General features: G+C 59.4%; 64 protein-coding genes and 2 tRNA genes (2 of these 66 cut by a window edge). 45 read left to right on the top strand and 21 right to left on the bottom strand.

Features of this window, described 5'->3' with window-relative positions; genetic code table 11:
- Positions 1 to 382 carry the 3' portion of a HesA/MoeB/ThiF family protein gene (locus tag ACN0TA_RS00895; protein WP_417578870.1) on the top strand. Its footprint begins 359 nt before the window's first position, so 382 of the gene's 741 nt are visible here — the last part of the coding sequence; the start codon falls outside the window, past its left edge; it ends in the stop codon at positions 380 to 382.
- Between the two features lie 124 nt (positions 383 to 506).
- Here the strand turns inward: ACN0TA_RS00895 and fabB are convergent, their stop codons facing one another.
- The 8 genes from fabB to ACN0TA_RS00855 all read right to left on the bottom strand — a co-directional run bounded on the left by fabB (position 507) and on the right by ACN0TA_RS00855 (position 7097).
- The gene (gene fabB / locus ACN0TA_RS00890; protein ID WP_417578868.1) at positions 507 to 1733 is read right to left on the bottom strand and encodes a beta-ketoacyl-ACP synthase I; all 1227 of its coding nucleotides are present in this window, start codon (positions 1731 to 1733) and stop codon (positions 507 to 509) included.
- 47 nt (positions 1734 to 1780) lie between these two features.
- Positions 1781 to 2296, bottom strand: a complete 516-nt coding sequence (gene fabA / locus ACN0TA_RS00885; RefSeq protein WP_417578866.1) for a 3-hydroxyacyl-[acyl-carrier-protein] dehydratase FabA — start codon at positions 2294 to 2296, stop codon at positions 1781 to 1783.
- 80 nt (positions 2297 to 2376) lie between these two features.
- The gene (gene rpoN, locus ACN0TA_RS00880) at positions 2377 to 3876 is read right to left on the bottom strand and encodes an RNA polymerase factor sigma-54 (RefSeq protein WP_417578864.1); all 1500 of its coding nucleotides are present in this window, start codon (positions 3874 to 3876) and stop codon (positions 2377 to 2379) included.
- 121 nt (positions 3877 to 3997) lie between these two features.
- The gene (lptB, locus tag ACN0TA_RS00875; protein ID WP_417578862.1) at positions 3998 to 4738 is read right to left on the bottom strand and encodes an LPS export ABC transporter ATP-binding protein; all 741 of its coding nucleotides are present in this window, start codon (positions 4736 to 4738) and stop codon (positions 3998 to 4000) included.
- The gene (locus ACN0TA_RS00870) at positions 4738 to 5250 is read right to left on the bottom strand and encodes an LptA/OstA family protein (protein WP_417578860.1); all 513 of its coding nucleotides are present in this window, start codon (positions 5248 to 5250) and stop codon (positions 4738 to 4740) included. The genes lptB and ACN0TA_RS00870 overlap by 1 nt, the downstream gene beginning before the upstream one ends.
- Positions 5237 to 5911 carry a hypothetical protein gene (locus ACN0TA_RS00865; protein WP_417578858.1) on the bottom strand — a complete coding sequence of 225 codons (675 nt, stop codon included), beginning with the start codon at positions 5909 to 5911 and terminating at the stop codon, positions 5237 to 5239. The genes ACN0TA_RS00870 and ACN0TA_RS00865 overlap by 14 nt, the downstream gene beginning before the upstream one ends.
- Before the next feature lie 9 nt (positions 5912 to 5920).
- Positions 5921 to 6538 carry a ribonuclease D gene (locus tag ACN0TA_RS00860; RefSeq protein WP_417578856.1) on the bottom strand — a complete coding sequence of 206 codons (618 nt, stop codon included), beginning with the start codon at positions 6536 to 6538 and terminating at the stop codon, positions 5921 to 5923.
- A 472-nt stretch (positions 6539 to 7010) separates the two neighbouring features.
- A tRNA-Leu gene (locus ACN0TA_RS00855) sits at positions 7011 to 7097 on the bottom strand.
- 39 nt (positions 7098 to 7136) lie between these two features.
- Between ACN0TA_RS00855 and ACN0TA_RS00850 the strand changes: the two genes are divergently transcribed.
- The 14 genes from ACN0TA_RS00850 (at position 7137) to ACN0TA_RS00785 (ending at position 20601) form a co-directional block, all read left to right on the top strand.
- Complete coding sequence (locus ACN0TA_RS00850; protein ID WP_417578854.1) at positions 7137 to 7427, top strand: hypothetical protein; 291 nt, start codon at positions 7137 to 7139, stop codon at positions 7425 to 7427.
- Positions 7428 to 7516: 89 nt separating this feature from the next.
- A complete protein-coding gene (locus tag ACN0TA_RS00845) occupies positions 7517 to 8497 on the top strand; it encodes a complex I NDUFA9 subunit family protein (protein ID WP_417578852.1) in 981 nt (326 codons plus the stop codon).
- Positions 8498 to 8735: 238 nt separating this feature from the next.
- Complete coding sequence (locus tag ACN0TA_RS00840) at positions 8736 to 9416, top strand: glutathione S-transferase family protein (RefSeq protein WP_417578850.1); 681 nt, start codon at positions 8736 to 8738, stop codon at positions 9414 to 9416.
- A gap of 75 nt (positions 9417 to 9491) precedes the next feature.
- On the top strand, positions 9492 to 10637 hold the full coding sequence (gene queG / locus ACN0TA_RS00835) for a tRNA epoxyqueuosine(34) reductase QueG (RefSeq protein WP_417578848.1): 1146 nt from the start codon (positions 9492 to 9494) through the stop codon (positions 10635 to 10637).
- A complete protein-coding gene (locus tag ACN0TA_RS00830; RefSeq protein WP_417578846.1) occupies positions 10625 to 11503 on the top strand; it encodes an SDR family oxidoreductase in 879 nt (292 codons plus the stop codon). The genes queG and ACN0TA_RS00830 overlap by 13 nt, the downstream gene beginning before the upstream one ends.
- A 31-nt stretch (positions 11504 to 11534) precedes the next feature.
- Positions 11535 to 11948, top strand: a complete 414-nt coding sequence (rbfA, locus tag ACN0TA_RS00825) for a 30S ribosome-binding factor RbfA (RefSeq protein WP_417578844.1) — start codon at positions 11535 to 11537, stop codon at positions 11946 to 11948.
- A 15-nt stretch (positions 11949 to 11963) separates the two neighbouring features.
- Entirely contained in the window at positions 11964 to 12875 is a 912-nt protein-coding gene (gene truB / locus ACN0TA_RS00820) for a tRNA pseudouridine(55) synthase TruB (protein WP_417578842.1), read from the top strand.
- Positions 12876 to 12959: 84 nt separating this feature from the next.
- On the top strand, positions 12960 to 14690 hold the full coding sequence (locus ACN0TA_RS00815; RefSeq protein ID WP_417578840.1) for a sensor histidine kinase: 1731 nt from the start codon (positions 12960 to 12962) through the stop codon (positions 14688 to 14690).
- Positions 14691 to 14842: 152 nt separating this feature from the next.
- Entirely contained in the window at positions 14843 to 15112 is a 270-nt protein-coding gene (gene rpsO, locus ACN0TA_RS00810) for a 30S ribosomal protein S15 (RefSeq protein ID WP_350053714.1), read from the top strand.
- Positions 15113 to 15509: 397 nt separating this feature from the next.
- Positions 15510 to 17648 (top strand): polyribonucleotide nucleotidyltransferase, encoded by a 2139-nt coding sequence (gene pnp / locus ACN0TA_RS00805; RefSeq protein WP_417578837.1) that lies wholly within the window; start codon positions 15510 to 15512, stop codon positions 17646 to 17648.
- Between the two features lie 150 nt (positions 17649 to 17798).
- Positions 17799 to 18224 carry a YciI family protein gene (locus tag ACN0TA_RS00800; protein ID WP_417578835.1) on the top strand — a complete coding sequence of 142 codons (426 nt, stop codon included), beginning with the start codon at positions 17799 to 17801 and terminating at the stop codon, positions 18222 to 18224.
- 2 nt (positions 18225 to 18226) lie between these two features.
- Entirely contained in the window at positions 18227 to 19027 is an 801-nt protein-coding gene (locus tag ACN0TA_RS00795) for an alpha/beta fold hydrolase (protein WP_417578833.1), read from the top strand.
- Positions 19024 to 19449 (top strand): GFA family protein, encoded by a 426-nt coding sequence (locus ACN0TA_RS00790; RefSeq protein WP_417578831.1) that lies wholly within the window; start codon positions 19024 to 19026, stop codon positions 19447 to 19449. The genes ACN0TA_RS00795 and ACN0TA_RS00790 overlap by 4 nt, the downstream gene beginning before the upstream one ends.
- 27 nt (positions 19450 to 19476) lie before the next feature.
- On the top strand, positions 19477 to 20601 hold the full coding sequence (locus tag ACN0TA_RS00785; RefSeq protein ID WP_417578829.1) for a serine hydrolase domain-containing protein: 1125 nt from the start codon (positions 19477 to 19479) through the stop codon (positions 20599 to 20601).
- 9 nt (positions 20602 to 20610) lie between these two features.
- On the opposite strand, the gene ACN0TA_RS00780 is transcribed toward ACN0TA_RS00785, so the two are convergent.
- Positions 20611 to 21678, bottom strand: coding sequence for a 2-hydroxyacid dehydrogenase (locus ACN0TA_RS00780; protein WP_417578827.1), 1068 nt, complete (start codon positions 21676 to 21678; stop codon positions 20611 to 20613).
- Positions 21679 to 21774: 96 nt separating this feature from the next.
- On the opposite strand from ACN0TA_RS00780, the gene ACN0TA_RS00775 reads away from it, so the two are divergent.
- On the top strand, positions 21775 to 22338 hold the full coding sequence (locus ACN0TA_RS00775; RefSeq protein ID WP_417578825.1) for an SH3 domain-containing protein: 564 nt from the start codon (positions 21775 to 21777) through the stop codon (positions 22336 to 22338).
- A gap of 102 nt (positions 22339 to 22440) precedes the next feature.
- Here the strand turns inward: ACN0TA_RS00775 and irrA are convergent, their stop codons facing one another.
- Positions 22441 to 22881 (bottom strand): iron response transcriptional regulator IrrA, encoded by a 441-nt coding sequence (gene irrA / locus ACN0TA_RS00770; protein ID WP_417578823.1) that lies wholly within the window; start codon positions 22879 to 22881, stop codon positions 22441 to 22443.
- A gap of 337 nt (positions 22882 to 23218) precedes the next feature.
- Between irrA and hpf the strand changes: the two genes are divergently transcribed.
- Together hpf and ptsN are read left to right on the top strand one after the other, a co-directional pair.
- Positions 23219 to 23788, top strand: coding sequence for a ribosome hibernation-promoting factor, HPF/YfiA family (gene hpf, locus ACN0TA_RS00765; RefSeq protein WP_417578821.1), 570 nt, complete (start codon positions 23219 to 23221; stop codon positions 23786 to 23788).
- A gap of 166 nt (positions 23789 to 23954) precedes the next feature.
- The gene (ptsN, locus tag ACN0TA_RS00760) at positions 23955 to 24422 is read left to right on the top strand and encodes a PTS IIA-like nitrogen regulatory protein PtsN (RefSeq protein ID WP_417578819.1); all 468 of its coding nucleotides are present in this window, start codon (positions 23955 to 23957) and stop codon (positions 24420 to 24422) included.
- Between the two features lie 57 nt (positions 24423 to 24479).
- On the opposite strand, the gene ACN0TA_RS00755 is transcribed toward ptsN, so the two are convergent.
- From ACN0TA_RS00755 to ACN0TA_RS00745, 3 genes are read right to left on the bottom strand one after another with little or no spacing between them, the layout of a single operon-like run.
- Positions 24480 to 24887, bottom strand: a complete 408-nt coding sequence (locus ACN0TA_RS00755; RefSeq protein WP_417578817.1) for a VOC family protein — start codon at positions 24885 to 24887, stop codon at positions 24480 to 24482.
- 2 nt (positions 24888 to 24889) lie between these two features.
- Complete coding sequence (locus tag ACN0TA_RS00750; protein WP_417578815.1) at positions 24890 to 25192, bottom strand: DUF1150 family protein; 303 nt, start codon at positions 25190 to 25192, stop codon at positions 24890 to 24892.
- Between the two features lie 13 nt (positions 25193 to 25205).
- On the bottom strand, positions 25206 to 25628 hold the full coding sequence (locus tag ACN0TA_RS00745; RefSeq protein WP_417578813.1) for an Hsp20 family protein: 423 nt from the start codon (positions 25626 to 25628) through the stop codon (positions 25206 to 25208).
- Positions 25629 to 25742: 114 nt separating this feature from the next.
- Between ACN0TA_RS00745 and ACN0TA_RS00740 the strand changes: the two genes are divergently transcribed.
- Positions 25743 to 26594, top strand: coding sequence for a glycosyltransferase family 2 protein (locus ACN0TA_RS00740; protein ID WP_417578811.1), 852 nt, complete (start codon positions 25743 to 25745; stop codon positions 26592 to 26594).
- A gap of 21 nt (positions 26595 to 26615) precedes the next feature.
- Here the strand turns inward: ACN0TA_RS00740 and ACN0TA_RS00735 are convergent, their stop codons facing one another.
- Positions 26616 to 27614 (bottom strand): NAD-dependent epimerase/dehydratase family protein, encoded by a 999-nt coding sequence (locus ACN0TA_RS00735; RefSeq protein WP_417578809.1) that lies wholly within the window; start codon positions 27612 to 27614, stop codon positions 26616 to 26618.
- A gap of 99 nt (positions 27615 to 27713) precedes the next feature.
- Here ACN0TA_RS00735 and ACN0TA_RS00730 point away from each other — a divergent pair, with 99 nt between their 5' ends.
- The 4 genes from ACN0TA_RS00730 (at position 27714) to ACN0TA_RS00715 (ending at position 31222) form a co-directional block, all read left to right on the top strand.
- Positions 27714 to 28613: a LysR family transcriptional regulator gene (locus ACN0TA_RS00730; RefSeq protein WP_417578807.1), complete on the top strand. Its 900-nt coding sequence runs from the start codon at positions 27714 to 27716 to the stop codon at positions 28611 to 28613.
- Between the two features lie 92 nt (positions 28614 to 28705).
- Positions 28706 to 28957: a GlsB/YeaQ/YmgE family stress response membrane protein gene (locus ACN0TA_RS00725; RefSeq protein WP_417578805.1), complete on the top strand. Its 252-nt coding sequence runs from the start codon at positions 28706 to 28708 to the stop codon at positions 28955 to 28957.
- Positions 28958 to 29125: 168 nt separating this feature from the next.
- Positions 29126 to 29566, top strand: a complete 441-nt coding sequence (locus ACN0TA_RS00720; protein ID WP_417578803.1) for a TadE family protein — start codon at positions 29126 to 29128, stop codon at positions 29564 to 29566.
- A 3-nt stretch (positions 29567 to 29569) separates the two neighbouring features.
- On the top strand, positions 29570 to 31222 hold the full coding sequence (locus ACN0TA_RS00715; protein ID WP_417578801.1) for a TadG family pilus assembly protein: 1653 nt from the start codon (positions 29570 to 29572) through the stop codon (positions 31220 to 31222).
- 84 nt (positions 31223 to 31306) lie between these two features.
- Here the strand turns inward: ACN0TA_RS00715 and ACN0TA_RS00710 are convergent, their stop codons facing one another.
- The 3 genes from ACN0TA_RS00710 to ACN0TA_RS00700 form a co-directional block, all read right to left on the bottom strand.
- The gene (locus ACN0TA_RS00710; protein WP_417578799.1) at positions 31307 to 31912 is read right to left on the bottom strand and encodes a YdeI/OmpD-associated family protein; all 606 of its coding nucleotides are present in this window, start codon (positions 31910 to 31912) and stop codon (positions 31307 to 31309) included.
- A gap of 194 nt (positions 31913 to 32106) precedes the next feature.
- Positions 32107 to 32182, bottom strand: a tRNA-Ala gene (locus ACN0TA_RS00705).
- Positions 32183 to 32402: 220 nt separating this feature from the next.
- Complete coding sequence (locus tag ACN0TA_RS00700) at positions 32403 to 32840, bottom strand: TIGR02300 family protein (RefSeq protein ID WP_417578797.1); 438 nt, start codon at positions 32838 to 32840, stop codon at positions 32403 to 32405.
- Positions 32841 to 33109: 269 nt separating this feature from the next.
- Between ACN0TA_RS00700 and aroA the strand changes: the two genes are divergently transcribed.
- The 3 genes from aroA to rpsA all read left to right on the top strand — a co-directional run bounded on the left by aroA (position 33110) and on the right by rpsA (position 37020).
- Positions 33110 to 34459, top strand: coding sequence for a 3-phosphoshikimate 1-carboxyvinyltransferase (gene aroA, locus ACN0TA_RS00695; RefSeq protein ID WP_417578795.1), 1350 nt, complete (start codon positions 33110 to 33112; stop codon positions 34457 to 34459).
- Complete coding sequence (gene cmk, locus ACN0TA_RS00690; protein WP_417578793.1) at positions 34456 to 35097, top strand: (d)CMP kinase; 642 nt, start codon at positions 34456 to 34458, stop codon at positions 35095 to 35097. The genes aroA and cmk overlap by 4 nt, the downstream gene beginning before the upstream one ends.
- A 219-nt stretch (positions 35098 to 35316) precedes the next feature.
- Positions 35317 to 37020, top strand: a complete 1704-nt coding sequence (gene rpsA, locus ACN0TA_RS00685) for a 30S ribosomal protein S1 (RefSeq protein ID WP_417578791.1) — start codon at positions 35317 to 35319, stop codon at positions 37018 to 37020.
- 168 nt (positions 37021 to 37188) lie between these two features.
- Here the strand turns inward: rpsA and ACN0TA_RS00680 are convergent, their stop codons facing one another.
- The gene (locus tag ACN0TA_RS00680) at positions 37189 to 38379 is read right to left on the bottom strand and encodes a hypothetical protein (RefSeq protein ID WP_417578789.1); all 1191 of its coding nucleotides are present in this window, start codon (positions 38377 to 38379) and stop codon (positions 37189 to 37191) included.
- Between the two features lie 112 nt (positions 38380 to 38491).
- Positions 38492 to 38842 (bottom strand): hypothetical protein, encoded by a 351-nt coding sequence (locus tag ACN0TA_RS00675; RefSeq protein WP_417578787.1) that lies wholly within the window; start codon positions 38840 to 38842, stop codon positions 38492 to 38494.
- Positions 38843 to 38987: 145 nt separating this feature from the next.
- On the opposite strand from ACN0TA_RS00675, the gene ACN0TA_RS00670 reads away from it, so the two are divergent.
- The gene (locus ACN0TA_RS00670) at positions 38988 to 40109 is read left to right on the top strand and encodes a transporter substrate-binding domain-containing protein (protein ID WP_417578785.1); all 1122 of its coding nucleotides are present in this window, start codon (positions 38988 to 38990) and stop codon (positions 40107 to 40109) included.
- Here the strand turns inward: ACN0TA_RS00670 and ACN0TA_RS00665 are convergent.
- A complete protein-coding gene (locus ACN0TA_RS00665; RefSeq protein ID WP_417578783.1) occupies positions 40106 to 40999 on the bottom strand; it encodes a LysR family transcriptional regulator in 894 nt (297 codons plus the stop codon). The genes ACN0TA_RS00670 and ACN0TA_RS00665 overlap by 4 nt on opposite strands.
- Positions 41000 to 41093: 94 nt before the next feature.
- Between ACN0TA_RS00665 and ACN0TA_RS00660 the strand changes: the two genes are divergently transcribed.
- Entirely contained in the window at positions 41094 to 42104 is a 1011-nt protein-coding gene (locus tag ACN0TA_RS00660; protein WP_417578781.1) for a YeiH family protein, read from the top strand.
- Positions 42105 to 42124: 20 nt separating this feature from the next.
- On the opposite strand, the gene ACN0TA_RS00655 is transcribed toward ACN0TA_RS00660, so the two are convergent.
- A complete protein-coding gene (locus ACN0TA_RS00655; protein WP_417578779.1) occupies positions 42125 to 42994 on the bottom strand; it encodes a division plane positioning ATPase MipZ in 870 nt (289 codons plus the stop codon).
- 194 nt (positions 42995 to 43188) lie between these two features.
- Here ACN0TA_RS00655 and ACN0TA_RS00650 point away from each other — a divergent pair, with 194 nt between their 5' ends.
- From ACN0TA_RS00650 to ACN0TA_RS00570, 17 genes are all read left to right on the top strand, one after another.
- Complete coding sequence (locus ACN0TA_RS00650) at positions 43189 to 43494, top strand: ArsR/SmtB family transcription factor (protein WP_417578777.1); 306 nt, start codon at positions 43189 to 43191, stop codon at positions 43492 to 43494.
- Positions 43491 to 43889, top strand: coding sequence for a VOC family protein (locus tag ACN0TA_RS00645; protein ID WP_417578775.1), 399 nt, complete (start codon positions 43491 to 43493; stop codon positions 43887 to 43889). Before ACN0TA_RS00650 ends, ACN0TA_RS00645 begins: the two co-directional genes overlap by 4 nt.
- Before the next feature lie 90 nt (positions 43890 to 43979).
- On the top strand, positions 43980 to 44477 hold the full coding sequence (locus ACN0TA_RS00640; protein WP_417578773.1) for a GNAT family N-acetyltransferase: 498 nt from the start codon (positions 43980 to 43982) through the stop codon (positions 44475 to 44477).
- 74 nt (positions 44478 to 44551) lie between these two features.
- Positions 44552 to 45487 (top strand): signal peptide peptidase SppA, encoded by a 936-nt coding sequence (sppA, locus tag ACN0TA_RS00635; RefSeq protein ID WP_417578771.1) that lies wholly within the window; start codon positions 44552 to 44554, stop codon positions 45485 to 45487.
- A 71-nt stretch (positions 45488 to 45558) separates the two neighbouring features.
- The gene (locus ACN0TA_RS00630; RefSeq protein ID WP_417578769.1) at positions 45559 to 45840 is read left to right on the top strand and encodes an integration host factor subunit beta; all 282 of its coding nucleotides are present in this window, start codon (positions 45559 to 45561) and stop codon (positions 45838 to 45840) included.
- Positions 45841 to 45986: 146 nt separating this feature from the next.
- Positions 45987 to 46337 carry a lipopolysaccharide assembly protein LapA domain-containing protein gene (locus tag ACN0TA_RS00625; RefSeq protein WP_417578767.1) on the top strand — a complete coding sequence of 117 codons (351 nt, stop codon included), beginning with the start codon at positions 45987 to 45989 and terminating at the stop codon, positions 46335 to 46337.
- Positions 46337 to 46984: a phosphoribosylanthranilate isomerase gene (locus ACN0TA_RS00620; RefSeq protein ID WP_417578765.1), complete on the top strand. Its 648-nt coding sequence runs from the start codon at positions 46337 to 46339 to the stop codon at positions 46982 to 46984. The genes ACN0TA_RS00625 and ACN0TA_RS00620 overlap by 1 nt, the downstream gene beginning before the upstream one ends.
- Positions 46985 to 46997: 13 nt before the next feature.
- Positions 46998 to 48218, top strand: a complete 1221-nt coding sequence (gene trpB / locus ACN0TA_RS00615; protein ID WP_417578763.1) for a tryptophan synthase subunit beta — start codon at positions 46998 to 47000, stop codon at positions 48216 to 48218.
- Positions 48219 to 48469: 251 nt separating this feature from the next.
- Positions 48470 to 48793: an ArsR/SmtB family transcription factor gene (locus ACN0TA_RS00610; protein ID WP_417578761.1), complete on the top strand. Its 324-nt coding sequence runs from the start codon at positions 48470 to 48472 to the stop codon at positions 48791 to 48793.
- Positions 48790 to 49020: a hypothetical protein gene (locus ACN0TA_RS00605; protein ID WP_417578759.1), complete on the top strand. Its 231-nt coding sequence runs from the start codon at positions 48790 to 48792 to the stop codon at positions 49018 to 49020. The genes ACN0TA_RS00610 and ACN0TA_RS00605 overlap by 4 nt, the downstream gene beginning before the upstream one ends.
- Before the next feature lie 3 nt (positions 49021 to 49023).
- Entirely contained in the window at positions 49024 to 49443 is a 420-nt protein-coding gene (locus ACN0TA_RS00600; RefSeq protein ID WP_417578757.1) for a DUF1801 domain-containing protein, read from the top strand.
- 10 nt (positions 49444 to 49453) lie between these two features.
- Positions 49454 to 49891 carry a DUF1801 domain-containing protein gene (locus ACN0TA_RS00595; protein WP_417578755.1) on the top strand — a complete coding sequence of 146 codons (438 nt, stop codon included), beginning with the start codon at positions 49454 to 49456 and terminating at the stop codon, positions 49889 to 49891.
- Positions 49888 to 50304, top strand: coding sequence for an SRPBCC family protein (locus ACN0TA_RS00590; RefSeq protein ID WP_417578753.1), 417 nt, complete (start codon positions 49888 to 49890; stop codon positions 50302 to 50304). Before ACN0TA_RS00595 ends, ACN0TA_RS00590 begins: the two co-directional genes overlap by 4 nt.
- A gap of 116 nt (positions 50305 to 50420) precedes the next feature.
- Positions 50421 to 50603: a hypothetical protein gene (locus ACN0TA_RS00585; protein WP_417578751.1), complete on the top strand. Its 183-nt coding sequence runs from the start codon at positions 50421 to 50423 to the stop codon at positions 50601 to 50603.
- 213 nt (positions 50604 to 50816) lie between these two features.
- Positions 50817 to 51644: a tryptophan synthase subunit alpha gene (gene trpA, locus ACN0TA_RS00580; protein ID WP_417578749.1), complete on the top strand. Its 828-nt coding sequence runs from the start codon at positions 50817 to 50819 to the stop codon at positions 51642 to 51644.
- Positions 51645 to 51716: 72 nt separating this feature from the next.
- Positions 51717 to 52709 carry an acetyl-CoA carboxylase, carboxyltransferase subunit beta gene (gene accD / locus ACN0TA_RS00575; protein ID WP_417578747.1) on the top strand — a complete coding sequence of 331 codons (993 nt, stop codon included), beginning with the start codon at positions 51717 to 51719 and terminating at the stop codon, positions 52707 to 52709.
- A 26-nt stretch (positions 52710 to 52735) separates the two neighbouring features.
- Positions 52736 to 53255, top strand: partial view of a bifunctional folylpolyglutamate synthase/dihydrofolate synthase gene (locus ACN0TA_RS00570; RefSeq protein ID WP_417578745.1) — the start only. It continues 773 nt past the right edge of the window; only the first 520 of its 1293 coding nucleotides appear in the window; its start codon is at positions 52736 to 52738; its stop codon lies off the right edge, out of view.

The raw sequence follows: 53255 nt of genomic DNA, 5'->3' as shown, positions 1-53255 counted from the left end.
AGCCGATCTCGTAATCGAGGGGACCGACAGCTTTTCCGCAAAGCGTGGCGTCGCCACGGCCTGCGCAGAACTAAAGATTCCGGTTATCACCGGCGCCTTGGGGCCGTTCGATGGATCGATCACGGTTTTGGCGCCGTATGCGGAACGCGCGGATGGCACCAATTGGCCAACATTTGATAGCCTTTATCCTGTCGATCCCACCCCAGAGGACAGTCCGCCCTGCGAACTTGTCGGCGTCTTAAACGTCCTGCCGGGCATAATCGGCACGATGATGGCCAATGAAGCTATCAAATGGCTTGCTGGCTTTGGCGAACCTTTGCTGGGAAGACTGTTGCTCTATTCGGCCCGCACTGGCGAGACCAGAACGATGCGCTACAGGTAGGCAACCTCCCAAGCGTCTTGATCGATGCTCTGGAAATCGACTGCATTTGAAGAGACTGCGGCTCAATTGCCTCCCCCATTGGGGAGAGGATTAAGGTGCGCGATGCCTGAGGGGCAATCTGGCCTCAGGCATCCATATGTTTGAAGACCAGCGTGGCGTTCGTCCCGCCAAACCCGAAGCTGTTGGACAGCACGACGCCCAGATCGACATTGTCGCGGCGCTGACGCAGGATCGGCATATCGGCAAACTCGGGATCGAGCGTCTCGATATTGGCGCTCTCGCAGATAAAGCGGTGTTGCATCATCAACAGCGAATAAATGCACTCCTGCACACCGGTCGCGCCAAGTGAATGTCCGGTCAGCGATTTGGTGGCCGACAGCGGCGGACATTTGTCCTCATTGCCGAACACTTCGCGCAGCGCTTCGATTTCCTTGCGGTCGCCCACAGGCGTCGAGGTGGCGTGCGGATTGATGTAGTCGATGGGGGCCTTGACCGTTTCCAGCGCCAGCTTCATGCAGCGAATGGCGCCTTCCCCGGATGGGGCGACCATGTCGTAGCCGTCCGAAGTCGCGCCATAGCCGACGAGTTCGGCAATGATGTTGGCGCCGCGCGCCTTGGCGTGTTCGTATTCCTCGAGAACAAGAACCCCGGCGCCACCGGCAATCACGAAGCCATCGCGATTGGCATCATAGGCGCGCGATGCCTTTTCGGGCGAATCGTTGAAATTCGAGCTCATGGCGCCCATGGCGTCGAACAGGTTCGACATCGACCAGTCCAGATCCTCGTGTCCGCCAGCAAAAACGATATCCTGCTTGCCCAGCTGGATCTGTTCATAGGCATTGCCGATGCAATGCTTGGACGTCGCGCAGGCCGAAGAGATCGAGTAGTTGAGTCCAAGAATGCCATAGGCGGTAGCCAGCGTTGCCGAGGCCGTCGAGCTCATGGCTTTGGGCACAGCAAGTGGGCCGATTCGCTTGGGGCTTTTCTTTTCGCGGGTAATATCGGCGGCTTCCACAACGGCGCGCGTCGACGGCCCCCCCGATCCCATCACGATCCCTGTACGCGGGTTCTTGACGTCTTTTTCCTCAAGCCCGGACATCTCGATAGCTTGCTGCATGGCGATATAGTTCCACGCAGCGCCCTTGGCCATGAAGCGCGTGGTGCGCCTGTCCAGAACCTCGAAGGGATCGAGAGTGGGCGCGCCATGAACCTGGCAGCGAAAACCGAGATCGACATAATCCTGCGCCCGGGAAATCCCGGGACGTGCATTCTTAAGGCTGTCGAGCACCTCGTCGAGAGTGTTTCCGATCGAGGAGACGATCCCCATGCCGGTGACCACAACGCGCTTCATTTATGCCCCTTGGACTTTCTTGTCAGACGTAAAGTTTGGCCCAAAATCTACAGGGCGCCCATGTCCGTAAAAAGGCCGACCCGCAAGTCTTTGGCCTCGTATATTGTCTTTCCGTCGGCTTTTACATAGCCGTCTGCAATACCCAATGTCAGCCTCGAGCGCATGACGCGCTTAATGTCGATACCATATTCGACCAGCTTGACGTCATTGGTAACCTGTCCGGTGAACTTGATTTCGCCTGCCAGCGCGCGGCCGCGCCCGGGCGATCCGCCCCAACCGAGGAAAAAGCCGGTCATTTGCCAAAGGGCATCGAGGCCGAGGCAGCCAGGCATCACGGGGTCGCCGTGAAAGTGACAGGCAAAAAACCAAAGGTCGGGCGTAACGTCGAGTTCGGCCCGCACCTGCCCCTTGCCATGGGGACCGCCATCATCGTCGATCCGTGTGATGCGATCGAACATGAGCATGGGCGGGAGCGGCAATTGTGCATTTCCCGGCCCAAATAGTTCACCGCGCCCGCAGGCCAGCAACTCGTCGTAATCATAAGAATGGGCGCGTTCTGCCATGGACTCCCCGCAAATCTGGAAAAAACTGTGTAGAGGGCAATCCCTAGAGGGGTCAATAGACCATTTGACCGAGGTTGGGTCTATGCCATTTGTGCTTTTTTCTGCCGGCGGCGGATCACCGAGGACGCAATGCCCATGCCTTCACGGTATTTGGCGACAGTTCGGCGGGCAACATCGATCCCCTGTTCGCGCTTGAGCACCTCGGCAATCGTGTCGTCTGACAGGATCGCGTCGGGCTTTTCCGCATCGATCAATTGTCGAATGAGGTGCCGTACCGATTCCGCTGAATGATCGTCCCCGCCTGACGAAGAATTGAGGGCAGTGGTGAAGAAATATTTCATCTCGAACAGCCCGCGCGGCGTGGCGATGTACTTGTTCGCCGTCACGCGCGAGACAGTCGATTCGTGCATTTCGATTTCGCTGGCGACGGTTTTGAGCGTCATTGGCCGCAAATGCGATATCCCGTGCCGCAGGAAGCCGTCCTGCTGTTTGACGATCTCGGTGGCCACCTTGAGGATTGTCTGGGCGCGCTGATCCAGGCTCTTGGTCAGCCAGTTCGCCGTATTGAGACAATCCACGAGAAAGCTCTTTTCCCCGGCATTGCGGGTTTTTTTGGAAATTGAGGCGTAATAGACCCGGTTGACCAGTACGCGGGGCAGAACTTCGGAATTGAGTTCAACGCTCCAGCCGCCGTCATTGCCGCGTTTGACAAACACGTCCGGCACCACCGATTGCACCGGGGTAAAGTCGAACGCCCGGCCCGGCCGGGGATCGAGGGCGCGCAACTCGGACAGCATGTCGAGGATGTCTTCGCGATCGGCGCCGATCTTTTTGCCCAGCAATCCAAGCTCGTGACTGGCGACCAGATCGAGGTTGGCGAGCAGTCCCGCCATCATCGGGTCCAGACGATTCTTTTCAGCCAGCTGAATTGACAGGCATTCCGACAACGTACGGGCAAAAACGCCCAGCGGCTCGCAGCCCTGTACCTTGCCAAGCACGGTTTCGACAGTGCTGGTATCGGCACCCAGCAGCGCTGCGATCTGGTCGAGCTCGGCCATGAGATATCCGCGCTCGTCGAGATTATCGACAAGGCTGCGTGCAATAAGTCGCTCGGCGGGGTCCTTGACGATCAGATTGACCTGCTCGGTCAGGTGGTCAGCTAGCGAGACCTGTGCTGAAACATATTGGTCAATGTCGGGCGCTTCACCGCCAAGCGCGCCGCCCTTGCCCTCCGGCCAGGAACTCGATTGGCTCAGCGAATCCTGCCCCGATTGTTCGGGAAAGACGTTGGAAACGTCGGTGTCGAGGCTATCGGCGATCGTCGTCGCACTGCCCAAATGGTCCGAATGGTCCACAACGTCGCGATAGGGGTCAATTTCCTCGGACCGTTCGCGCTCCATCGGTGTATCGCCGTCGGGCGCGTCGCTGTTTTCGAGCAAAGGATTGCGCATAAGCTCGGCATCCACGAACGTGCTAAGTTCGAGGTGGCTGAGCTGCAAGAGCCGGATAGACGCCATCAATTGCGGCGTCAGCGTCAATGTTTGGGTTTGCCGGACGTCCAGCCGTGGCGAAAGCGCCATGCCTTATAAAGCTCCCATCCCCCAACCCAAGCGTCCCACACGCTTGCGATCGGGCGAACCTAGCGAGTTTGCAGCGGCCCTTCAAGTCGCGCCATACAATTTTCGTGCCAACTGGCAAGTTCTAGAGCTTGAAACTTTCGCCTAGGTAGACGCGCCGTGCGTCGGGGTCGGCCATGATCGTTTCGGGTCGGCCTTGGATCATCACCTTGCCGCCGTGAATCAGATAGGCCCGGTCCACAAGCCCAAAGGTCTCGCGAACCTGATGGTCGGTGATCAGCACGCCAATGCCACGCTGGGTCAACTGCCGCACCAGTCCCTGTATATCGGCCACTGCAATCGGGTCGACCCCGGCGAAGGGTTCGTCGAGCAACATGAATTTGGGGTCGGCAGCAAGCGCACGGGCGATTTCCACCCGCCGCCGTTCGCCGCCGGAAAGTGCCAGGGCGTCGGCATCGCGCAGATGAGAAACTGAAAACTCCTCGAGCAACTCATCGAGCCGAGCGTGGCGTTCCTTCTTGTTCTTGATGTGGCCTTCGAGCACGGCCAGTACGTTGTCCTTAACGCTCAGACCGCGGAAGATCGAAGCCTCTTGCGGCAGATATCCAATCCCCAGCCGTCCGCGCTGATAGAGCGGCAAATGAGTGATCGGCAGCCCGTCGAGCAATACGTCGCCGCCATCGGGCCGCACCAGCCCCATGATCATTGTGAATACCGTCGTCTTGCCCGCGCCGTTGGGACCAAGCAGGCCCACGGCTTCGCCACGCCGCACGGCGATGGAGACGTCGCGCACCACTGCGCGCTTTCCAAAACTCTTGGCAAGACCGTGGGCGACGAGCCAGCCGGTCTGGTCTATTCCCGCCATCAGCCCCCCGGCGTAAAGGTGCTGGTTACGCGTCCGCCGCCGCCCGCTGAACTGAACGAGGAGGTGCCGGCCCTTGTATCGATCACCAGGCGATCGGCGTTGACGGTGCCGCTGGCATTGACCACCACGACCGATCCTGTAAACACCAGCACTCTGTCTCCGAAATCATAATCGGCTGTATCGGCCTGCACTGTCTGATCGTCAAACGCCATCTCGACCCGTCCGCCGGAGGCCGAAAAGCTCTGCAAATCGGAGGGCCCGCCTTCACCATAGATCGTTTCCACCCGCTCGGATGCGATCTGCATCGTGCCCTGGGTGATGACGACATTGCCGGTATAGATCGCCGCGTTCTCGTTTTCGAGGATTTCGAGAAGATCGGCGCTCACATTGATCTGTTCGTCGGCCTCGCCGGCCAGGCCGCCAAACCCGGCGGGATCGCTGGCGGTGCTCTGGGCAAATGCCGGTCCGGCAAGAAGGGCGATACACGCAATCAGCAGGCTAAGGCGCGTCATTGTCGATCTCCGCAGCAAAAGGGTCCCGGGTTTCTCCGGCATCGGGTTGTGGCGTCATTTCAAGGCTGACGCCGCTAAACCGCCAACGTGCAGCTTCCAGATCATGAAGCATCGTGTCGGCATTAAGTTGCGCGCCACTGTCAAAGTCGAAACGAACAGGCCCATCCGAAGCGATCGTCTGGGCGGGCCAGTCCACTTCCACGCCGGCCAGAACGCCGCGGGCACCGGTTGAATCCTCAACGGTCACATCTTCATTGGACACGAGGTATTCAGTACTCATCGTCCAGGCCGCTGAAGCAAATTCGATATGTGCTCGATAGCCAGTATCGTCGGAAACATCGACGACAAGATCATAGAGGTCGGCAGTATCGAGATTGCCGACGCGCGATTCGGCCCGCGCCGCTTCCAGCGTGTAGTTCGAACCGGTCGCCGTTCGACCCTCAAAGCGCGGCCCGTCGATCACCAGCGTGTCATTTTCCAGCCGTATCCCGTCGATCGGCACAATATCGCCCACCATGCTTGCGGCAATCTGAACCAATGGAAACGAGAGCGCCACAAGTCCGACAGCAGGCACCAGCCAGCGCAACACGGCAATTCGCCGGTTGTGGGCAATCGAGCGCAGATAAGTGTCGTGTCGGACGCTGGCCGAAGGCGCGATCATCGCTGATCCCTAGCTGTGGGCGAAGATGTCGGTCTCGGGCCACCCTGCCAGATCGAGCTGGGCCCGTGTGGGCAGGAAATCGAAACAGGCTTTGGCCATGTCGACCCGCCCTTCCCGGGTCAGCATCCGATCGAGGTGCCGACGCAGATCGTGCAGGTACAGGACGTCCGAGGCCGCATAATCGAGTTGAGCCTGGGTCAGCGATTCGGCACCCCAGTCGGACGATTGCTGCTGCTTGGACATATCGACGCCCAGGAGCTCACGCGAAAGGTCTTTAAGGCCGTGGCGGTCGGTATAGGTGCGGACCAGTTTCGAAGCGATCTTGGTGCAATAGACAGGCGCCGTCATCACGCCGAAAGCCGCGTAGAGCGCTGCCATATCGAACCGGGCGAAATGAAAAAGTTTGGTCTTTGTAGCGTCGGTCAGCAGCGCCGCTAGGTTGGGCGCTTCGGTCTGGCCGGGCAAGATCTGGACAACGTCGGCAGTGCCGTCACCGGGCGAAAGCTGCACGACGCACAATCGGTCGCGGGCCGGATTAAGGCCCATTGTTTCTGTATCGATAGCCACCTGCCGGCCGGTGTAGCGGGAAAGATCGGGCAAATCGCCCTTGTGCAGTCGAACGCTCATGTCGTCTTAAAACTCCGGGGAGAGGCATAGGTATCTCTAGATGCCACACCCCGAAGCGTTTTGCCTAGACCTTGGGCGAGATTACGGCCTTATCTGACATTGGCCGCGGCGCGTGCGATCTCGGCAGCACAGGTATTCCAGCCCCAGCGCTTCGATGGCCGCGCGCGTCCAGGGCAAATCCCGCCCCGGGTTACGATGCGCTTGGAGGCTGCGTCGATCTGGTTTGGCCAAATGCGTGGTCGAGCGTAACTGGGAAATTCTGAGCGGTCGCGGCGAAGCCGGACAGCATCAGAGCAATGACAATGAGCCCTGAGCGGAAATCGAACATGGATACATCTGGATCCAGGTAAGCAATCGGCTCTCATATTTAAGGTGATCAATTGGTCACCTCAAATATTAAACAATCGCTTGCCCCGTACACGGGGTGCATCTACATCATTTCCGAAAAAATCGGCGCAAGGCCGAAAGAAAATGGTGCCCAGAAGAAGACTCGAACTTCCACTCCCTTTCGAGAACTAGCACCTGAAGCTAGCGCGTCTACCAATTCCGCCATCTGGGCAACGGAGGCACGATTTAGAGTGCCGCTCGGGCTTTGTCAATGCAGCTTGCGCCGGGCCACGGCGAAAAACATCGCCACCACAACCGCTATCATTATCCCTTAGAAATCGGCCCCGCTGAAATGGCTGATCGCTTCCTTGTCGGAGTGTGGCTCGTCAAGGCAGTGCACGTTGATCACATGGATCGCCTTTCCTTCCCTGTCACGACCGGTGGCAAAGGGCTGGATGCCGCGATGGACACAGGACGTGTGAAAATCCGTCTTTGCTATTCAGGACAAATCAGGAACAAAAAGAGCAGGGAGCCAATCGATAACGGCCATGCAGTCAACTGACGCCTCAAACAGATTGCAATCGGCCAGCCACCGGGGCTAGAACGGGCCATTCCTTTCAGGCGTTCGTTTTGGCGACGGGACCCTTTAAAATGACCGAAAAGACAAGAAAAATCGCGACGATCTTCGGTGGCTCGGGCTTTATCGGCACCAGGTTGACTCAGGATCTGGCGCGGCGCGGCTATTCAATAAGAGTTGCCGTCAGGCGCCCCGACCTTGCCGGGCATGTCCGTATGTTTGGATTTCCCGGCCAGGTCCAGCCGGTGCAGGCCAATCTGCGCTACCCCGAATCGGTCGCTGCGGCTGTGCGCGGTTCTGATGTCGTCATCAATCTGGTCGGCATCCTGTTTGAAAAAGGCAAGCAGCGTTTCCGCGCCGTTCAGACGCTTGGTGCCAGGGCCGTGGCCGAGGCAGCCCGCGACGCCGGCGTTTCAACGCTTGTCCACATGTCCGCTCTGGGCGCTGATAGCCGGTCGCCTTCCGCCTATCAGCGCGCCAAGGCCCTGGGTGAAGATGAAGTGCTCAAAGCCTTCCCGAAGGCGGTTATCATCAGGCCCTCGCTGGTGTTCGGCCCTGAAGACGGCTTCTTCAATCTGTTCGGCTTTCTTTCGCGCATGTCGCCGATCATGCCGTTGATCGGCCGCGACACCAAATTCCAGCCGGTCTATGTCGGCGATGTCGCTTTAGCCATCGCGCTTGCCGCCGAAGGCGCTGTCAAGACAGGCAAGGCGTACGAACTTGGCGGACCGGAAGTCATAACAATGGAGCAGGTGATCGAGCGCGTGCTGGAACAGACCCGCCGCAAGCGGATGGTTTTGCCCCTGCCTGAATTTCTGGCAAAGCCGATTGCCAGTGTTCTCTCGATCCTGCCCGAGCCGCTTCTGACCCCCGATCAGGTGGTTCAGCTCGGTATCGACAACGTGGTTTCGCCCGAAGCGATCAAGCAAAAGCGTACGCTTGAAGCATTCGGAATTACGCCCACGACTGTGGACGCTATTTTGCCGACCTATATGTGGCGCTTCCGCAAGCATGGCGAGTTTGACCGTCACATCAATCCGCTTGTCGGCGGCTGATGCGCGACGTAACGCAAACCAAGCGGCACTGAATTGGACTGGCGAACGGTCTTGGGAGCGCTCGCGGTTAACCAAACATTGACCGGTTAACCCAAATTGGTGCCCAAACTTGGTGGGTCGGGCACAAAAACACCTTGATTGCCCGCCAGTTTGCACGGCCTAATCGCGTCCTGAAGTTCTTGCGGCCCTTCCGGCTTTCGGCTCGGACGGGGTGCCGCATCATTTTTACGTTTGGTCCATGCCACAGCTTTTGCATCACAAGCTCGATCCCTCCTGCCGGCTCATTCGTCTGATGCTTGCCGAATACGGTGTCGATGTCGATCTGGTCGACGTGGCGCCGTGGCGGCGAGATCCTGATTTCCTCGAAATCAACCCAGCGGCTTCGGTTCCCGTAATGCTCGACGAACCGTTTCCCCCGGTTGTGGGCATTCTGGCCACTATCGCTCATATCGAGGACAATTTCGGGCCGGAAGGCCATATCGAAGCATTGTTGCCTGAAAATGCCAGCGAAAAAATCGAAGTCTGGCGCTTGCTCGAATGGGTATTGCTCAAGCTTGGCCCTGAAGTCACAGCTTATCTTTTGGAAGAAAAGCTCATTAAACGGGATCTGCGCTCCGGTGCGCCCGAACCCTCGGTCATCCGCATAGCCAAGGCCAATCTTACCGAACATATGGCCTATTTCTCATGGGTTCTGGCCACGCGGCGCTGGCTGGCCGGCGACACGCTGACCCTTGCCGATTTCGCACTGGCCGCACACATCTCGGTTCTCGATTACATGGGCGATATGGCCTGGGAGAAGGCTGGCGAAATCAAGGATTGGTATGCCCGTATCAAATCGCGCCCCGCCTTTCGCCCGCTGCTGGGCGATCGCATAGTGGGTATGCCCGCTTCCACGACATACGCGGACCTCGATTTTTGAGGACTGCGTGATCCCGGCGAAAGCCGATAGCCCGCTCGCTGTGCCCAAGCGCGACAAAACAAGGACTTGGAGCAATTGACGCGATTCGAGGAAAAGCGGAAATGCGCTGAGGGCGATACCCTTGTCGCTGAACTGCGTACCCGTGCCAAAGCGCTCGGGTTTTCCAGCCTTGGAATCGCGCCAGCAAATGCCCGCCCCGACTTGCCTGAAAAACTTGATCTGGCGCTGGCAAGCGGCTGGCACGCTGAAATGGACTGGATGGAAGAAACCCGCGGACGCCGCAAGTCACCGCAAGCGCTCTGGTCCGATGTGAGATCGGTCGTCATGGTCGGCGCCAATTACGGTCCGGACGGCAACCCCATGTACAGGCTTGCCGATCCCGCCCTCGCCAATGTCTCGGTCTATGCCCAGATGCGCGACTATCACGATGTTATCAAGGGCCGACTGAAGGATCTTGCGGGTCTCCTTGCCCGCCGTACCGGCGCCGAGGTCAAGGTGTTCGTCGATACGGCGCCGGTCATGGAAAAGCCCCTGGCACAGGCCGCGGGGCTTGGCTGGCAGGGCAAGCACACTGTGCTGCTATCGCGCGATGCCGGGTCGTGGCTGTTCCTGGGCGCCATTTTCACTTCGGCAGACCTTCCGGCCAGTGCGCCGGAAAGCGAAAAGTGCGGCACCTGTACCAAATGCCTCGACATTTGTCCCACAAACGCCTTTCCAGCCCCGTTTCGGCTCGATGCCCGCAAGTGCCTTGCCTATTATTCTGTCGAGCACAAGGGCCAGATCCCGCGCGAATTCAGGGGACCGATGGGCAACAGGGTGTTCGGGTGCGACGATTGCCTGGCGGTTTGCCCATGGAACAAATTCGCCAGCGCCACCAACGACGCCAAGCTTGCTGCACGCGAAAAGATCCGCGACGCTAGATTGAGCGATATGCTTGCCCTCGACGACAAGCGCTTCCGCGATTTCTTCGCCCAGACCCCGGTCAAGCGGCTGGGCTCGGCGCGCTTTTTACGCAACTGTCTGGTGGCGGCGGGCAATTCGGGCGATCGCACTCACCTGCCTGCAATCGCGCATCATTTGATCCATGAGAGTGCGCTGGTGCGAGGCATGGCCGTGTGGGCTCTGCGCCGCCTCGCTGACAGTGGCGAGGCCGATGCCGAGCGGGCAAAATCCTTGGCAACCGAACCCGACCCGGAGGTGAGAGCGGAATGGACCCGATAGAATTTTTCGTTTTCGGTGCGGGCTATTCTTCGCGTGCCACCATCAAGGCGCTGGGTATCAATACAAGTCTTTCCGCAACTGCGACGACCCGCAGCACCGAAAAGGCGGCCGAATTGGGCAAGAGCGGTATCTCTGGCTGCATTTTTGATGGCACGGCACCTGCAGATGCCCTGCGTCCGGCGCTGGCGCAGGCGACACACCTGCTGGTTTCGATCGCACCCGGCCCCGACGGGGACCCGGTCCTGGCCCATCACCGCTCCGACATTCTTGCCGCCCCCAATCTGAAGTGGATCGGCTATTTTTCGACGATTGGCGTCTATGGCGATGCCGATGGGAAATGGATAGATGAAACCGCGCCCACAGAACCACTGTCGGCGCGCAATCGCTATCGGCTCGATGCCGAAGCGGGATGGCAGGCATTGGCCGCGGAAAAATCGACGCCGCTTGCCATCCTGCGCCTTGCCGGTATTTATGGCCCGGCGCGTTCTCCATTCGAAAAAATCAGATCGGGTGCCGCGCGGCGCATCAACAAGCCTGGCCAGGTCTTCAATCGCGTTCATGTCGAAGATATCGGCGCCATTACGGCTCTGGCTGCCGAACGGCGCCTGCACGGCATTTTCAATATTGCCGATAACGAACCGGCCCCGCCACAGGATGTGATCGCTCACGCCGCCGATTTGATGGGTGTCACACCGCCGCCGGAAATCGGGTTTGAGGATGCGGAGCTCTCGCCGATGGCGCGGACATTTTATGCTGGAAACCGCCGTGTTTCCAACGCGAAGATCAAATCGGCGCTCGGCTATGCGCTGAAATACCCCACCTATCGAGAGGGCCATCGGGCCATATTGAACCAACAGCACGATTGACGAAGCCGCGTTTGCACCCTATCTCGCGCAGATGGTCAAAAAGGCATCAACATCGGCACCCTCCCAACGCATGCTCCGCGTTGGCGAACGCGTGCGTCACGAAATCGCTGCACTGCTGTCGCGCAACGAGATCATCGATCCGCTGCTTGAGAAGGTAACGGTCACCGTTCCCGAGGTGCGCATGACGCCTGACCTCAAGCTGGCCAATGTCTATGTCATGCCGCTTGGCGGCGAAAACGCTGAGGATGTCGTCTCGGCGCTCAATGTCCATGCGAAATTCATTCGCGGCCGTGTGACCCCAGCGCTCGATCTGAAATATGCGCCCCAGTTCCGCTTCTTCGTCGACAAGACGTTTGACGAATATGGCCGCATCGACGCCATCCTGCGTTCGGACCGCGTGCAGCGCGATCTCGACCAGAACGACGACGACGATAACGAACACTAGCTGAAAGGACGCGCCGTGAGCGAGGTTCCCAAAAAACGCGTCAAGCGCGATCTTTCCGGCTGGCTTGTTTTCAACAAGCCCTATGACATGAGTTCCACCGAAGCGGTGGGCAAGCTGCGCTGGCTGTATGGCGCAAAGAAAGCCGGCCACGCCGGAACGCTCGATCCGCTGGCCACCGGTATCCTGCCGATTGCGTTCGGGGAAGCGACCAAGACCGTGCCGATGGTTCAGGATGGCACCAAGATCTATCATTTTGATATCGTCTGGGGCGCCGCCACTGCGACCGATGATGTCGAAGGCGAAGTGGTCGCCACATCCGATGTGCGCCCCGACGCTGCTGCACTCGAAGCGATTTTGCCCCGGTTCACCGGGATCATCACCCAGATTCCGCCAGCCTTTTCAGCCATAAGGATCGGCGGCGAGCGCGCCTATGATCTGGCCCGGGCTGGCCACAAGCTCGACATGCCGCCTCGAGAGGTGGAAATCGATGCGCTGGACATCATCACGCATACCCCCGAGCGTACGCGGCTTTCAGTCACGTGCTCGAAGGGCACCTATGTTCGCGCGCTTGCCCGCGATATTGCGGAGGCGCTGGATACAAAGGGCCATGTTGGTGCGTTGCACCGCGCTCGGGTTGGCCACTTCACCGACGCAGATGCAATAACGCTCGAACAGCTCGAAAGCGCTGATCTCGCAGGTCGAGACGGGCTGTTACAGGCTGTTGCCGCGGGCCTGGCCGATTTGCCCGAGATCCGCCTCGATGCTCGCCAGGCTGCAACAATCCGGCTGGGCAACCCTGTCCTGCTGACGGGGCGGGACGCTCCGGTTGCGCTCGATGAGGCCTGGGCATCGCTCAAGGGTGAAGCTGTAGCGATCGGATTTGTCGAAGCGGGGCAGTTCAAGCCCAAGCGCGTTATTCTTGGCTGAGCTGGTTGGACCTGATACGCCCCTTTACCCTCCCTCACTGACAGGCTAAAGGTTTGCTGGTCCATAAGGATCGGCCACTCGAGAATGTCTCAATCCGCCCAGCAGAACGAGAGCAATACGGTCGAATCGAATGGCCGAAGTGCGCGACGTGCACCGGTATCGATTCCCATCATTTTCTATCTTGCATTTCTGGTCGCTGTCGTCGTTCTGCCCGCCACTGCTTTTACCGCAGTGCTGTTGGCCCGTCACAACGTTGCTCAGGAAGAAACAGTCCAGACCTTCACAGTCGCGACGGCTCGGTCTGTGCTCCAATCGGTCGAGCGCGAAATCTCGGGCATGATCACCACCCAGCGCGTCCTGATGAGCATCGAAGCGCTCAACGCCGGTAATCTTGCCGAATTCCACGATCACGCGCAGACGGCTCTTGCTGGCACCGGGTCGTATTTCATCATTGCCGATGATGAGTTCAACCAGATACTCAACACAAGGGTCGATTATGGCACGCCATTGGGCCCGGTTTCCGATCTGGGCTCGGCCCGTCGCGCGCTCGAGACCCCGGACGCTGTGGTGTCCGATGTCTTTTTCGGTCAGACGGCGCAGGAATATGTCTTTAACGTTGTGCGCCAGCGCCCTGGCATCACGCCGCCGCAACTGGCCATTCTCACCCAGAATGCATCCTCGCTCTCGAACGCCCTGCTGACCCGCGAACTGCCACAGGGCTGGCACGTGGCACTCGTGGATTCGAGTAACATTGTCCTTGCCGCATCCCAGGATGCAGCAAGCATTGGCGAGCCATTGTTTATTCCCTTGCGTGAGGGCTCGGGCGGCGCGCGTTGGATCGACACCAATATTGCGGGCGAAGACTATAAGACCATCATTCAGTATTCCATTTTAACCGGCTGGTATGTTGTTGCATGGGCGCCCTCCTCCCAGGTTGCCGAGCCGTTGCGGACGACGCTTCTCTGGCTCCTCGCTGGGGCGGTGGTCATTGTCGGGCTGGCCGGACTTGCCGCCTGGCTTATTGGCCAGCAGATTGCATCCTCGGTGCGCGGGCTGGCCCGCCAGGCGCGCGCCATGGGCGCTGGACAGGAAATTGTTGCCATGGCCTATCCGGTGCAAGAGCTGGCCGCAGTCTCGGAGGCGCTGGCTGACGCCGGCGCAAAACGCCGCCAGGCCGAAACGGAATCGCGATTCCTGATGCGCGAAGTGGCGCACCGCTCGAAAAACCAGCTCACTGTCATCTCTGCGATGGCCAAGCAGACGGCGCGCGGCGCCGATAATGTCGAAAAATTCGTCGAGAATTTCCAGAACAGGCTTTATGGGCTGGCCCGCTCGACCGATCTCTTGCTGGCGCATGGCACCCAGGGCATTGGTCTGCGTGATCTGTTTCGCACTCAGATCGACCCCTTCCGCCCGGAGGATCCCTCCCGCGTGGTCAAGACCGGTGTTAACGTCTATCTCAACGTTCAGGCGGCCCAGGTTCTGGGCATGGCTGCCCATGAGCTTGCGACCAACGCCGCCAAATACGGCGCCTTTTCTCGCGAGGGCGGCAAGCTGACAGTCAACTGGAACCGGGCTGGAGGCGGAAGGCTGCATCTGGTCTGGCGCGAAACCGTCCCAGGGTTCGAGCCCCCATCGGACCGCAAGGGTTTCGGAACCGTCGTGCTCCAGACAATGGTTGCCGGCGCGCTCAAGGCTGATGTCGAGCGGACTGTGCATGCCGACGGCATCGAATGGGTGTTTTCAATCCCCCTTGAGCAGATCGATCCCGATCGCGACAGCCCCGAAAATGACGAGCTCGAGCCGGACGTCTGAGCCGCGCGAATCGAGAAAAAACTTCTCATTTGTCCGCCGATACCCTATATGAGCGCCAGCAAAAGGGTTTCCCTTTGCGCTTCGAACGGCCATTCCTGGACGGCATCCCGGTTTTGGCGTCACTCAACTCCTTGTTTTGAAAGGAATTTACGATGTCGATTACTGCTGAGCGCAAGGCTGAGCTCATCAAGGATTATGCGACGAAAGCTGGCGATACCGGTTCTCCGGAAGTACAGGTCGCCATCCTGACCGAGCGGATCACCAACCTCACTGAACACTTCAAGACTCACGGCAAGGACAATCACTCCCGTCGTGGCCTATTGAAGCTGGTTTCGACCCGCCGTTCGCTTCTCGACTATGTCAAGCGCGGCGACCACGCGCGGTATCAGAGCCTGATCGAACGGCTCGGCATCCGCCGCTAAGAATTGAACACTGATACGGGGCCGGCGATCTGACCAAAATCGATTGCCGGCCCCGCATCGCATTGGCAATGGGCAATGGGGCCCGCTGCCAGATACTGCCGGAAGCGCCCTTTCAGTGTTTCCAGCAAAAGCCCGTCCCCATTTGATGGGGATGGTGACATCCCGGCAGGTTCGGGACACGCTTTTGCGGGTTGGTAATACAGGAAGCGACTTGGAGCGTGCTCCAAGGGGGCATGGCAGGATCGCCGGAGACTTAGACCCGCGCGGGGTCCTGAGTCTCTCGCCGTCTTGTCCATGTTCCGGAACTTGAGGGACGCCTCTGGCGCCACTTGCGAGGGCTTCGATCCGACGCTGCTTGTCAGCGCGTCGGGAACCATCGCACAAAAAGGATTGTCTCATGACACTCAATTTCGATCACCATAAAGTCGAGCTGGACTGGGGCGGACAGCCGCTGACACTCGAAACCGGCAAGATCGCCCGTCAGGCTGACGGTGCCGTACTGGCAACGCTCGGCGAAACTGTGGTTCTTGCCACAGTCGTTTCCGCCAAGACGCCCAAGGCCGGCATCGATTTCTTCCCGCTGACCGTCAACTACCAGGAAAAGTATTTTGCCGCCGGCAAGATCCCTGGTGGCTATTTCAAGCGTGAAGGCCGCCCGACCGAAGCCGAAACGCTGACCTCGCGCCTGATCGACCGCCCGATCCGTCCGCTGTTCCCTGCCGGGTACAAGAACGAGACCCAGGTCATCATCACTGTGCTTCAGCACGACATGGAAAATCAGCCTGACGTGCTCGCCATGGTTGCGGCTTCGGCTGCGCTGACCATTTCGGGTGTGCCGTTCATGGGCCCGATCGGCGCGGCCCGCGTCGGTTATGTCGATGGCGATTATGTCTTGAACCTCCCCATTGATCGTCGCGATGATTCCAAGCTCGACCTCGTCATGGCCGGCACTGCCGATGCGGTTCTGATGGTTGAATCCGAAGCCAAGGAGCTTTCGGAAGAAATCATGCTCGGTGCCGTTATGTACGGTCACACCCAGAGCCAGAAGGTCATCGACGCGATCATCAAGCTCGCCGAACTGGCAGCCAAGGAGCCCCGCGAATTCGAACCCGCCGATATGAGCGCGCTCGAAGGCGAAATGCTCTCGCTGGTCGAATCCGAACTGCGCGACGCCTACAAGAACACCGACAAGATGGCCCGCTATGACGCCGTCGACGCGGTCAAGGCAAAGGTCAAGGCGCACTTCATCCCTGAAGAGGGCGAAGCAACTTATACGCCCGAACAGGTCGGCGCCGTGTTCAAGTCGCTGCAGGCCAAGGTCGTGCGCTGGAACATTCTCGATACCAAGACTCGTATCGACGGCCGTGATCTCGAAACGGTCCGCCCGATCGTCTCCGAAGTCGGCGTTCTGCCCCGCACCCATGGTTCGGCAATCTTCACCCGCGGTGAAACCCAGGCGCTTGTGGTTGCAACGCTGGGCACCGCAGATGACGAGCAGTTCATCGATTCCCTGGAAGGCACCTACAAGCAGAACTTCCTGCTGCACTATAACTTCCCGCCATATTCGGTCGGTGAAGCTGGTCGCATGGGTTCGCCCGGACGTCGCGAAATCGGTCACGGCAAGCTGGCCTGGCGCGCCATCAACCCGGTTCGTCCTTCGGCTGAAGAGTTTCCCTACACCCTGCGTGTCGTCTCGGAAATCACCGAATCCAACGGCTCGTCGTCGATGGCGACTGTCTGCGGCACCTCATTGGCGTTGATGGATGCCGGTGTCCCCATGAAGAAGGCCGTTGCCGGCATCGCCATGGGCCTGATCCTTGAAGGCGAAAAGTTCGCAGTCCTGTCCGATATCCTTGGCGATGAAGATCACCTTGGCGACATGGACTTCAAGGTCGCGGGCACCCATGACGGCGTGACCTCGCTTCAGATGGACATCAAGATCGCTGGCATCACCGAAGAGATCATGAAGATCGCTCTGGGTCAGGCAAAGGACGGGCGCAAGCATATCCTTGAGGAAATGGCCAAGGCCATCGACACAGCTCGCTCCGAAGTTGGCGAGTTTGCCCCGCGCATCGAAACGCTGAAGATTCCGACCGACAAGATCCGTGAAGTGATCGGCACCGGCGGCAAGGTGATCCGTGAGATCGTCGAAAAGACCGGCGCCAAGATCAACATCGAAGACGATGGCACGGTCAAGGTTTCGTCCTCGGACGGCAAGCAGATCGATGCGGCCATCAAGTGGATCAAGTCGATCACCGACGAACCCGAAGTTGGCGAAATCTACCAGGGCACAGTGGTCAAGACCGCCGATTTCGGCGCGTTCGTGAACTTCTTTGGTGCCAAGGACGGTCTCGTGCACATCTCCCAGCTCGCTGAAGAGCGCGTGGGCAAGACCACCGATGTCGTCAAGGAAGGTGACAAGGTCTGGGTCAAGCTCCTCGGCTTTGACGAGCGCGGCAAGGTTCGCCTCTCCATGAAGATAATCGATCAGGAGACCGGCAAGGAAAAGGCCAAGGAAGACGAAGCCGCCGAATAACGGCCCGCTTGTTTCCCGAAATTGTTCAACCCGGCGCTCCGCGAGGAGCGCCGGGTTTTTTCGTGCCGTTCAAAAAAAATCATGCTGAAATGTCGGATCGATCCGGTGGCCCTCGTCCTTTGACTGTCAACCGAACCAAGGGAGAGTAAAATGCGTTTCATGGTTATGATCAAAGCCTCCGCTGACAGCGAGGCCGACATGGCGCCTGAAGAGGGCCTGTTGCTCAAGATGGGCCAGTACAACGAAGAGCTGGTCAAGGCCGGCATCATGGTCGATGGCGCGGGCCTGATGTCGAGCGCCAAGGGCGCTCGCGTCCAGGTGGCCGATGGCAGGCCCATAATCACCGATGGTCCGTTCGCCGACACCAAAGAGGTGATCGCCGGATTCTGGATCTGGCAGTGTTCTTCGCTCCAGGAGGCCATCGATTGGGTCGCAAGGTGCCCCATTGCCCACGGCCAGGATCGATTCGAAATCCGCCAGATGCACGAACTCGAGGATTTCGCCAGCGAAGGCGAAGGCTATGAGCAGCATAAGAAGGTCGAGGCCGAACTCGCGGCACAGAAATCGGGAGCCTGACCATGGCCAGCGTCACCTCGGCGGATGGAACGGTCATTAGCTATGAGACCCACGGGTCCGGCCCGCTCCTCATCTTTGTGCCCGGAGCGCTTCAGCATCGCGCTGTCGATCCCGAGAGCCCGAGGCTTGCGGCAATGCTCGCCGACGGCTTTAAATCGATCATCTATGATCGGCGCGGGCGCGGCGAAAGCGCCAAAGGCGGACCCTACGCGGTGATCCGCGAGATCGAGGATATCGAGGCGCTGATCGACGCCGAGGGCGGCTCGGCCATGCTGTTCGGGTTGAGTTCAGGCGCCATTCTTGCCCTCGAAGCTGCCGCTGGCATTCCAACGAAAATTTCGATGGTCCTTGGCTATGAGCCGCCCATCGACACCGCGCAGTCCACGGCCAAGGGGCTGGCCGAACTCGAAGCCATGGAAAGCTACAAATCGGCACAGGACGGCGCCGGCGCCCTAGAAACCTTCATGCGCAGCGTGGGCGCGTCCGATGATGATGTCGCCGGCCTGCGCGCCAGCCCGTTCGGGGATGGCTTTGCGGCGGCAGGTACCACCCTCGCCCATGACTATCGCATCATGTTCGAAGCGACCGAAGATATGACAACGCGTTGGCAGGCGGTCCACCAGCCAGTTCTTATCGTCGATGGCGCCCAAAGCTGGGACTTCATGCATGCCGGCGCCGATGCCACGGCGTCAGCCCTGCCCAACGCCCGACGGGAGACCCTCGACGGGCAAACCCATGAAGTGGCACCCGAAGCCATCGCGCCCGTCATCGAACGGTTTTTCCTGAAAGGAGGCGCGGCGTGAAAAAGACCCATTCGGGCTCATGCCATTGCGGCGCCGTCCATTTCACCGCCCCCATCGATCTCGATGAGGGTATCCGCAAATGCAATTGCACCTATTGTTTCAAGACCGGCTACCGCAAGGCCTTCGTTTATGGCGATTCCGTCAGGGTGAGCGATGGCGAAGCCCTTGTCGGCCATTACGCCGCCGATCCTTCCTCATGGCCGCAGGGCAATATCGATCACATGTTCTGCACGAAATGCGGCACGCAGCTCTTCTCGCGCGGCTATCTCGAATTTGAGCCCTTCAACGGCTGGTTCCACGCCGTCAATGTCTCGACCCTCGACGATTTGACGCCCCAGGAGCTCGATGCAATTTCCATCATCTACGAGGACGGCCTGCACGATCAGCAAATGCAGGCCCCGCCCTTGACCAGCTATCTCTAGCGCGCTGATGAACCGGAGGAACAGACGATGACAATCTGGAATCGGGCTCTTGCGGCGGCCGATGCGATGGAGCCCGGGGCCGTGATCTCGGTATATGACGGCACGCTTCGTATCGAGGCGAGGGGGTTTGCTGATGCCGAACACACAATCGCGCTCGCTCCTGATGCGATCTTCCGGATGTCCTCGCTCTCCAAACCGATCACTGCGCTGGCGTTGATTCTCGCTCTTGAGGAACACGGCATCGATCTGCATGCGCCCGTGTCCACCTGGCTCCCGGAACTCGGCACACCGCGGGTACTGCTCGATCCCACCGGCGATCTTGACCGCACCGAACCGGCCCGGCGTGCCATCACCGTTGAAGATCTTTTGACTTCGCGCATGGGCACGGGGATTGTTCTCGCCCCGCCCGGCAGCACCCCAATTCAGCTCGAAATTGAACGCCGGGGCCTTGTGGGCTTTGGTCCGCCCAACCCGGCCGCGCCAATGGATGCGGAAAGCTGGATTGCCCAGCTGGGCGCATTGCCATTGCTCGCGCATCCGGGCGAGCAATGGCTTTATTCGGTATCGTCGAACGTCCAGGGAGTGCTTGTGTCGCGGCTTTCGGGCATGGCGCTGTCCGATTTCCTTGCCGAACGCATTTTCGAGCCGCTTGGAATGGTCGATACCGGCTTTTCAGTGCCCCACATGAAACTCTCGCGCCTGACGCCGGCCTACTCAAGCGCGTTTGCGTTGACCGATCCCGCTGCCGGCGGTGCATGGTCGCGCCCGCCCTCTTTTGAGGCCGGCGAAGGCGGGCTCGTTTCCACAGCAGCCGACTATATGGCCTTCGTGCGCATGCTGCATGGCGAACGGCGACTCCTGTCAGATCGCTGGATCGCTGCAATGCTTGCAGATCATCTCGATGACCGGCAGCGTGCCCATGCTGCGATGTTTCTTGATGGGCGCGGGTGGGGTTATGGGCTCAGCGTCGATGCGGGCAGGACGCCGTCTGACGCCATGGCCGGTACCATCGGCTGGTCAGGCGGTCTGGGTGCATCGTGGATCAGCGATCTGGCCCGCGGCATGGCCGTGCTTTCGCTTTCTTCGCGCGCGCTGGACGATCCGGAGGTTTATGGCGGTCATCTTGCCATTCAGCGGGCCGCGCTGGGCTGAAACACGCCTTCAGAGCGGCGAGCGCCCCTCGGGCAAAACGCGATGCGGTGGTGTATGGCCGTCCAGAAAGGTGCGGATGTTGACGATCACCGTCTCACCCATCTCGATCCGCGCTTCGAGTGTTGCCGAACCCATATGCGGGGTCAAAATCACCCGGTCTGCGCGGGCCAGTTCCACAAGCTTGGGGTTGGCCCCCTTCTTGTGCTCGAAGACATCGAGCGCTGCGCCGGACAGGTGCCCTGACGCGACAAGATTGGCCAGCGCGTCTTCGTCGACGAGTTCGGGGCGCGAGATATTGACAACGAAAGCGCCCTGTCGAAGTTTTTTCAGACGTGCTTCGGACAGAATGTTGAACGTGTCGCGCGTATGCGGGGTGTGCAGGGAAATGATATCGACATGTTCGACCATATCGTCGAGCGATGACCACCATCTTGCACCTAAAGGCTCCTCGATCTGGGGTGCCTTGCGGGTTCGACCGCTATAATGGATGGAAAGACCGAAAGCTCTGGCCCGGCGCGCTACCGCAGTGCCAATGCGTCCAAGGCCCACGATGCCCAGCGCCTTGCCACCCAGCCTGCGTCCAAGCATCCATGTGGGCGACCAGCCTGGCCAGGTGCCGTCCTTGAGCAACACCCTGGACCCCTCGGTCAGCCGGCGCGGTACGCTCAGCATCAACGCCATAGCCATGTCGGCGGTATCTTCGGTCAGAACCGAAGGCGTGTTGGTCACAGAGATTCCAGCTGCGTGTGCGGCCTCGATATTGATATTGTCGAACCCGTTGCCGAACTGGGCGATCAGTTTCACGCTCGCTGGCATCTGGGTGATGAACGCGGAATCGATTCGATCAGTGATCGAGGAGACGAGGACCTCGGCCCCATTGAGCGCATTGAGCAAGGCCGGCGAATCGAGCGGCACGTCGGTCGTGTTGAAATCCACGTTAAACAGCGCCGCCATGCGCGCCTCGACAGGCTCGGGCAGGCGACGGGAAACGACGATTTTGGCCCGGTCTCGGGTCACACGATCACCATTATTGCAGACTAGCTCCAGCACCGGCTTTTTCTGATTTTCAGCGACCATTAAGATCGCGCGAGTACTGTTAGGGAAAAAGCGCCGTGCTGCAAAGTCCTGCCGCGCATCCCGGCGTCGCGTTCATCGAGTTTCATGAGTCATTTCTTGCGTTTTTTCGTTCAGCTTCGCCTGTTGCTGGTGTTGGTCATGGCCCTGGGCGCTCCGGCACTTTCGGTCGGGCCTGCCCTTGCCCAGAATGCCCAGGTGGGCGCGTCGAGCGGGCTGCCGATCCCGCGGTTTGTTTCCATTCGCAACGCGCCCATCAACATCAGGGTCGGGCCTGGCACTCAATACGATATCGCTTTCACTTTCGTGCGCCCCAGCGTGCCGGTGGAGATCACTGCCGAATTCGACACATGGCGCCGCATTCGCGATGTTGAAGGCGATGAGGGATGGGTGCATCAAAGTCTGGTGGTGGGCGATAGAACCGCTTTGGTGGCGCCCTGGCAAGCTGAAGGGCCGATAGCGCTGCGCGTCTCGAGCGATCCCGAATCGGGCGTTCGCGCATGGCTCGCCCCCAAAATGCTGGTGTCGGTGCGCCATTGCACCGGCATGGCCTGCGAAATCCGCCTCAACCACACAGATGCCAATGGCCGCGCAACGACCTATCAGGGTTATGTCGATCAAGAGGTGCTGTGGGGCGTCTATGAAGACGAAGTTTTTGACTAGCGCCGTAATCGCGCCCGCAACCGACTTGTCGGCTGCGGTTCGGCACCAAAAAAAGCCCGGCGCGGATGCGGCGGGCTTTTTTAGATCATATCGCTCACCGCTCTATTGAGTGCGCTTGACCCGCACGATCACGTCCACATGGGTCACTTTCATGCCCTCGGGGGCCGCGGGAATGCCGGCGATCTTGATCGAATCGGAGGGGATATCCTCGATTCGCTGTTCGTCCTCGATAAAGAAGTGATGATGATCGGTCGTATCGGTATCGAAATACGAGCGCGCGGCATCCACGGAAATTTCGCGCAACAGTCCGGCCTGCCGAAACTGGTGCAGCGAGTTGTAGATGGTGGCAAGCGACACGGAGACGCCCGCGCTGTCAGCTTCCAAATGAAGCTGTTCGGCGTTGACGTGCCGGTGCGGACCGGAAAACAGCAGTTCGGCCAGCGCAAGCCGCTGGCGGGTGGGCCGCAGCCCGGCCATGCGCAGCACGGCCATCAGGCAGGGGCCGCGTGAGGGATGCGCCTCGGCCCTATAAGGTGCAGTCATTGGCTATTTATATCTTTTGGAATTGCCATTGTTGGCCAGACTATACCGGTCAGAAGACCCCGACACAAGAACTCCCCGGTTACCGCGATAGTCGATACAGCGGGCGTGCTTTCAAGTCACTGGAATCATTATTTTATTCGAAATATTTTGACCTTGGGGAACGCCGGGTAGGGTGGCGATGTTATCCACCGTCACCACTTGAAAGTGATGCTTGCGACCCGGTTCTGATTGCCAAGGGTCAGGCAAGGGGGCTAGACTCAAACCTGCCCGTCAGACTTGGGGTGCAGATGAGTATGGCTCCAGTGCCGGGCATCCGAAACCAGACCAAGAGGCCATCATGAGCTTGCGCGTTTCTGGCAAAAACATGGACGTCGGAGATACCCTTCGTGGCACGGCCACTGACCGGATCGACGCCGTTGTCGGCAAATATTTTGACGGAGGATATGACGGTCATCTGACCCTCGAACCCGAAGGAATCGGGTTTAAGGCCGATTGCATGATCCATCTCGATACCGGCGTGGTACTCCAGGCTTCGGCCTCGGCCAACGACGCCACCGCGGCCTATGAGGACATGGCTACCCATATCGAGAAGCGTCTGCGCCGTTACAAGCGTAAGCTCAAGAACCATAGGCGCAGCACCAATGGCTCGGCCGATGGCTATTCTGCCTATGTCCTTGCCGCGCCCGATGACGATACCGAGCTCGACGAGGATTTCGCGCCGCCCGTTATCGCCGAAGCCACATCCAACCTGCGCACAATGAGCGTGGGTGAGGCTGTCATGGAGCTTGATCTGTCACAGTCCGATGTAATTGTGTTCAGGCACGCTGGACATGGCGGCATGAATGTGGTTTACCGCCGGGCCGACGGGAACATTGGATGGATTGACCCTGCCCTGTCGCAAACATGACGCGCAATGGCGCGTTTCCGGGAAAGGTCTATATCGCCTTTCCAAGTCGGAAACGCGCCGGACACACTGCCCCCGGACCGTTGTATAGGACAACAGGAATGGCGTGGGCTCGATATGAGATTGTCGGCGGTCATTGAAGAGAAACGTCACCCAAAAGGTTTGTTAAATGGAACTTGCTGACATCCTGTCGCAGGATTCGATCATTGCCTGCGCTAAGGTCGCGAGCAAACGCCAGCTCCTTCAACTCCTGGCAGATCGTGCGTCTGAACTTGTCGGTATCGATGCGCAGGTCATCTTCGAGACCCTGCAGAACCGTGAGCAGCTTGGGTCGACCGGCCTGGGCAATGGCATTGCCATTCCCCATGGCAAGATCAAGGGCCTGCCCTGCGTGACAGCGGTTTTCGCCCGCCTCGCCCAGCCAATCGATTTCGACGCAGTCGACGATCAGCCAGTGGATCTGGTCATCATGCTGCTGGCTCCCGAAGGCTCTGGCGCCGACCATCTCAAAGCCCTCAGCCGCGTTGCGCGCCTCTTGCGGGCCGATGGGGTTGTCGATCGGCTCCGCGCCACCAAGGACGAAACAAAGCTGCGTGATATTCTCACGACGCCGGCCGAAGCCATCAACGCGGCCTGATTCGCGCTCCATGACAGTTTCAAAAGGCCGTCCCGATCAGGGCGGCCTTTTTTCAGTCTAGCGATTCCAGCTCTCATTGTAGAGCACGACCCGGTAGCCGTCGGGGTCCTCGAAGGTTACCCCGCCCTCATCCCACCATGGGTTGAAAGATTTCACTGGTACATAGCCTGTTGCAATCATGCGATCGCGCGCGCTCTGCCAGGCAGATTGATCGGGCAAATAGAAAACCAATAAATTGTCATCGGTTGGCGCGCGGCCCGCGCTATGACCGTGGGCTCGGGTGAATTCAAGATGATAGGGCGCATTGCGTCCGCCCACGATGATGCCGTCGAATCCGTTGTGAGCGTCGAAACGGGCCAGAAGCTCTAGGCCGAGACCGTCCCTGTAGAAGTGCAAGAGCGCGTCGATGTCGTCGGTCGGTCGGCCCACGCGGAGCACCGGCGCGCGTGTTGCTATGTCACTCATAACTAATGCAATGTCGCCAGTCGCACTTCATGCCCGTCGATCCAGTCCATGATCGCCTCTTCGGAATCGGCGATCAACACAGGTGCGCCATCGGCGCTCATCAACAGTTCAAGTCGCTGCTCGGCGGGTGCCATGGCGGCCTGGGGAATGAATTCGGCGAGTTCGCCAGCATCCATCTGCTTCCAGAAAACGATGTCACCGGCGCCAAGGGCCGCAAACTGTGCAGCAGTCAACGCTTTGAGCGGTTCGGCCTCAACACCCAGATGGGCGTCGGTGAACGCTGTCTTTTCAATGGGCTTGTTCATAACGCGTACCTCTCTACTCGACCGAACGGATCTCGATACGGCGGGTCACGGTCTCGGTGACGGGCCGGTATACGGTGATAACGAGGAGGCCGTCTTTCAGTTCGGCGTTCTCTATCCTCATGCCGTCGGCAAGCAGGAAAGTGCGCTGAAACTGCCGTGCGGCAATGCCGCGGTGCAGATATTGGCGCGCACCGTCTTCGTTCTGCCGGCCCCGCACGATAAGCTGATTATCCTCTCCAATCACTTCCAGATCGTTACGAGAAAAGCCAGCAACCGCAATTGCGATCCTGTAGGTCTCGTCTCCGGCCTCCGCGGTCACCCGCTCAATGTTGTAGGGAGGATAGCCTTCTGTGGCGCGTGCAAGGCGGTCGAAGCGCTCTTCAAACGCATCGAAGCCCAAAAGAAAGGGCGCGGAAAACAGCGATACCCGTGTCATCGGTCGTTCATGTCCTTGATACCAAGCAACATCGAGACGCTGAACCTGTTTTAGGCTTCATCGTCACTTGGCTATGATATGGGTCAAAGGGCGCGCCGTTCAAGAGAGTCCGAGATGCTAAAAGAGCTTGCAGTCTCCATCATCATGCCCGCCTACAACGCTCAGGCGACCATTGCCCGCGCCGTTGCTTCGGTGCTGGCTCAGACCCATGTGCACTTTGAATTGGTAGTGATTGCCGATGATGAGCAAGACTACGAGGCGGTTCTGGGCCGTGCGGGAATTGCCGATCAAAGGCTGCGGTTCTTGTCGTCAGGGCTGATCGGCGCCGGCTCGTGCCCGGCACGCAATGTCGGATTGGATGCCGCCCGCTTCGAGATCGCGGCGATTCTGGATGCCGATGATGCGTTCAAGCCCGAAAAGCTTGAGATCACGGTGCCTTTGGCCGTCCAGTACGGCCTTGTTTCCTGCGCGCTGGACATCTTGACGCCTGATGGCGACCATTTGCGTCACGTCGGTATTGGTGAAAATCGCCTGCTGTCGCCGGACGATTACAAGTTCACCAATTTTTCCATGGATTCGATGCTGGTTCATGATCGCCGCCGTGCAGACCCGCGCTTTTCGACCACCCAGCCCGCGATGACCGACCTCGAATACCTGCTCAAGATTTTTGCTCAGGTGCCAGCGTGTTTTCACGTTGGCATCCCGCTGCACGATTACGTGAAGATGCCGGTTTCGCTCTCGAACGGCCCCGGTGTTAAAGACCGCATGGTCGCATCCAAGACCATGATGCGCAGAGGGTTGGCTGAGGGCAATTATCCCTTCGCCGACCCCACAGGTATTGTGGGCATGGGGCGTTTTCTCGACATCTCGCTTGCTGCCGAAAAAACCTACGCACCCCGCCCTGGCGCCAACCCGCCCGATCTGTTCGAAGATCATATCGAGCCGCTTCTGGTGCGAACTCCTTAAACTGTTGGCGCATCGACTCTCCTATGTCGTCGGGCTCGGAAAGGCCATCTCGGCTGTCTTGCGTTCATCGGCCAGGCATCCCATCGCCACAAGACTATCGCGCATCGCGGTGTCGAGCGGGGTATGGGGTTCGGCGCCGAGCAATGCGACCAGTCTGGTGTTGTCCATCCGCATGGGATGGCGCCAGACCGCGGCGATATCGTCGGCTTCGCGGGCAAAGCCCCCAAACGGCGCCAAAAGGCCCATCGCCCACCAGGGAAAGCGATAGACAGCGAGCTTGCGCCCAACCTGCCGCGTTATAGCATCGATCATCGTTGTGCCGTCTGCGTCGTAGATCCCCTCAAATTGCACGCGCTCGAAAGGACGAAGGGCCTCTGGCCGCTCGAGCAGCAATGCAAATGTTTCGGCAAGATCGGGCAGATAGGCCCAGCTGTGGCCGGCACCCCGGGCGATGTTGAGGATACGCCGCACCGGCTTGCCGGACGCCACCATGCCTTGAGCAAACCAGCTTGAGCGCGCGCCCGGCCCAAAGAAATCGCCCGCCCGCACAATAAGGCTGGGCACCTCTGGCGCAGCCCGCTCAAGCCGCAATTCGAGCTCGGCCCGTATACGCCCCTTGAAGCTTTTGGGGTTTTGTGGACTTACCTCGCTCAGCACCGGGGTGCGCGCCGGGTCGAAATTATAAACGGTGCCGGGCAAAACGATCCGGGCGCCAGCCATCCGCGCCGCGGCAATCGTGTTATCGATCATGGGCAGCACAAGCTCGCCCCATTTCCTGTAGCTCGGCGGGTTGACAGCGTGAACGATTGTCGAAACGCCTTGCGCTGCGCCAATGACATCGGCCCTGTTCATGGCGTCGCCACCAATCCATTCGATTGGTTCTGTCGTGCTCTTGCGGGCGACATCAATGTTGCGCGCCAGTCCGCGCACGCGCCAGCCCTTCGCCAGGAGTGCCGTCGCAATTGCGCCGCCCACACCCCCGGTCACGCCGAGCACCAGTGCACTCTTTTCCCTGTCCATCGCCGAAATCCTTGGTTCGCATTGCCGATGCGTCCAAAATGGCTCCAGTCAGTTTGAAAATAAATTGTCAAAAAATGGCGTTCGGCTTACAAAAATATTATGAAGCAGGCCATAAATTGGGACGATCAGCGCATCTTCCTCGCTGTTCTTGAAGAAGGCAGTCTTTCGGGTGCGGCCCGGCGGCTCGGCCTGTCTCACCCCACGGTGCGCTCGCGCCTTGAGGGGCTCGAAGCGGGTCTTGGTACAGTGCTGTTTACGCGCTCGATGTCGGGACTGGCCCCGACCGAGGCTGCGGAAGCCCTGCGCGAGCCGGCTCGTGCCATGGCGATCGCATCAGATGTCTTTGCGCGCCGCGCGTCCGCCCCGTTCGGGGAGGTCGCCGGCATCGTGCGCCTCAGTGTGCCCGAATTCATGGGAATCGAAGTCGTTCCGGCAATGCTTGAAACGCTCAGGGTGTCCCATCCAGCAATCCGCATTGAGCTGTCCTTGTCCAACCAGCGTGCTGACCTGCTCAGCCAGGAGGTCGACCTTGCCGTGCGCACTGTGGCGCCCGGCCAGAATGCCCTGGTCGCACGCAAGGTCGCCGAAATCCCGCTCGGCATGTTTGCCAGCCCTGCATATATTGCGCGGCGCGGAATGCCTGAAACGCTTCGCGATCTTGCCGATCATGATTTGATCGGACCTGACCGCGACCCGCTCGATCTTGAATATGCCCAGCGTCTTGGGTTGGCCTTTGCGCTCAACCGCATGGTGTTGCGCACCGACAGTCACCCCGCCCAGATCGCAGCGGCCCGGGCCGGTGTGGGGATCGCGGTTGCCCAAATTCCGGTGTGCGCGGCCGATCCGCGCCTCGTGCGCATTCTGCCCAATTACGCACCTGTCGAAATGGGCACATGGATTGTAACTCACGAAAACCTGGCGCGCGTCCCCCGTGTCCGGGCCGCATTCGATGCGCTCGTCGAGGGCTTTCATGCCATGATGCGCTACCCCGAACGGTAGCCCTGGTCGCCCACGCAACCAGTTTGCCCCTTCGCGCGTTATCCATTGGTCCTATTAGGGACTATCATTGACAGTGCTGTTGTGGGGATCACATGGAAGACGCAGGAATTGGCTGGATTGCAGCCATCATTATTGGCGGTCTGGCAGGCTGGATTGCTTCAGCCATCATGAAGACAGGCACCGGAATTTTTCTCAACATCGTCTTGGGCATCGTCGGCGCGGCGATTGCCAGTTTTCTTTTCGGCATTATCGGCGTTTCGTTCGGTGGCTGGTTTGGCTATCTGGTTGCGGGGCTTATCGGTGCCTGTATCCTGATTGCTATCGTAAGGGCCGTCCGACGGTAACAACACCTTCAAAATTGCATTATGAGACCGGCGTCTTACCCAGGGCGCCGGTTCTTTTTGTCGCACCCGCTCTACACGCTTCGTTAACATCCCTATGCGGCTTCCAATGACTCGTTAAGGCGTGAGGCGTATTGTTGTCCCGGCCACCAGCAATGGAGGGGGGGACTTATGCTGATAGGCTCGCGTTTGCCCTCGCAGCAAAGATGGGTTGATGATGACGGTACGTCCGCCGTCGAATTCGCCCTGATCGCACCGGTCTTTCTGTTAATCCTTTTCGGTGTGATCGGTTACGGAATCTACTTCGGTGCCGCCCATTCGGTCCAGCAACTGGCCGCTGACGCCGCCCGCTCTGCAGTGGCCGGGCTCTCGGGCAGCGAACGGACGGCCCTGGCCAATGCATTTCTGGCCAACAATGGCGGATCCTACGTTCTGATCGATCCTGAGCTGCTGACTATCGAAGCGGCGCCCAGTGCATCCGATCCAGACCAGTTCCTAGTCAGCGTCAGCTACGACGCTTCATCTTTGCCGATCTGGAACCTGTACCCGCCGCTGCCGCTGCCCAGCACAACGATCAGCTTTTCATCAACGATCCGCAATGGAGGGGTTTGAGCCGTGCAAAAGCTTGCCCGCTTTCTGGCCGACAACAAGGCCAATGTCGTCACCCTTTTCGCCGCCGCCTCGCCCGTTCTGCTCGGGCTTGCGGCATTTGCTGTCGACGAAGCTGCCCTGCATCTTGAAAAGCGCCGCCTGCAATCGGTTGCCGACCTGGCGGCTATCCACGCCGCGGCCAATCCGGACGAGGCTGCAGACAGGGTGCGCCTTGTGCTCACCGATGCCGGATACGACCCGTTGCCCGAAACGATGATCGTTCAAACCGGCCACTACGCGCCCGACCCATCGGTGTCGCCTGCCAGCCGGTTTACGCTCGATGCCGGCCCGGTCAACGCTGCCCGCGTCACACTGCGCCGCCAGGGCACAGTTCATTTCGCGACGATTTTCGGCCTGCCCCCACCACAGATCGGCGTTGTGGCCACTGCCAGTGCCACTCCAAAGGCCGCCTGGTCAATCGGCTCGCGTCTGGCGAGCCTGAACGGCGGCGTGCTCAACGCAGTGTTGGGCGGTCTTGTGGGCACGGAGCTGTCCCTGTCCCTTGTCGACTACAATGCGATCGCTGACGTCGATATTTCCCTGCTCGACTTTCTTGATGCCCTTGCCGGCGAAGTCGATCTTACCGTCGGCACCTATTCTGAACTCCTCAATACTGACATTGCCCTTGGCGACATCGCTGCGGCTATTGCCTCGGCGTCCGGCGGCAATGGCGTGCTCGTACAATTGGCCGGGTTGGTCGACGATACGATCAGCGTGGATATGGCGCGCCTTATCGTTGCCGATGGCCTGGCCGGGCTTGCTTTGGGTACGTCGGCCGCCGTTGAAGCCAGCGTGAACGCGCTGGGTCTTTTGTCCGCTGCGGCGCTGGTCGGCGATGGCAATCGCCATATCAGCCTTGAGTTGGGCACGGGCGTGCCCGGTGTTACCGGGGTCGATGTAGCGCTTGTGGTGGGTGAACCGCCGGTCGGCGGTTGGTTCACGCTTTCGAGCGAAGGCAATTATCTGCGCACCGCCCAGACCCGGTTAAGGCTCGACATATCGGTTCTGGGAAATGGGGGCGGTCTGGGCCTGCTCAACATAACCCTGCCGGTCTATGCCGAATTGGCACCAGCCGAAGCCCGCCTGGCGAGCCTTTACTGTCCGCCGGGCCGCCCTCAGCAGGGAACGGCAACCATCGCCGCCCGGCCCGGGGTGCTGCGGTTGGCTGTCGGCAAAACGCCACACGCAACATTCCTGGACACCACCAGCCCGCTGGTCATCAAAAAGGCGTCCATCGTCACCTTGCTGGGCGGCATTGCACGGGTCAATGCCCGCGCCGATGTTTCGATGAGCCAGACACAGCCCATCTCGCTCTATTTCAACGCTCATGACGCCACCAATGGCACAGTGCGGACAGCAACTACGCAAACGCCGGTGTCCAGCCTCAGCAGCTCCCTGATCGGCAATCTCGATCTCGAACTGGAAATTCTGTCCATCAATCTGCTCGGCGGGCTGCTTTCGGGTGCACTCGGCATCGTTCAGGGCCTGCTCGATCCTGTCGGGCCGGTTCTCGATGAGGTGCTTTTGGTCCTCTTCGATGCGCTTGGGCTTGGTCTTGGCGAGGTCGATGTTGCCGTTCACGGCTTTGACTGCCGCAACGCCGCCCTCGTGCAATAGACAAACGCACGAGGGCGGCAGATGACGCATCCCACGCGCTGTCCCGGCCAAAATCCGGGCCAGCGCTGAGCTTGTCAAAATACGTTAGGTCTTTGTCTTGCCGTTGGGGTGAAGCGTTTCCCCACGCGCCAGCATAGCCACGAACTTTTCAATATTTCGGGTGCGCGTTTCGGGTCTTTTCACCCCGGTGATGCGAAACATCAGCGCGTAGAGATTGGCGCGGTTGAGCGTCTGATACGTCGTCAGTGCCTCTGGGTTGGCCGCCACCGCAGCCAGGAAGTCCTCGGGCATTGTAAATTCGGATCCCGATGCGTAGGCGGCATCCCAGCGCCCATCGGACTTGGCCGCCTCGATCTGCGCGAGCCCTGGCGGGCGCATCAATCCTTCAGAAATCAGGTTTTCAGCGTGCCGTGTATTGATCTGGCTCCAGATCGATTTTTTCCGTCGAGGGGTAAAGCGCAACAAGTATGATGCCTCGTTGTGCTTTTTCCTGATCCCGTCTATCCACCCCCAGCACAACCCGGCCCGAACGGCGTCCTGATAGGAGATCGTCTCGATCCCCGACCCCTTCTTGAAAAACTGGACCCAAACCTCGTCCCAGGCGCCTCCATGCTGAGCCAGCCAGTCATAGAATGTGTCGAAATCGGCAAAAGGTCGGATCTTGTCTGGATCGGGAATGACGGGCGGCATGGCGACTCCTCTTTTCTGCAACACTACAGAGAGGCGGTTTGCGCGCAAGTCGGGTGCGGTGAAAGACAAGGACGGGTGTATGAGCAAGGCGGAGCCGAGGAGCCTGGCGAACGCTCTCGCCGCGCCATGGCAGGCGAAACCAAAAGCATCGGCGCCGTCAAACTCGCAATGATATGCATAGTGATATGAAAAAATGGTGGAGCCAAGCGGGATCGAACCGCTGACCTCCTGCATGCCATGCAGGCGCTCTCCCAGCTGAGCTATGGCCCCATCGATGGGTGGCGCTTCACGCGCCGTCCGGGTAGTTCGTCAGGTGTCCTGAGCGAACGGGCGGAACCTAGTGAGAAGTGTTTTGCGACGCAAGAGCAAAAAGCGTCCAGCGTCGCAAATTTTTCATGCCGGTTTGAAAACCCGCAGACCGTGGTGCCGACCGGCGCAGCCATGGGGGCGGTTTCGCCCGTCCTGGCGGCGCAATGGCGCAGAAAAGCGCTTAGCGCTCGTCTTCGTCAACTTCGACGTCGAACTCGATGCTATCGTCGTCATCATCGGATTCGAGGAACGTGTCGTCATCGTCGCCGCCCAGTTCTTCGTCGACTTCAACATCTTCGACATCGGGGATGTTGTCGTCGTTATCGTCATCGTCGTCGGTATCGGCTTCGGCGTCATTGAGCGAAATGACTTCGGCTCCGGCTTCCTTGGCTGCGACATCGACGTCGGCTTCTTCAACTTCGTCTTCCTCGACAACTTTTTCCGCCTTGCGCTCCTTGGCGCCAAACTTGGCGGCTGCCTTTTCCTGGGCCGCTTCAAAGAAGCTCAGGGGATAGGATTTGCCGGTATAGGGCGAGACCACGGGGTCTTTACCCAGATCGTAGAATTTCTTGCCCGTAACCGGGCATGTCCGCTTGGTACCGCGTTCGTCACTGGCCAAGGCAATTCCCCATTCATCTGCTGCTGTAGGGTTGGCAAAAGTGCGCCCCGGAAAAACGGTATCCGATTTCCTCACCAGGGCGCTACAAACATATATGCGGGCTTATGGCCCCGTGTCAGAAGGGCGGCCGCTTTGGGGGACCGGTTAGCGTGAATTTTTCGCTGCTGTCAAACGCAAAATGCGCAAGCCCGCCGCAGCAATTGGCACGCTGATGCGATCATGCTAAGCCCGAGCTCGATTTTACCCTTTCCAGTCCCGGTCCATTTGCCATGTCTCACGCCCTTCCCTCGCGCCCGCGCGCCAGCCACAATGCCGGTGCGTTGTCCGGATCCATAAAGGTTCCGGGCGACAAGTCGATTTCCCATCGCGCGATGATGTTTGGTGCCATGGCGCTTGGGCGGACGTCGGTCACTGGCCTGCTTGAAGGTGAAGATGTTCTGGCCACCGGTCAGGCCATGCGGGCCTTTGGCGCGAAAGTGGAAAAGATCGGTGATACCTGGCAGATCGACGGTGTTGGAGTTGGCGGCTTTCTTAGCCCCCAGGGCGATCTTGATTTCGGCAACGCCGGCACAGGCGTGCGCCTGACCATGGGCCTTGTCGGCGCCTATCCATTCGTGACGCGCTTTGTGGGCGATGCCTCGCTGACGGCGCGCCCGATGGGCCGTGTGCTCGATCCGCTGCGCGCCATTGGTGTTGAAGTGGTCGAGCATCATGACAACAGGCTCCCCATTGCCCTTAAGGGTCCAACTGATCCTCTGCCGGTGGACTACCGCGTGCCGATGGCCTCCGCGCAGGTCAAATCCTGCGTGCTGCTGGCCGGGCTGATCATCCCGGGCACCACCAGGGTGGTCGAACCGATCATGACCCGCGATCACACGGAGAAAATGCTCGAAGGGTTTGGTGCCGATATCGAGGTCGCAACCGATGCTGAAGGCGTGCGCACCATAAGTGTCGCTGGCCTGCCCGATCTCAAGGGACAGGAGCTTGTCGTCCCCGGCGATCCCTCCTCGGCCGGTTTCCCTCTGGTTGCCGGCCTGATCGTGCCGGGCTCGGAAATCGTTATCGAAAACGTACTCATGAACCCTACGCGCACCGGCCTGATCACCACGCTGATCGAAATGGGCGGCGATATCGCCATCGAAAACCGGCGCAATTCCGGGGGCGAAGACATTGCAGATCTTCGCGTCAAGCATTCTGCCCTCAAGGGTGTCACGGTTCCTGCAGGGCGCGCGCCTTCGATGATCGATGAATATCCAGTGCTCGCTATCGCTGCGGCCTTTGCACAGGGCGTCACTCATATGCCCGGCCTTGATGAATTGCGCGTCAAGGAATCCGACCGGCTCGCAGCCGTGGCCCGAGGGCTCGAAGCCAATGGCGTTATATGCGAAGAGGGCGAGGACTATCTGACAGTAACGGGCAAGGGCGGCGTACCGGGCGGTGGCACAGTGGCCACCCATCTCGATCACCGTATCGCCATGAGCTTTCTGGTGATGGGCCTGGCGTCGGACAAGCCGGTTACCGTCGATGACGACAGGATGATCGCCACGAGCTTTCCAAGCTTCCAGGCCGACTTCACCCGTCTCGGTGCCGGCTTTTCGCAAAGCGAGGATGCCGCATGATCATCGCGGTGGATGGACCGGCGGCATCGGGTAAAGGCACTATCGCTGCAGCGTTGGGACAGCATTTCAACCTGCCACATCTAGATACCGGATTGCTCTATCGCGCCGTCGGGCTGGCGGTCAAAGCCCATATCGAGGCCCCGGGCCTTGAGGCGCTGGCAACAAAAGCGGCCCAGGAACTTGATTCCGCGGCCATCGATCCAGAATTTCTGCTCGGCGCCGAGGTCGGTGTGCTGGCCAGCAAGATCGCTGTGTTTCCCGGCGTGAGGAAAGCCCTGTTTGCCTTCCAGCGCGACTTTGCAACCCAGCCGCTCGGTGCGGTTCTTGACGGTCGCGACATCGGTACGACCATCGCCCCGGAAGCCGATGCAAAACTGTTCATCGTTGCCGATGCCCGCGTGCGCACCGATCGCCGGGCGCGCCAGCTTGAATCGCGTGGACAGACCGTCGATCGCGCCAAGCTGCTCGCCGATATCGAGGCGCGCGACGCTCGCGACTCAGCAGCGCCGCATGGCGGATTTCACCCTGCAGACGATGCGGTCTTGCTCGATACGACCGATTTGGGTATAGAAGCGGCCATTAAGGCAGCCATCGCGCAAGTGGAGGCGGCTATCGACCGCAAGTCGGCCGGCTCGTGAGAGCCAAGGCAAAATCCAAGCTTGCGGCTTTGGGCCACCGATGCTTCGCATCTGAATCCGCTTTGCGGTTTCGTCTGTCCTGTCAGTATTCGCCGGTTTGAAGATCAGCGTTCCAGACCCCATTTGGGGCGGGAACGCTGCTTGTCATGGCGGCATGACGTATTCTTATCATCAACACCAACCCAATGTTCCGGGCATCCCGCTCGGAATGGAGTTTTAATGGCTAACCAGAACGTATCTGCAGAAGATTTCGAACAGCTCCTTTTTGAGAGCTTTCAGGACATCGATCCCGTCGAGGGCACGGTTGTCAAAGGCAAGGTCGTCGCAATCGAAAAAGACCTCGCCATCATCGACGTGGGATTGAAGACCGAAGGCCGCGTGCCGATGAAGGAATTCGGCGCCGCTGGCCGCGATGGCACAATTGCCGTCGGCTCGGAAGTCGAAGTCTATGTTGACCGCGTCGAGAACGCCATGGGCGAGGCTGTCCTCTCCCGTGAAAAGGCCCGCCGCGAAGAAAGCTGGGTTCGCCTCGAAGTCCTCTACGACAAGGGCGAAAAGGTCGAAGGTCAGATCTTCAATCAGGTCAAGGGTGGTTTCACCGTCGATCTCGATGGCGCCGTGGCCTTCCTGCCGCGCTCGCAGGTCGATATCCGCCCCATCCGCGACATTGCTCCGCTGATGAACGTGCCGCAGCCTTTCCAGATTCTCAAGATGGACAAGCGCCGTGGCAACATCGTTGTGTCGCGTCGTGCCATTCTCGAAGAATCGCGCGCCGAGCAGCGTTCGGAAATCGTCCAGCAGCTCGAAGAGGGCCAGGTGGTCGAAGGCGTCGTCAAGAACATCACCGATTACGGTGCGTTCGTTGACCTGGGCGGCATCGACGGCCTGCTGCACGTCACCGACATCGCATGGCGTCGCGTCAACCACCCCAACGAAGTCCTGGCGATCGGCGAGACCATCAAGGTCCAGATCATCCGCGTCAATCAGGAAAGCCATCGTATTTCGCTGGGCATGAAGCAGCTCCAGGCCGACCCCTGGGAAGGTATCGCTGCCAAGTACCCGGTCAATGCCAAGTTCACTGGCCGCGTGACCAACATCACCGACTACGGTGCGTTCGTCGAGCTCGAGCCAGGCATCGAAGGTTTGATCCACGTCTCCGAAATGAGCTGGACCAAAAAGAACGTGCATCCGGGCAAGATCGTCTCGACCTCTCAGGAAGTCGAAGTTGTCGTTCTCGAAGTCGATCCCGAAAAGCGCCGCATCTCGCTCGGCCTCAAGCAGACCCTTGCCAATCCGTGGGAAAGCTTTGCCGACAAGTTCCCGGTCGGTGCCGAGATCGAAGGCGAAGTCAAGAACAAGACCGAATTCGGCCTGTTCATTGGTCTGGACGGCGATGTCGACGGCATGGTCCACCTTTCCGATCTGGACTGGAACCGTCCTGGCGAAGAAGCGCTTGAAGACTACAACCGTGGCGATATCGTCAAGGCCAAGGTCCTCGACGTCGATATCGACAAGGAACGCATTTCGCTCGGCATCAAGCAGCTTGGCACGGACTCGTTTGAAACCGCGGCTGCGGGTTCGGATGGCCTGCGCAAGGGTGCGATCGTCACTTCTGAAGTCACCGCCGTCACCGATGGTGGCCTGGAAGTGCGCGTTGCCGATACCGATCTGACTGCCTTCATTCGGCGTTCGGACCTGTCGCGTGATCGTGAAGACCAGCGCCCCGAGCGTTTCGCCGTTGGCGAAAAGGTCGATGCCCGCATCATCCAGTTCGACAAGAAGACCCGTCGCATCGGCCTTTCGATCAAGGCCCTGGAAATCGCCGAAGAAAAAGAAGCCGTTGCTCAGTACGGTTCCTCGGATTCCGGCGCTTCCCTCGGCGATATTCTTGGCGCAGCCCTCAAGGGCCAGGACAAGAAGTAAGCACACGGAGTGCTGCCAGGAAAAGTGGCTCCCACTTTTCCGGTTCGGCAGCGCGCCCACTTAAATGCTGCTTTGAAATTACGGGGCTCGCGCGAAAGCGCGGGCCCTTTTTCGTTGGCGCATTTTGCGCGTCGGGCAAGGGTGTTTGCTGGCCTTGGTGCCGGTCAGTTATTCGACGGGCGTGCCGAACACGGCGATTGCCCCGCCAACAATTGCCAGGGCTGAAAACAACGCGGCTCTCCACCTCTTGCCGCTCATTGCGGCACCGATAGCGGCTATCGTGGACTGGATTGCGTAGTAAACTGCAAAGGCGCGCGACGCATAGCTGATGATTTCAAAGATATTGGCCGTCCAGGTCAGCACGATGCCGATGCCGACCAAAATTCCATAGGCCAGCTTTTCCGGGATTCGGCCTCTCGAAATCTCTGAAATAAGGCCCCCCGATCCGCTGGTATCCGCAATTGCAGCGCTAAATTGCGCACTCAGAGCGGCCACGACGAGGAGCAGAGGCAATATTGGGGCAACGACTTGCATAAGATCGATGATTGCCGTCTCGTCCAGCGACAGCGGGCCGGTTTCGAAGGCATAGGTAAGCAGGACGATGTAAATGCAATAGATCGCTGTGGAGATCCACTGCGCAAGGCGCATCGAACGAATACGCAGATCGGCATCGTAGGTGGCTGAAAGGTAACGTGAGGTTTCAAACCCCTGAACCGTTACAATCAGGCCCGCCATCAGCGTGACCGATGCCCAACCGGTGATTTGGGGCGGATCGAAATGCAAAGCGTCCGCCTCGACTGACGCTCCAAAATACATAGCAAGACCAAACACCAGACCGGCGATGATCGCCAGTTTCAGCCCCACGGAAATCTGCTCCATGCGTTCGAGAGCTGCAAATCCGCGCGTCCAGCCGGTAAACAGGATCAGCATGAAAACCGCTGTCGTGAGCAGTTTGGCGTGAAAGCCGTCATTGAGCTGGGTCAGGCTCACGCCGAAGGCACCGAACAGGTTCAGGTAATATGCGACGGAAACAAAAAACGCGAAAGCCAGCACTGTAGACGCGATCCTGTCCAGTCCTGCCAACACGCGCGAGGGTCTGGATCGCCTATCGATTTCCGCGATGTTGAAACGGATCGCGCTCCCAAACAGATAGGCTATTGCGCAAAGTCCCAACATGACCAGCGGCGCATAACCGCCATAGCTGACATCGAGGATGGGTCCCAATACCAGAAAGCCGCTTCCGATAATGGACGCAAGAGGGGTAATGGTTGCGCGCCAGGTGACCGAATTGGCAACGCGCGGCCAAATCAGGATCGCCCCGGCCAGCACAACGACTGCCAATATTGAAGCGTTCAACATCACACGATCTTTTCAGGCTGGCGCTTTGAGAACAATTGGTTCGGACACTTGCCCCGCTTGCGACTCACAGGCGCGCCAAAATCGGGAAGTGAACGCGAGCGTTCGATTGCGGCTATAAATCCGGCCCCGTCAGAAACGGCATGATATCGACCCCATCGCCAGGAAATACGGTAATGTGCGGGTGGTCGAGAAACAGCCGTGCCGCGTCCTCGGCGGTGTCCGCCTCGACAATCACATAGCCGCAGAAATCATTGACGCCAGCCACGATCCCTTCTTTGGTCGCACGCGTCGTCTTGCCGACCATGCCGCCGAGATTGGTCAGATGGGCAGCGTTCTTTTTCTCCCATTCCGCCCATTGCGGCACGCCGGTTGCATCGACAGCGTCCTGTTCGGATTTGGGCCGATTGCGAAACTGCGCGAGATCCTCGCGCTTCATTGTGTAAACGGCGAGAAATGTGGGCATGGGGCGCTCTCGATGCTGGATCTGTCGGCAATCTAGCGTTCGGCGACCGTCAAGTCACGCCTTGCCAGCACTCCAGACCTTGCAGAACATGACGATCGCGGTTTGACTGGCAGCATGGTTTATTGTTGCAAAAAGGGGGCCGTATATGATGAATATCAATCGTCTGCGGATCGCAATGCTTGGTGTCGCTGCCATCGTTTCGCTTACTGTCCTGGTGGGGGCGGCCAGCGCGCAAGGGTTGGACGCGTCGGACCAGACCGACGCCACCCAGCCCCTCACCGTCGGCGTCTATGTCCACCCGCCCTTTGTGATGGAAGCCGATGGCCAGTACAGCGGCATGGCCATCGAGCTCTGGCAATGGCTTGTCGGCAAGCTCGATTATGACAGTGAGTATGTCCAGTTTTCCAACGTTGGTGCGTTGGTCGATGCCACTGCAGAAGGTGTCGTCGATGTCGCCGTCACCAACATGACAGTGACGCGCGGACGGGCCGAACGGATCGATTTCACGCACCCCTGGTTTGATGCAGGACAGCGGATCATGGTCGATGAAAACGCTGGTGGAAGTTTTTCCGACCTCATTGCCGGGCTCAGCGAATCCGGCCATTTGCGTGCTTATGCTTGGATCGCCGCGGTCATCGCCATCGCCACAATCCTTCTCACCCTGTTCGACCGCCACTTCGACAAGGACTTCCCCCGCCGCTGGCGCGATGGGCTTGCCGAGGGGTTCTACACTGTCATGTCGGTAGCCACCTCGGGACGGCCCCCGGCGCGAAAGAACCTGTTCGGTTGGCTCGGCCGGTTCTGGCAGGGGCTGTGGCTGGTTTGCGGCATCGCCGTTCTCGCGTATCTCACTTCGTCGGTCACAAGCGTCATGACCACACTGTCCCTCAATAGCCAGATCAATTCGGAAGCCGATCTTCCTGGTCGCCTCGTCGGTGTCCAGCCCGGCAGTGTATCCCAGGATTATGCCACAGAAGCGGGGCTCAACATTCGTCCGTTCGAAAGCATCGATGATGCTGTGGTCGCGCTGGTTGCTGGCCGCATCGAAGCCATTGTGGGCGACGCGCCGGTTCTTGAATACTACGCTCACACCAATCCCGGCTATCCCGTCTCCGTTGTCGGCCCGATCTTTGCGCCGGACAAATATGCGTTCGGCCTGGCTCTGCGCAGCGATTTGACCCGCGATTTGACCATCGAGCTGATCGGCGCGCATGAAAGCGGCGTGATTGAGGAGATCAAGCAGCGCTATTTCGGCGACGAGTCCTAGCGTGCACGGCTTGCCAGTTCGGGCGCGACGCAGATCTGCTTGAACGCCTTGGCTGCAGCCGAGAGCCTGCGTTCCTTGTGGTGCAGCATGGTAAAATGGCGCGGGGGGAGGGTGACATCGAGCAGTCTGAGTTGCCCGCTGGCCAGAAACGGGGCCACGACCAGCCTTGAAAGCGCAGCAGCGCTGGAACTGTTCAGCACGGCATTGAGTACTGCCTCGTTGGTCGGCAGGGTCAGCGCTACGTCGAAATCGGCGACAGTGAGACCGATCGCACCAAGACCGTGTTCAAACTCCGTCCGTGTCCCGGACCCCTTTTCGCGCACGATCCAGCGATAGGCATCAAGCGCGGTCGGATTCGCGGGCAGGGTATGGGTGCTTTTCGAGACGACGGCCACCAGTTCATCTGAATAGACATGGGTCGGGTCCAGAGCGGGCTCATCGATGCTGCCTTCGATAAACCCGATCTCTGCATCGCCCTCGAGAACGGCCTTGGCCACGCTTTTCGTGTTGCCGGCCTCAAAAGCAATGGAAATCCCGCTGTAGCGTTTGGCAAACCCCAGCATGCGGGGCGGTAGCCAGTAATTGGCGATGGTCTGGCTCGCGTGGATGGATATGTGCCCGGCCCGCAATCCTCCAAGGTCATCAAGCAATCCTGCCGCCTGCCGCGCAGCGGACAGGGTGCGCCGGGCCTCAGGCAGAAAAGCCTGGCCCACGCCTGACAACTCGATCCCCCGCCCCACCCGCTCGAACAGCCTGATGCCATGGCTCGTTTCGAGCGCCTTGATTGCCGAGCTGACGGCGGATGGCGTCATGTTGATGGCCTCGGCAGCACGCGTAATGTGCTCGCGCTCGGCCACGGCCACAAAGATCGCCAACTGCTCCAATGTCATTGTTCGATTCCATCGAATGAAACATGATAAATTATGCGATAGAACAACAAGCTTGCAATGGATAGTCCAGTGATAGCACCACTGGGAGAAGAAAATGCCAACTTGGCCGGATCTGCGAGCAACCTGTCCTGGGCTGGCGTTGTCCGGTGTCGTGGCAGGCCTGGCCTGGCTCTGTGAAGAGCTGCAAACCGTCCTATTGGGCTATCCCTTTATCGACGGGCTCGTCCTCGCCATCATGCTTGGCGCGCTCATCCATACATTTGTCGGCCTTGCGCCGCGCTTTTATCCGGGCGTTACGCTGTCGGCTAAACTTGTTCTGGAACTGGCCATCGTTCTGCTCGGCGGGACCATCGGCGCCGCAGCCCTGCTCTCCTCAGGCATCCCGCTTGTCGCTTCGATTGCTGCCGTGGTCATTGTTGCATTGGGCCTGAGCTATTTGATCGCGCGTCTCATCGGGCTTGAGGCGCGGCTTGCAGTGCTGGTTGCCTGTGGCAACTCCATCTGCGGCAATTCGGCGATCATGGCGGTTGCCCCTTTGGTCGACGCACGCTCGGAAGATGTTGCGGCAGCCATCAGCTTCACAGCGGTGCTCGGGATTGTTGTTGTGCTCTTGCTGCCGGCCTGTTTTGCCCTGCTCGGCCTGACCCAATGGCAATACGGCGTTGTCGCGGGCCTCTCGGTTTACGCGGTACCCCAAGTGCTCGCGGCGACACTGCCCATTGGCACGTTCAGCGCGCAGATCGGTACATTGGTCAAGCTGATCCGCGTTCTCATGCTCGGGCCAATGATTGTGGGTCTGGGTCTGCTCAACGGGCGGCGCGGAGGCCGTTCGGTTGCGTTGGGTCTGCTCGTGCCCTGGTTCATCATCGGCTTCATCGCCCTGATGGCGGCCCGGACGACAGGGATATTGCCCGACGGTTCCGAGTCGCTGTTCGGTACGGCCTCGTCGCTTTTGACGCTCATCGCGATGGCTGGGCTGGGGCTCTCGGTCGATTTACGGTCCGTATTGGCCTCGGGCGGACGTGTTCTTCTGGCAGGCGCGCTATCAATTGCAGCGCTGATCTCACTGGCCATCCTGACAGCGATGCTGCTGCCGCAGGGTTGATCGCCTCGGTCGTACTGTCCTTACGCCCGAAGCCGCTCGACTGCCTTGGCCTCATTGTCGGCCCGTGGAACAGGCAGACGCACTGGAAGGCGCAGCGCTGAAACCAGGCTGCGATATTCCTGGCGCGCGTTGACATGGGACATCGATGGCGTTGATCCCAGAATGTCCGCTTCGAGCGGGTCGAATACTGTCATGCCCAGCGTAAACAGCGAGCGGAAAATCACCCGCTCGGCAATCCCTTCGGCAACCCGGCAGCCCAGGCGCTCGGCGACCTTTTCAATTGTCTGCTGCACCTGGCTGGTGTTGCGCGACCCCAGATGCGCAATGCGGTTGCGTACAAGCACCCAGTCGATTGTGCTGCCTGTGCGCTGCAGCCGTTCGGCACGTGCCTTTTGCACATTGCGCGAATAAGGGCTTGTTTGGATCGGTTCGCCGCTTTGATCGTCGACACGCGCCAGAACGTCAAGGTCGATCATGGAATCGTTAAGCGGCGTCACCAGCGTGTCTGCCAGCTCCAGCGTCGCGCGGGCAAGGTTGCAGTCAAAGCCCGGCGTGTCGATGATGATGAAATCGACATCTTTGCGCAGGCCGGCCAGCGAGCGGGAGAAGATCTCGCGCTCGGCAATTTGGTTCTCGGCAATCGAATCGCCCCAGGCCGTGGGAATATAAAGATGCTTGGGCAGCGGGATATCGCGCCCGCGCGTCTGGGCCGTGGTCCTGCGATTCTTTACGTAGCGGGTCAGCGTTTGTTGACGGCTGTCGACATCCACTGTGCCCACGCGATAGCCCTGATGGAGCAGATAGACGGCCAGATGCAGCGAGGTCGTCGATTTGCCGGACCCCCCTTTTTCATTGCCGACAGCAATGATGTGCGCGCCTGCCTGTGTCATGTTCAATACCCCAAATCAGCAAATCAAGATGGCTCTATCAGGTGTCAACATGGTTAACGGGGCCTTAATGCTGCCCCTTCTCACGTGCGCTGGCGGCTGGTTTTCAACCGAAAGTTGAACCAGTGATCCCCGGCGGTCCGCGACGACGGCCCCACACAGTTGATAGTGCAACAGATTTGTTGCATTATGCGCTAATGACCGCTGAAGACGAAAGCCTGAACAGGGTGTTCCGTGCCCTGGGCGACACAACGCGCCGCCTCATCATTGTCGAGCTGGGCAAAAGGGATCGCCAGTCCCTGTTCGAGCTTTATACGCGCGTGGTCGCGACACATGGCGTTGGCCAGACCCGGCAGGGCTTCTCCCGGCATCTCATCACACTGGAAGCTGCCGGAATCATCGAGGTGGAATGGCAGGGCTCAACAAAACTCCATCGTCTCAACAAAACCCCTATTGCCAGGCTCGCGTCGGGCTGGATGCAATCGGTTCAGGAGGACACATGAAGATCTACGTCACGTCAGTCTATGTCGACGACCAGAACAAGGCTCTCGATTTTTACACGACAAAGCTTGGCTTCATCAAAAAGCACGACATTCCCGTAGATGGCGATAACCGATGGCTCACCCTGGTCAGCCCCGACGCTCCGGACGGGGTCCAATTGCTGCTCGAGCCATCCGGCCACCCCGCTACAAAACCATTCAAGGATGCGCTTGTCGCCGATGGCATCCCACTGACCTCGTTCCAGGTCGATGACATCGACGCCCAATACGAGCGTCTGGTCGGGCTCGGCGTTGTATTTACCCTGCCACCGACCGATGCGGGGCCGGTCAAAATGGCCGTGCTCGACGACACCTGTGGCAATCTTATCCAGATCGTTCAGATGGTCGCACAGCAATAACGGCTTGTATTTGAAAGCAGTCCAATTCTATTGAGCGCGGCGCCATTGCCGCGCCATTCACTCCGACCCAAACTTTGCGCAGTTTTTCTCATGGCTCACTGGCGCCCACTTGTTTCCGCCGATATTGCTGCCGTTTCGGCCATTGCGGCAAAAATCCACCACGATTTCCCCGAGGATGATGCGGTGTTTGCCGACCGGCAGACCATTGCAGAAGAATTCTGTTTCCTGCTCGAAATCGATGGTGAGCCTGCAGGCTATCTTCTGGCCCATCCCTACCGGCTGGGGACAATCCCTGCGCTCAACACGGTGTTGACCCGCCTGCCCGAGCCTTGTGACACGCTCTATATTCACGATCTGGCCCTGTTGCCCGCAGCGCGGGGCAGCGGCGCCGCGCGTCAGATTGTCGAAACCCTCGTCAAGCGCGCCAGGCCCTTTGGCGCGCTGAGCCTTGTTGCCGTCAACGGATCGGTCCCCTTCTGGACGCGCATGGGGTTTGCGCAAAGCCAGGATCTCCACCTTAGTGCAAAGCTGGCAAGTTATGAGCCTGATGCGCGCTATATGATCCGCGCTGCGGCACAAGACGGCTGAAGCGTTCCAAGGTTGCGCCCGGGCCGTGTTAGCGATAGCGATCATCGCACGATGTTCAATTGGGATGCTCCTTGATGCCCCACGCAGACGATCCCGTCGAAACGATCCCGGTAACCCGTGCGCTGCGCCGTTCACGTGGCCGCTGGCGCATCTTCGCCTTTCTCGTTCTGGCCGTCGCTGTCAGTGTCGGCCTTGCGCGCTTCTCGCCGCTGCTCAATCCGGTCGGCGATGTTGTCGCGCGTGTTGCCATCGCTGGAACCATCACCACAGATCCCGAGCGGACAGCGCTGCTTGAACGCCTGGCAGAAGATGAAACTGTGTCGGCAGTCATTGTCGCCATCAATTCGCCTGGCGGCACCACTGCGGGCGGGGAAGAGCTCTATGTCTCGCTGCGCGCGCTGGCCGAGCAAAAACCCGTGGTCGCGACAATCGGCGAGCTTGGCGCGTCCGCTGCGTATATGACAGCCATTGCCACTGACCGCATCTACGCGCGCAACCTGTCCATCGTCGGCTCTATCGGGGTTTACTACCAGCATGTCGATGCCTCGGGATTATTTGAAACCCTGGGCGTTGATCTCGACAAGGTGGCTTCGGGGCCGCTCAAGGGAAAACCCGAGTTCGACGAGCCGATCAGCCCTGAAGTCCGCGAGTCCCTGACCGATCTTGTCGATTCCTCATACGCGTATTTCGTTGACCTTGTGGCAGAACGCCGTGGCCTCACCCGCCAGCAGACATTGTCGCTGGCCGATGGCCGCATTCTTTCCGGCGTCATGGCAATCGAGGCAGGGCTCGTCGATCAGGCAGGCGGTGAGAGTGACGCCATGGCCTGGCTCGCTGCCGAGCGCGGTGTCGACCCCGATCTCGATATTGTGTCGGTCTGGCCGCGCCAACGCGCGCCGGGTTGGCTCGATCTGGTGTTCGGATCGCTGGCCGGTATGTTCGGTGAAAACGGCTGGCCCGGCTTGCCGCTTGACGGGCTGGTTGCGCTTTGGCACCCTCACGCCCGTTAAGGTGAAGATCCCAACAACTTACCCGAGGGTGTCGAACACCCCAATTTGCGCCGGGGGGCGTGCGACAGATCATGATAAAATCCGAACTCATCGAAACGCTCGCTGCGGAAAATCCGCACCTGTTCCATCGTGATATCGAAAACATCGTCAACGCCATCCTCGATGAGGTTGGCGATGCACTGGCCCGCGGCGATCGGGTCGAATTGCGCGGATTTGGAGCGTTTTCGGTCAAAAATCGCCCTGCCCGCGTCGGCCGCAACCCGCGCACCGGCGAACAGGTCGATGTCGACGAAAAATACGTGCCGCAATTCAAGGCCGGCAAGGAAATCCGCGAACGGCTCAACGGCGGCTGACGCCGCTCAGTGGCTGGCACTTGCCGCAAACGATGGTAAGGTGGACCTGACCCCGCCGACGTCCCGGAACCGACCCGGGATCGCGATACCGGCAGTGCTGGCGGCATTTTTTGTCGCCGCCCGCGCGACAATTGGACAGTAATCTTATGCGCAAACGCATCATCGGTTGGCTCGTTCTCGTGCCCATCTGCCTTCTGGTTCTGGTTTTTGCGCTGGCCAACCGGCATACTGTAGCCGTCAATTTCAACCCGCTGGTCGCTGTCGATGAGGCTGCGCCCGGTTATGGCGTGCCGTTGTTTCTCGTGATTTATGCTGTGCTGTTTATCGGCATTTCGCTGGGTGGGCTGGCCGTCTGGTTCACCCAGGGCACGCACCGCAAGCAGGAACGTCGTCTGCGCCGCGAGAACGACAAGCTTAAGTCCGATCTCGAGCGCTCGCACCGCACCGCTGCCCGCGAACCCGATCCTGCATTGCGTGCCGCCGACGAGCTGGCCTGATGGATCAGCCCATCATCAAGATCTGCGGGGTGAAGACCCCCGAAATCCTCGAACATGTCATTGTCGAGGGCGCCGACATGGTGGGGTTTGTTCATTTCGCCAAAAGCCCGCGCCATATCCCCTTTGCCGAGATATCCAAGCGCGTCGCCCAGGCTGGTGACCGGATCGAAACTGTCATCCTGCTGGTCGATCCCGACAATGATACACTTGCCGCTGCTGTCGAAACCGGCGCCGGCTGGCTCCAGCTTCACGGCAGCGAACCCAAGGGTCGTGTTGCCGATATCCGTGAGCGCTCGGGGCTGAAAATCATCAAGGCTTTGCCCATCGGGGACAAAAACGATGTGCGCCAGGTGCCTGCCTACCGCCCGGTTTCAGACAGGCTGATTCTCGATGCGCGCCCCCCAAAAGACGCAACGCGTCCTGGCGGCCTTGGCACAGCGTTTGACTGGTCGCTGCTCGAAACCCTTGACCCCTCGGTCCGCTTCATGCTTTCCGCTGGGCTCAATATCGACAATGTGGCCCGCGCCGTTGAAACCCTCAACCCCTTCGGCCTTGACGTTTCTTCGGGCGTCGAGCGGGAAAAGGGCGTAAAAGATGCCGGGTTGATTACCCGGTTCATCGCCCAGGCCCGGGCCGCGGCACAATAAGGTTTTATCCAGCATGACCCAGCAAAGCGCCAATTCCCTGCGTCAGGGACCCGATGAGAACGGCAAGTTCGGCATTTATGGCGGGCGCTTCGTTGCCGAAACGCTCATGCCGCTTATCCTTGATCTGGAAAAAGCCTACAGGGCCGCTCAGGCCGATGACAAATTCCACGCTGAAATGGACGATCTGCGCACCCATTTCGCCGGGCGCCCCTCCCCGCTCTATTTTGCGGAGCGTATGAGCGGCGAGCTTGGCGGCGCCAAGGTCTATTTCAAGCGAGAGGACCTCAACCACACAGGGTCCCACAAGCTCAACAATTGCATCGGCCAGATTCTCCTGGCCAAGCGGATGGGCAAGAGCCGCATTATCGCCGAAACCGGCGCCGGCCAGCACGGCGTTGCCACGGCCACGGTTTGCGCCCGGTTCGGTCTGCCCTGCACCATCTTCATGGGCGCCACCGATGTCGAACGTCAGATGCCCAATGTGCTGCGCATGAAAATGCTCGGCGCTGAAGTCCGTCCGGTCACCGCCGGTGCGGGTACGCTGAAAGACGCCATGAACGAGGCGCTGCGCGATTGGGTCACCAATGTCGATACGACCTACTATCTGATCGGCACCGCCGCCGGCCCGCACCCGTATCCCGAAATGGTGCGCGACTTCCAAAAAATCATTGGCCAGGAAATCCGCACCCAGATCATTGACGCCGAGGGCCGGCTCCCTGATGCGCTGGTCGCCTGCATCGGTGGCGGCTCAAACGCCATCGGCACCTTCCACGATTTCCTCGATGAGCCGAACGTGAAGATTTTCGGCACCGAAGCTGCAGGTCACGGCGTCGATGTCGAGAACGGCCACGCCGCCTCGATGACCGGCGGTCGCCCCGGTGTCTTGCACGGCAACCGCACCTATCTTCTTCAGGATGCCGACGGTCAGATCATTGAGGGCCATTCGATTTCTGCCGGTCTTGATTATCCCGGTGTCGGTCCAGAGCATTCCTGGCTGCGCGACAGCGGGCGGGTGAACTATGTTCCCGTTACCGATACCGAAGCGCTCGATGCCTTCATGGCCTGCACCAAGTTTGAGGGCATCATCCCGGCGCTCGAAAGCGCACATGGTCTCGCGCATGTGATGAAGCTTGCGCCCAGCATGGGCAAGGACGAGATCATTGTCCTGTGTCTGTCCGGCCGCGGCGACAAAGACGTCGAATCCGTGGGCAAGCATCTGGGTATGGCGCTCTAGTCCCCATTACCGCATTTCCGATGCGTCCAGACGCGGTGCCATCCCAGGTGCCGCGATAGCCCTTCCGTGCCGAGCGATCCTGACCCTCTCCTGGAGCTGGCCGGCCATTGGCAGTGGCGCAAACGCATACCCCAATCGACATGGATTAGTGCAGGCGAAGCCCCGTATTCTAGCTAGAGTATAAAAGTTCTGGACAAGAGATAGCTGGTTGGCTATGAATTGACGTATAGCCAATGAGGTATGCGTTATCAATGTCCACCAATCAAGACGTTCTGTTCCGCACGCTGGCCGATCCGACCCGGCGGGCGCTGTTCGAGCGGTTGTGCAAGAGCGGTGAATTGACGGTTGGCGCGCTGACCCAGGGTGCAGGCGTTTCTCAGCCGGTCGTGTCAAAGCATCTTGGCGTCTTGCGTCAGGCTGGCCTGGTCAGCGACCGCCACGAAGGCCGCCATACCCATTACAGCGCCCGCATAGATGCCCTTGCCCCGCTAGCCGACTGGACACGACAGATGGCCGGGTTCTGGCACACACGGTTCGATGATCTTGAGGATTTACTGAGGAGGATGGATCAATGAAATTCAATGCATGGTTTCGCCAGGCACATCGGTGGCTGGCAATCGCATTCACGCTCGGCGTTGTCGTCAATTTCATCGCCTTGAGTGGCGGCGAGGAGCCGGCATTCTGGGTCTATCTCCTGGCGCTGATTCCCCTGTTTATGTTGCTGTTTACCGGCCTCTATCTGTTCGCGCTGCCCTATGGGCTCAAATGGCGCGGTGCGCGGCGCGTCGGCGAAAAGGGGTGATTCATGGGCAAGACCGATAACAAGCCGGTATTATTGTCGGGCGGAAACCCTCAAATTCCCAAGGGGTATGGTGACGCCCCCGTGCAGGCCTATATCGCTGCGATGCCGGGTTGGAAGCGCGATATTGGTCAGCGCCTCGATGCCATCATCGGCGAGGTCGTCCCCGATGTGGAAAAGGCAGTCAAATGGAACTCGCCATTTTACGGGGTCGAAAAGGACCATTGGTTCACCTCATACCACTGCATGACCAAATATATCAAAGTGACGTTCTTTAGCGGCAGCGATCTCGATCCGTTGCCGCCCGGAACGTCGAAATACCCCGCAGTGCGCTACCTCGACATCTATGAGGACAAGGGGTTCGATCAGGATCAGTTTGCAGCCTGGATCGCCCAGGCCGCCAAGCTTCCCGGCGAAAAATTGTGAGGCTATAGCAATGAAAAAATCTGACACCCCCGACCCCGCTGGTGCGACGGCATCTGAATTGATCGACAAGCGCATTGCCGAGCTAGGCGATTGGCGCGGCAAGGTGCTCGCAAAGGTGCGGGCTTTGATTCATGAGGCTGTGCCCGAGGTGATCGAGGAATGGAAATGGCGCGGCACGCCGGTCTGGTCACATGCAGGCATTATCTGCACTGGCGAGAGCTACAAGACCTATATCAAGCTCACCTTTGCCAAGGGCGCTTCGCTCGACGATCCGGCCAGGCTGTTCAATGCCAGCCTTGAGGGTAATGCCCGCCGCGCCATCGACATCCACGAGGACGCAAAAATCGATGAAGACGCGCTAAAGGCGCTGATTGTCGCCGCAGCCGTCACCAATGCCAGCAAAAAGCCGGCACGGCCAAAAAAGCCAGCAGGGGATAAAGCCCAATGAACCAGCCGATCACCGTTACCGTCGAACGTGAGATGCCCCATCCGCCTGCAAAGATCTGGCGCGCGCTCACCCAGCCTCACTTGATGGAAGAGTGGCTGATGAAGACCGATTTCAAGCCTGAGGTCGGCCATGATTTCACCCTGCGCGGCGATTGGGGCGGCGTCCAATGCCAGGTCCTGGCCATCGAGCCGGAAAAGACCCTCTCCTACACTTGGAACCACCCTCACGACGATCCGGCCTATTCACTGGAAAGCGTAATTGTCTTCACCCTCACACCTGTCGATGGCGGGACACATCTGCGGATGGAACAGACAGGGTTCCGCCCTGAGCAGAAACAGGCAATTGGCGGTGCCAAATGGGGTTGGCAGGAATATCTCGCAAACCTCGAAAAACTGGTCGCCGGAATCGACTAGCAACGGCAAGCCCCTCGTTTCGCGCATGGCTGGAATACCCGTTGGGCGCTTGTTAATCTGCCGGGCCGGGCGCATTTAAGTGTCAAGAAATCAAACATCTGTCTGGAGATTTGAATATGGCACGCAGCGGCGTCTTCGCTTCCATCTCGGGATTTTTCGGTGACGTGGGCCGGGCCCGCAACGCATCGAACCTGTACAGCGATCTGTCCAACCTGTCCGACGATGCACTGCGCGCGCGCGGGCTGACGCGGTCTGATCTGGCACGTCACGCATTTGATACAGCGTTCAACGGCAAGTAATTTTGGCCGTTTTCGCCTGTCGCATCAAAAGGCACCCCGCCCCAGGCCGGGTGCCTTTTGCGTTTCAGTGGCAAACGGTCGACAAGGTCTGTTGACTCGGCCCCCCAACCTGTCCTTTATCCCCGCAATAACATGGCGTGCGGGCAGGAGAAGTCGCTGGCTTTCCCGGTTCGGCCGCAGGACAAACGAGCTCTAATTCCACCCGGAGATTTCATGGTCGCCTCGCGTATCGACAAGCGGTTTGAAAAGACACGGGCTGAAAACCGCCCCGCCTTTGTATCTTTCGTCATGGCCGGGGATCCTGACCCCCGAACCGCTGACGCCATTCTGGCCGGGCTTCCCGCCGCCGGCGCTGACGTGATCGAGCTCGGCATGCCGTTTTCCGATCCCATGGCCGATGGCGTTGCCATCCAGCTTGCCGGTCAGCGCGCTCTTGCCGCGGGCATGAGTCTTGAAAAGACCCTCGCCATGGTCGCCCGCTTCCGTCAGGCTGATGATGAAACCCCCATAGTTCTTATGGGGTACTACAACCCGATCTATATCTACGGCGTTGAAAAATTCATTGCCGATGCCGTCAAATCCGGCGTCGATGGCCTGATCGTTGTCGATCTGCCCGCCGAGGAAGATGACGAGCTTTGTATCCCCGCGATTGCCGCGGGGCTCAATTTTATCCGGCTGACCACTCCGACCACCGACGCTAACCGGCTGCCTACAGTTCTCAACAATGCCTCGGGCTTTGTCTATTACGTCTCGATGACCGGTATCACTGGCGCCGAGATCAAGAACCGCGCCGCTGTCGGTGAAGCTGTCAACCGCATCAAGGCCCATACAGATCTGCCGGTGGCCGTCGGATTCGGCATCAAATCTGCCGAAGACGCCGCGCTTATCGGCAAGGACGCCGATGGCGTCGTCGTGGGATCAGCGCTGGTTAGCGCTGTTGAAAAGTCACTTGAGAATGGCCGAGCCAGCCTGGGAACGCCACAAGCTGTTCACAATCTGGTCCGCACCCTGTCACAGGGTGCGCGTTCAGCCAGAAGCTGATAGTATTGCCACAATTGCCTCCTACATGTTTGACGACGCCCGTCGTCGAAATGAAAAGCTGAGACGAGAAAAATGAACTGGATCGACAACGTCGTTCGCCCCAAGATTCGCTCCTTCCTCAATCGCCGCGAGGTCGAGGATAATCTGTGGGTCAAATGCCCCGAAACCGGGGAAATGGTGTTCCATCGCGATCTTGAGGCCAATCAGTGGGTCGTGCCCAATTCGGGCTACCACATGAAGATCAAGCCGGTTGATCGCTTGAGCCATTTCTTCGACGATGGCCAGTACACAAAGCTCGCACTGCCATCGGTTCCAGCCGATCCGCTGAAGTTTCGCGACACCAAGCGTTATACCGACCGCTTGAAGGAATACCGCACCAAGACCGGCAATGACGATGCCATGCTCGTCGCCCAGGGCGACCTCTATGGCGCCAGGTTGACGGTTGCTGTTCAGGATTTCGATTTCATGGGCGGCTCGCTTGGTATGGCTGCCGGCTCGGCCCTCGTGACGGGTCTGGAAGCGGCGCTGGCCAACCACACGCCGTTTGTCATGTTCACGGCCTCTGGTGGCGCCCGCATGCAGGAGGGTATCCTCTCACTCATGCAGATGCCGCGCACCACTGTCGCCGTACAGCGTCTGCGCGAGGCTGGCCTGCCCTACATCGTGGTCCTGACCAACCCAACCACCGGCGGCGTTACGGCATCCTACGCGATGCTGGGCGACGTGCATCTCGCGGAACCTGGCGCGGTCATCGGCTTTGCCGGTGCGCGGGTGATCGAGACGACGATCCGTGAAAAGCTGCCCAAGGGCTTCCAGCGCTCGGAATATCTCTACGAGCATGGCATGGTCGATATGGTCGTTCATCGTCACAATCTGCGCTCGACGATCGGCTCGCTGATTGGCCTTTTTACCAAAGCTCCGGCCAATGACGCCATTCCGGCTGCCCGTCAAAGCGCTCCGGCGACTGCGGCGCCTGTCAGCATGCGTGATGCCGCAATCGCTGCCGAAGGCGATGGGGATGATGATTTTCTGGCCAATGCTCCGGTCGCTGGCCACGCCGAATAGTTAGCCCATAGAACCCCAGGACAGCCGTGTCTCGCACCGACGCGATATTGAAGCGGCTGCTCACGCTGCACCCCAAGCTTATTGACCTTGAGCTGGGGCGCACCGAGCGCATGCTTGAGGCCATTGGCCGTCCGCAGGACAGGTTGCCCCCGGTCATTCACGTGGCCGGCACCAATGGCAAGGGATCGACCATTGCGCTGCTGCGCGCCATGCTCGAAGCCCAAGGCAAACGCGTCCATGTCTATACGTCGCCCCACCTCGTCGCTTTTCGCGAACGGGTCAGGCTGGCCGGAAAATTCGTATCTTCGCGGGCCCTCAATGGGGCACTCGAAGAATGCGAATTGGCCAACAATGGCAAGCCGATCACTTTTTTCGAGATCACCACGGCCGCCGCGTTCCTGCTGTTTTCCCGCGTGCCCGCTGACTATCTGCTGCTCGAAGTCGGCCTTGGCGGGCGTTTTGATTCAACCAATGTCATCGAAAATCCGCTTGGCACGATCATCACGCCGATTTCCTCGGACCACACCCAGTTTCTCGGCGATACTC

Origin of the sequence: Pelagibacterium sp., assembly GCF_048264985.1 — a bacterium.
Lineage (GTDB): Bacteria > Pseudomonadota > Alphaproteobacteria > Rhizobiales > Devosiaceae > Pelagibacterium.
The sequence above is the reverse complement of the archived record's forward strand: the minus strand, read 5'-3'. Positions and strand labels throughout refer to the sequence as shown.

Excerpts from the sequence above, each read along its gene's own strand:
- fabB (WP_417578868.1), bottom strand. The coding sequence starts at position 1,733 with ATGAAGCGCGTTGTGGTCACCGGCATGGGGATCGTCTCCTCGATCGGA.
- fabA (WP_417578866.1), bottom strand. The coding sequence starts at position 2,296 with ATGGCAGAACGCGCCCATTCTTATGATTACGACGAGTTGCTGGCCTGC.
- rpoN (WP_417578864.1), bottom strand. The coding sequence starts at position 3,876 with ATGGCGCTTTCGCCACGGCTGGACGTCCGGCAAACCCAAACATTGACG.
- lptB (WP_417578862.1), bottom strand. The coding sequence starts at position 4,738 with ATGGCGGGAATAGACCAGACCGGCTGGCTCGTCGCCCACGGTCTTGCC.
- ACN0TA_RS00870 (WP_417578860.1), bottom strand. The coding sequence starts at position 5,250 with ATGACGCGCCTTAGCCTGCTGATTGCGTGTATCGCCCTTCTTGCCGGA.
- ACN0TA_RS00865 (WP_417578858.1), bottom strand. The coding sequence starts at position 5,911 with ATGATCGCGCCTTCGGCCAGCGTCCGACACGACACTTATCTGCGCTCG.
- ACN0TA_RS00860 (WP_417578856.1), bottom strand. The coding sequence starts at position 6,538 with ATGAGCGTTCGACTGCACAAGGGCGATTTGCCCGATCTTTCCCGCTAC.
- ACN0TA_RS00850 (WP_417578854.1), top strand. The coding sequence starts at position 7,137 with ATGCAGCTTGCGCCGGGCCACGGCGAAAAACATCGCCACCACAACCGC.
- ACN0TA_RS00845 (WP_417578852.1), top strand. The coding sequence starts at position 7,517 with ATGACCGAAAAGACAAGAAAAATCGCGACGATCTTCGGTGGCTCGGGC.
- ACN0TA_RS00840 (WP_417578850.1), top strand. The coding sequence starts at position 8,736 with ATGCCACAGCTTTTGCATCACAAGCTCGATCCCTCCTGCCGGCTCATT.
- ACN0TA_RS00830 (WP_417578846.1), top strand. The coding sequence starts at position 10,625 with ATGGACCCGATAGAATTTTTCGTTTTCGGTGCGGGCTATTCTTCGCGT.
- rbfA (WP_417578844.1), top strand. The coding sequence starts at position 11,535 with ATGGTCAAAAAGGCATCAACATCGGCACCCTCCCAACGCATGCTCCGC.
- ACN0TA_RS00815 (WP_417578840.1), top strand. The coding sequence starts at position 12,960 with ATGTCTCAATCCGCCCAGCAGAACGAGAGCAATACGGTCGAATCGAAT.
- rpsO (WP_350053714.1), top strand. The coding sequence starts at position 14,843 with ATGTCGATTACTGCTGAGCGCAAGGCTGAGCTCATCAAGGATTATGCG.
- pnp (WP_417578837.1), top strand. The coding sequence starts at position 15,510 with ATGACACTCAATTTCGATCACCATAAAGTCGAGCTGGACTGGGGCGGA.
- ACN0TA_RS00800 (WP_417578835.1), top strand. The coding sequence starts at position 17,799 with ATGCGTTTCATGGTTATGATCAAAGCCTCCGCTGACAGCGAGGCCGAC.
- ACN0TA_RS00795 (WP_417578833.1), top strand. The coding sequence starts at position 18,227 with ATGGCCAGCGTCACCTCGGCGGATGGAACGGTCATTAGCTATGAGACC.
- ACN0TA_RS00785 (WP_417578829.1), top strand. The coding sequence starts at position 19,477 with ATGACAATCTGGAATCGGGCTCTTGCGGCGGCCGATGCGATGGAGCCC.
- ACN0TA_RS00780 (WP_417578827.1), bottom strand. The coding sequence starts at position 21,678 with ATGGTCGCTGAAAATCAGAAAAAGCCGGTGCTGGAGCTAGTCTGCAAT.
- irrA (WP_417578823.1), bottom strand. The coding sequence starts at position 22,881 with ATGACTGCACCTTATAGGGCCGAGGCGCATCCCTCACGCGGCCCCTGC.
- hpf (WP_417578821.1), top strand. The coding sequence starts at position 23,219 with ATGAGCTTGCGCGTTTCTGGCAAAAACATGGACGTCGGAGATACCCTT.
- ptsN (WP_417578819.1), top strand. The coding sequence starts at position 23,955 with ATGGAACTTGCTGACATCCTGTCGCAGGATTCGATCATTGCCTGCGCT.
- ACN0TA_RS00755 (WP_417578817.1), bottom strand. The coding sequence starts at position 24,887 with ATGAGTGACATAGCAACACGCGCGCCGGTGCTCCGCGTGGGCCGACCG.
- ACN0TA_RS00750 (WP_417578815.1), bottom strand. The coding sequence starts at position 25,192 with ATGAACAAGCCCATTGAAAAGACAGCGTTCACCGACGCCCATCTGGGT.
- ACN0TA_RS00745 (WP_417578813.1), bottom strand. The coding sequence starts at position 25,628 with ATGACACGGGTATCGCTGTTTTCCGCGCCCTTTCTTTTGGGCTTCGAT.
- ACN0TA_RS00740 (WP_417578811.1), top strand. The coding sequence starts at position 25,743 with ATGCTAAAAGAGCTTGCAGTCTCCATCATCATGCCCGCCTACAACGCT.
- ACN0TA_RS00735 (WP_417578809.1), bottom strand. The coding sequence starts at position 27,614 with ATGGACAGGGAAAAGAGTGCACTGGTGCTCGGCGTGACCGGGGGTGTG.
- ACN0TA_RS00730 (WP_417578807.1), top strand. The coding sequence starts at position 27,714 with ATGAAGCAGGCCATAAATTGGGACGATCAGCGCATCTTCCTCGCTGTT.
- ACN0TA_RS00725 (WP_417578805.1), top strand. The coding sequence starts at position 28,706 with ATGGAAGACGCAGGAATTGGCTGGATTGCAGCCATCATTATTGGCGGT.
- ACN0TA_RS00720 (WP_417578803.1), top strand. The coding sequence starts at position 29,126 with ATGCTGATAGGCTCGCGTTTGCCCTCGCAGCAAAGATGGGTTGATGAT.
- ACN0TA_RS00710 (WP_417578799.1), bottom strand. The coding sequence starts at position 31,912 with ATGCCGCCCGTCATTCCCGATCCAGACAAGATCCGACCTTTTGCCGAT.
- aroA (WP_417578795.1), top strand. The coding sequence starts at position 33,110 with ATGTCTCACGCCCTTCCCTCGCGCCCGCGCGCCAGCCACAATGCCGGT.
- cmk (WP_417578793.1), top strand. The coding sequence starts at position 34,456 with ATGATCATCGCGGTGGATGGACCGGCGGCATCGGGTAAAGGCACTATC.
- rpsA (WP_417578791.1), top strand. The coding sequence starts at position 35,317 with ATGGCTAACCAGAACGTATCTGCAGAAGATTTCGAACAGCTCCTTTTT.
- ACN0TA_RS00680 (WP_417578789.1), bottom strand. The coding sequence starts at position 38,379 with ATGTTGAACGCTTCAATATTGGCAGTCGTTGTGCTGGCCGGGGCGATC.
- ACN0TA_RS00675 (WP_417578787.1), bottom strand. The coding sequence starts at position 38,842 with ATGCCCACATTTCTCGCCGTTTACACAATGAAGCGCGAGGATCTCGCG.
- ACN0TA_RS00670 (WP_417578785.1), top strand. The coding sequence starts at position 38,988 with ATGATGAATATCAATCGTCTGCGGATCGCAATGCTTGGTGTCGCTGCC.
- ACN0TA_RS00665 (WP_417578783.1), bottom strand. The coding sequence starts at position 40,999 with ATGACATTGGAGCAGTTGGCGATCTTTGTGGCCGTGGCCGAGCGCGAG.
- ACN0TA_RS00660 (WP_417578781.1), top strand. The coding sequence starts at position 41,094 with ATGCCAACTTGGCCGGATCTGCGAGCAACCTGTCCTGGGCTGGCGTTG.
- ACN0TA_RS00655 (WP_417578779.1), bottom strand. The coding sequence starts at position 42,994 with ATGACACAGGCAGGCGCGCACATCATTGCTGTCGGCAATGAAAAAGGG.
- ACN0TA_RS00650 (WP_417578777.1), top strand. The coding sequence starts at position 43,189 with ATGACCGCTGAAGACGAAAGCCTGAACAGGGTGTTCCGTGCCCTGGGC.
- ACN0TA_RS00645 (WP_417578775.1), top strand. The coding sequence starts at position 43,491 with ATGAAGATCTACGTCACGTCAGTCTATGTCGACGACCAGAACAAGGCT.
- ACN0TA_RS00640 (WP_417578773.1), top strand. The coding sequence starts at position 43,980 with ATGGCTCACTGGCGCCCACTTGTTTCCGCCGATATTGCTGCCGTTTCG.
- sppA (WP_417578771.1), top strand. The coding sequence starts at position 44,552 with ATGCCCCACGCAGACGATCCCGTCGAAACGATCCCGGTAACCCGTGCG.
- ACN0TA_RS00630 (WP_417578769.1), top strand. The coding sequence starts at position 45,559 with ATGATAAAATCCGAACTCATCGAAACGCTCGCTGCGGAAAATCCGCAC.
- ACN0TA_RS00625 (WP_417578767.1), top strand. The coding sequence starts at position 45,987 with ATGCGCAAACGCATCATCGGTTGGCTCGTTCTCGTGCCCATCTGCCTT.
- ACN0TA_RS00620 (WP_417578765.1), top strand. The coding sequence starts at position 46,337 with ATGGATCAGCCCATCATCAAGATCTGCGGGGTGAAGACCCCCGAAATC.
- trpB (WP_417578763.1), top strand. The coding sequence starts at position 46,998 with ATGACCCAGCAAAGCGCCAATTCCCTGCGTCAGGGACCCGATGAGAAC.
- ACN0TA_RS00610 (WP_417578761.1), top strand. The coding sequence starts at position 48,470 with ATGTCCACCAATCAAGACGTTCTGTTCCGCACGCTGGCCGATCCGACC.
- ACN0TA_RS00605 (WP_417578759.1), top strand. The coding sequence starts at position 48,790 with ATGAAATTCAATGCATGGTTTCGCCAGGCACATCGGTGGCTGGCAATC.
- ACN0TA_RS00600 (WP_417578757.1), top strand. The coding sequence starts at position 49,024 with ATGGGCAAGACCGATAACAAGCCGGTATTATTGTCGGGCGGAAACCCT.
- ACN0TA_RS00595 (WP_417578755.1), top strand. The coding sequence starts at position 49,454 with ATGAAAAAATCTGACACCCCCGACCCCGCTGGTGCGACGGCATCTGAA.
- ACN0TA_RS00590 (WP_417578753.1), top strand. The coding sequence starts at position 49,888 with ATGAACCAGCCGATCACCGTTACCGTCGAACGTGAGATGCCCCATCCG.
- ACN0TA_RS00585 (WP_417578751.1), top strand. The coding sequence starts at position 50,421 with ATGGCACGCAGCGGCGTCTTCGCTTCCATCTCGGGATTTTTCGGTGAC.
- trpA (WP_417578749.1), top strand. The coding sequence starts at position 50,817 with ATGGTCGCCTCGCGTATCGACAAGCGGTTTGAAAAGACACGGGCTGAA.
- accD (WP_417578747.1), top strand. The coding sequence starts at position 51,717 with ATGAACTGGATCGACAACGTCGTTCGCCCCAAGATTCGCTCCTTCCTC.